Source organism: Streptomyces sp. NPDC021115 (assembly GCF_044333065.1).
Lineage (GTDB): Bacteria > Actinomycetota > Actinomycetes > Streptomycetales > Streptomycetaceae > Streptomyces.
Genome location: NZ_JBIRQF010000004.1, coordinates 672360 through 727536, shown reverse-complemented (window position 1 = coordinate 727536; position 55177 = coordinate 672360). Strand labels below are relative to the sequence as shown.

General features: G+C 69.8%; 56 protein-coding genes and 7 tRNA genes (2 of these 63 only partly in view). 31 read left to right on the top strand and 32 right to left on the bottom strand.

Going from position 1 to position 55177, the window contains the following annotated elements:
* The 5 genes from ACH4TL_RS17445 to ACH4TL_RS17425 all read left to right on the top strand — a co-directional run.
* Positions 1 to 11, top strand: the 3' portion of a protein-coding gene (locus ACH4TL_RS17445; protein ID WP_398314824.1) for a 5-dehydro-4-deoxyglucarate dehydratase. Its footprint begins 889 nt before the window's first position; the window shows 11 of its 900 coding nt (coding positions 890-900); its start codon lies off the left edge, out of view; its stop codon occupies positions 9 to 11.
* Positions 8 to 1252, top strand: coding sequence for a glucarate dehydratase family protein (locus tag ACH4TL_RS17440; protein ID WP_398314822.1), 1245 nt, complete (start codon positions 8 to 10; stop codon positions 1250 to 1252). The genes ACH4TL_RS17445 and ACH4TL_RS17440 overlap by 4 nt, the downstream gene beginning before the upstream one ends.
* Positions 1246 to 2388 carry a hypothetical protein gene (locus ACH4TL_RS17435; RefSeq protein WP_398314820.1) on the top strand — a complete coding sequence of 381 codons (1143 nt, stop codon included), beginning with the start codon at positions 1246 to 1248 and terminating at the stop codon, positions 2386 to 2388. The genes ACH4TL_RS17440 and ACH4TL_RS17435 overlap by 7 nt, the downstream gene beginning before the upstream one ends.
* Before the next feature lie 136 nt (positions 2389 to 2524).
* Positions 2525 to 2599: transfer RNA gene (locus ACH4TL_RS17430), tRNA-Asp, on the top strand.
* Between the two features lie 4 nt (positions 2600 to 2603).
* A tRNA-Phe gene (locus ACH4TL_RS17425) sits at positions 2604 to 2677 on the top strand.
* A 97-nt stretch (positions 2678 to 2774) separates the two neighbouring features.
* On the opposite strand, the gene ACH4TL_RS17420 is transcribed toward ACH4TL_RS17425, so the two are convergent.
* The 12 genes from ACH4TL_RS17420 to ACH4TL_RS17365 form a co-directional block, all read right to left on the bottom strand.
* A complete protein-coding gene (locus ACH4TL_RS17420; protein ID WP_398314818.1) occupies positions 2775 to 3989 on the bottom strand; it encodes a tyrosine-type recombinase/integrase in 1215 nt (404 codons plus the stop codon).
* The gene (locus tag ACH4TL_RS17415) at positions 3989 to 4168 is read right to left on the bottom strand and encodes a helix-turn-helix domain-containing protein (RefSeq protein ID WP_093463518.1); all 180 of its coding nucleotides are present in this window, start codon (positions 4166 to 4168) and stop codon (positions 3989 to 3991) included. The genes ACH4TL_RS17420 and ACH4TL_RS17415 overlap by 1 nt, the downstream gene beginning before the upstream one ends.
* A complete protein-coding gene (locus tag ACH4TL_RS17410) occupies positions 4161 to 5453 on the bottom strand; it encodes a replication initiator (protein WP_398314949.1) in 1293 nt (430 codons plus the stop codon). Before ACH4TL_RS17410 ends, ACH4TL_RS17415 begins: the two co-directional genes overlap by 8 nt.
* A 154-nt stretch (positions 5454 to 5607) precedes the next feature.
* Positions 5608 to 5892, bottom strand: coding sequence for a hypothetical protein (locus ACH4TL_RS17405; protein WP_398314816.1), 285 nt, complete (start codon positions 5890 to 5892; stop codon positions 5608 to 5610).
* A 24-nt stretch (positions 5893 to 5916) separates the two neighbouring features.
* Positions 5917 to 6111, bottom strand: coding sequence for a hypothetical protein (locus tag ACH4TL_RS17400; RefSeq protein ID WP_398314814.1), 195 nt, complete (start codon positions 6109 to 6111; stop codon positions 5917 to 5919).
* Between the two features lie 13 nt (positions 6112 to 6124).
* A complete protein-coding gene (locus ACH4TL_RS17395; RefSeq protein WP_398314812.1) occupies positions 6125 to 6316 on the bottom strand; it encodes a mobile element transfer protein in 192 nt (63 codons plus the stop codon).
* Positions 6316 to 6501: a hypothetical protein gene (locus ACH4TL_RS17390; RefSeq protein ID WP_398314810.1), complete on the bottom strand. Its 186-nt coding sequence runs from the start codon at positions 6499 to 6501 to the stop codon at positions 6316 to 6318. The genes ACH4TL_RS17395 and ACH4TL_RS17390 overlap by 1 nt, the downstream gene beginning before the upstream one ends.
* Before the next feature lie 17 nt (positions 6502 to 6518).
* Positions 6519 to 7118 carry a DUF2637 domain-containing protein gene (locus tag ACH4TL_RS17385; protein WP_398314809.1) on the bottom strand — a complete coding sequence of 200 codons (600 nt, stop codon included), beginning with the start codon at positions 7116 to 7118 and terminating at the stop codon, positions 6519 to 6521.
* Positions 7119 to 7141: 23 nt separating this feature from the next.
* Positions 7142 to 7351: a hypothetical protein gene (locus ACH4TL_RS17380; protein ID WP_398314807.1), complete on the bottom strand. Its 210-nt coding sequence runs from the start codon at positions 7349 to 7351 to the stop codon at positions 7142 to 7144.
* Positions 7352 to 7430: 79 nt separating this feature from the next.
* The gene (locus tag ACH4TL_RS17375) at positions 7431 to 8807 is read right to left on the bottom strand and encodes an FtsK/SpoIIIE domain-containing protein (RefSeq protein WP_398314805.1); all 1377 of its coding nucleotides are present in this window, start codon (positions 8805 to 8807) and stop codon (positions 7431 to 7433) included.
* Between the two features lie 5 nt (positions 8808 to 8812).
* Positions 8813 to 9163, bottom strand: a complete 351-nt coding sequence (locus ACH4TL_RS17370) for a hypothetical protein (RefSeq protein WP_398314803.1) — start codon at positions 9161 to 9163, stop codon at positions 8813 to 8815.
* Positions 9164 to 9359: 196 nt separating this feature from the next.
* On the bottom strand, positions 9360 to 10145 hold the full coding sequence (locus ACH4TL_RS17365) for a GntR family transcriptional regulator (RefSeq protein ID WP_398314801.1): 786 nt from the start codon (positions 10143 to 10145) through the stop codon (positions 9360 to 9362).
* A gap of 111 nt (positions 10146 to 10256) precedes the next feature.
* On the opposite strand from ACH4TL_RS17365, the gene ACH4TL_RS17360 reads away from it, so the two are divergent.
* From ACH4TL_RS17360 to ACH4TL_RS17350, 3 genes are read left to right on the top strand one after another with little or no spacing between them, the layout of a single operon-like run.
* Positions 10257 to 10664 (top strand): NUDIX hydrolase, encoded by a 408-nt coding sequence (locus tag ACH4TL_RS17360; RefSeq protein ID WP_398314947.1) that lies wholly within the window; start codon positions 10257 to 10259, stop codon positions 10662 to 10664.
* 45 nt (positions 10665 to 10709) lie between these two features.
* The gene (locus tag ACH4TL_RS17355; RefSeq protein WP_398314799.1) at positions 10710 to 11126 is read left to right on the top strand and encodes an ATP-binding protein; all 417 of its coding nucleotides are present in this window, start codon (positions 10710 to 10712) and stop codon (positions 11124 to 11126) included.
* On the top strand, positions 11123 to 11413 hold the full coding sequence (locus ACH4TL_RS17350) for a hypothetical protein (RefSeq protein WP_398314797.1): 291 nt from the start codon (positions 11123 to 11125) through the stop codon (positions 11411 to 11413). The genes ACH4TL_RS17355 and ACH4TL_RS17350 overlap by 4 nt, the downstream gene beginning before the upstream one ends.
* 342 nt (positions 11414 to 11755) lie before the next feature.
* Here the strand turns inward: ACH4TL_RS17350 and ACH4TL_RS17345 are convergent, their stop codons facing one another.
* The 3 genes from ACH4TL_RS17345 to ACH4TL_RS17335 form a co-directional block, all read right to left on the bottom strand.
* The gene (locus ACH4TL_RS17345; protein ID WP_398314795.1) at positions 11756 to 15496 is read right to left on the bottom strand and encodes an NACHT domain-containing protein; all 3741 of its coding nucleotides are present in this window, start codon (positions 15494 to 15496) and stop codon (positions 11756 to 11758) included.
* Positions 15497 to 16278: 782 nt separating this feature from the next.
* Positions 16279 to 17010 (bottom strand): ferritin-like domain-containing protein, encoded by a 732-nt coding sequence (locus ACH4TL_RS17340; RefSeq protein ID WP_398314794.1) that lies wholly within the window; start codon positions 17008 to 17010, stop codon positions 16279 to 16281.
* 146 nt (positions 17011 to 17156) lie between these two features.
* A complete protein-coding gene (locus ACH4TL_RS17335) occupies positions 17157 to 17693 on the bottom strand; it encodes a hypothetical protein (protein ID WP_398314792.1) in 537 nt (178 codons plus the stop codon).
* Between the two features lie 237 nt (positions 17694 to 17930).
* On the opposite strand from ACH4TL_RS17335, the gene ACH4TL_RS17330 reads away from it, so the two are divergent.
* The 6 genes from ACH4TL_RS17330 (at position 17931) to ACH4TL_RS17305 (ending at position 22854) form a co-directional block, all read left to right on the top strand.
* Positions 17931 to 18401, top strand: coding sequence for a GNAT family N-acetyltransferase (locus ACH4TL_RS17330; protein ID WP_398314790.1), 471 nt, complete (start codon positions 17931 to 17933; stop codon positions 18399 to 18401).
* Between the two features lie 104 nt (positions 18402 to 18505).
* A complete protein-coding gene (locus ACH4TL_RS17325) occupies positions 18506 to 19852 on the top strand; it encodes an MFS transporter (protein ID WP_398314788.1) in 1347 nt (448 codons plus the stop codon).
* Between the two features lie 39 nt (positions 19853 to 19891).
* The gene (locus tag ACH4TL_RS17320) at positions 19892 to 20254 is read left to right on the top strand and encodes a hypothetical protein (RefSeq protein ID WP_398314786.1); all 363 of its coding nucleotides are present in this window, start codon (positions 19892 to 19894) and stop codon (positions 20252 to 20254) included.
* Positions 20255 to 20295: 41 nt separating this feature from the next.
* Entirely contained in the window at positions 20296 to 21078 is a 783-nt protein-coding gene (locus ACH4TL_RS17315) for a DUF817 family protein (protein ID WP_398314784.1), read from the top strand.
* 7 nt (positions 21079 to 21085) lie between these two features.
* On the top strand, positions 21086 to 21703 hold the full coding sequence (locus ACH4TL_RS17310; RefSeq protein WP_398314782.1) for a LysE family translocator: 618 nt from the start codon (positions 21086 to 21088) through the stop codon (positions 21701 to 21703).
* A gap of 170 nt (positions 21704 to 21873) precedes the next feature.
* Positions 21874 to 22854 carry a sulfotransferase family protein gene (locus tag ACH4TL_RS17305; protein ID WP_398314781.1) on the top strand — a complete coding sequence of 327 codons (981 nt, stop codon included), beginning with the start codon at positions 21874 to 21876 and terminating at the stop codon, positions 22852 to 22854.
* A 53-nt stretch (positions 22855 to 22907) separates the two neighbouring features.
* Here the strand turns inward: ACH4TL_RS17305 and ACH4TL_RS17300 are convergent, their stop codons facing one another.
* Genes ACH4TL_RS17300 through ACH4TL_RS17275 form a run of 6 tightly spaced genes read right to left on the bottom strand, consistent with a single transcriptional unit; the run spans position 22908 to position 30297 of the window.
* Positions 22908 to 23768, bottom strand: a complete 861-nt coding sequence (locus ACH4TL_RS17300) for a TauD/TfdA dioxygenase family protein (RefSeq protein WP_398314779.1) — start codon at positions 23766 to 23768, stop codon at positions 22908 to 22910.
* A 14-nt stretch (positions 23769 to 23782) separates the two neighbouring features.
* On the bottom strand, positions 23783 to 25081 hold the full coding sequence (locus tag ACH4TL_RS17295) for an FAD-dependent oxidoreductase (protein ID WP_398314777.1): 1299 nt from the start codon (positions 25079 to 25081) through the stop codon (positions 23783 to 23785).
* Positions 25078 to 26787, bottom strand: coding sequence for a prenyltransferase/squalene oxidase repeat-containing protein (locus ACH4TL_RS17290; protein WP_398314775.1), 1710 nt, complete (start codon positions 26785 to 26787; stop codon positions 25078 to 25080). Before ACH4TL_RS17290 ends, ACH4TL_RS17295 begins: the two co-directional genes overlap by 4 nt.
* Positions 26781 to 28169 (bottom strand): UbiA family prenyltransferase, encoded by a 1389-nt coding sequence (locus ACH4TL_RS17285; protein WP_398314773.1) that lies wholly within the window; start codon positions 28167 to 28169, stop codon positions 26781 to 26783. The genes ACH4TL_RS17290 and ACH4TL_RS17285 overlap by 7 nt, the downstream gene beginning before the upstream one ends.
* Positions 28166 to 29191, bottom strand: a complete 1026-nt coding sequence (locus ACH4TL_RS17280; RefSeq protein ID WP_398314771.1) for a polyprenyl synthetase family protein — start codon at positions 29189 to 29191, stop codon at positions 28166 to 28168. The genes ACH4TL_RS17285 and ACH4TL_RS17280 overlap by 4 nt, the downstream gene beginning before the upstream one ends.
* A complete protein-coding gene (locus ACH4TL_RS17275; RefSeq protein WP_398314945.1) occupies positions 29188 to 30297 on the bottom strand; it encodes an aminotransferase class I/II-fold pyridoxal phosphate-dependent enzyme in 1110 nt (369 codons plus the stop codon). Before ACH4TL_RS17275 ends, ACH4TL_RS17280 begins: the two co-directional genes overlap by 4 nt.
* A 273-nt stretch (positions 30298 to 30570) precedes the next feature.
* Between ACH4TL_RS17275 and ACH4TL_RS17270 the strand changes: the two genes are divergently transcribed.
* A complete protein-coding gene (locus ACH4TL_RS17270; RefSeq protein WP_398314769.1) occupies positions 30571 to 31581 on the top strand; it encodes a LysR family transcriptional regulator in 1011 nt (336 codons plus the stop codon).
* A gap of 141 nt (positions 31582 to 31722) precedes the next feature.
* On the opposite strand, the gene ACH4TL_RS17265 is transcribed toward ACH4TL_RS17270, so the two are convergent.
* A complete protein-coding gene (locus ACH4TL_RS17265; RefSeq protein WP_398314767.1) occupies positions 31723 to 32130 on the bottom strand; it encodes an ATP-binding protein in 408 nt (135 codons plus the stop codon).
* Positions 32131 to 32570: 440 nt separating this feature from the next.
* On the opposite strand from ACH4TL_RS17265, the gene ACH4TL_RS17260 reads away from it, so the two are divergent.
* Both ACH4TL_RS17260 and ACH4TL_RS17255 read left to right on the top strand, forming a co-directional pair.
* Positions 32571 to 32930, top strand: a complete 360-nt coding sequence (locus ACH4TL_RS17260; protein WP_398314765.1) for a MerR family transcriptional regulator — start codon at positions 32571 to 32573, stop codon at positions 32928 to 32930.
* A 40-nt stretch (positions 32931 to 32970) separates the two neighbouring features.
* Positions 32971 to 33042 (top strand) — tRNA-OTHER (locus ACH4TL_RS17255).
* 395 nt (positions 33043 to 33437) lie between these two features.
* Here the strand turns inward: ACH4TL_RS17255 and ACH4TL_RS17250 are convergent.
* On the bottom strand, positions 33438 to 34139 hold the full coding sequence (locus tag ACH4TL_RS17250; protein ID WP_398314763.1) for a hypothetical protein: 702 nt from the start codon (positions 34137 to 34139) through the stop codon (positions 33438 to 33440).
* Between the two features lie 110 nt (positions 34140 to 34249).
* Between ACH4TL_RS17250 and hrpA the strand changes: the two genes are divergently transcribed.
* The 3 genes from hrpA to ACH4TL_RS17235 all read left to right on the top strand — a co-directional run bounded on the left by hrpA (position 34250) and on the right by ACH4TL_RS17235 (position 38726).
* Positions 34250 to 38176 (top strand): ATP-dependent RNA helicase HrpA, encoded by a 3927-nt coding sequence (hrpA, locus tag ACH4TL_RS17245; protein WP_398314761.1) that lies wholly within the window; start codon positions 34250 to 34252, stop codon positions 38174 to 38176.
* Positions 38177 to 38318: 142 nt separating this feature from the next.
* Positions 38319 to 38393: transfer RNA gene (locus tag ACH4TL_RS17240), tRNA-Asp, on the top strand.
* A gap of 123 nt (positions 38394 to 38516) precedes the next feature.
* Entirely contained in the window at positions 38517 to 38726 is a 210-nt protein-coding gene (locus ACH4TL_RS17235) for a DUF6274 family protein (protein WP_398314759.1), read from the top strand.
* Between the two features lie 391 nt (positions 38727 to 39117).
* Here ACH4TL_RS17235 and bldC read toward each other — a convergent pair whose 3' ends face one another.
* Together bldC and ACH4TL_RS17225 are read right to left on the bottom strand one after the other, a co-directional pair.
* Positions 39118 to 39324: a developmental transcriptional regulator BldC gene (gene bldC / locus ACH4TL_RS17230; RefSeq protein WP_003949541.1), complete on the bottom strand. Its 207-nt coding sequence runs from the start codon at positions 39322 to 39324 to the stop codon at positions 39118 to 39120.
* 506 nt (positions 39325 to 39830) lie between these two features.
* Complete coding sequence (locus tag ACH4TL_RS17225; protein WP_398314757.1) at positions 39831 to 40667, bottom strand: hypothetical protein; 837 nt, start codon at positions 40665 to 40667, stop codon at positions 39831 to 39833.
* Positions 40668 to 40843: 176 nt separating this feature from the next.
* Here ACH4TL_RS17225 and ACH4TL_RS17220 point away from each other — a divergent pair, with 176 nt between their 5' ends.
* A complete protein-coding gene (locus tag ACH4TL_RS17220; protein WP_398314755.1) occupies positions 40844 to 42001 on the top strand; it encodes a Leu/Phe/Val dehydrogenase in 1158 nt (385 codons plus the stop codon).
* A gap of 346 nt (positions 42002 to 42347) precedes the next feature.
* Positions 42348 to 42608: a DUF3073 domain-containing protein gene (locus tag ACH4TL_RS17215; RefSeq protein ID WP_009716213.1), complete on the top strand. Its 261-nt coding sequence runs from the start codon at positions 42348 to 42350 to the stop codon at positions 42606 to 42608.
* 101 nt (positions 42609 to 42709) lie between these two features.
* On the opposite strand, the gene purM is transcribed toward ACH4TL_RS17215, so the two are convergent.
* From purM to ACH4TL_RS17200, 3 genes are all read right to left on the bottom strand, one after another.
* Positions 42710 to 43780 carry a phosphoribosylformylglycinamidine cyclo-ligase gene (gene purM, locus ACH4TL_RS17210; RefSeq protein ID WP_398314753.1) on the bottom strand — a complete coding sequence of 357 codons (1071 nt, stop codon included), beginning with the start codon at positions 43778 to 43780 and terminating at the stop codon, positions 42710 to 42712.
* Positions 43781 to 43839: 59 nt separating this feature from the next.
* On the bottom strand, positions 43840 to 45399 hold the full coding sequence (purF, locus tag ACH4TL_RS17205) for an amidophosphoribosyltransferase (RefSeq protein WP_398314751.1): 1560 nt from the start codon (positions 45397 to 45399) through the stop codon (positions 43840 to 43842).
* Positions 45400 to 45534: 135 nt separating this feature from the next.
* Positions 45535 to 46146 (bottom strand): sterol carrier family protein, encoded by a 612-nt coding sequence (locus ACH4TL_RS17200; RefSeq protein ID WP_398314749.1) that lies wholly within the window; start codon positions 46144 to 46146, stop codon positions 45535 to 45537.
* A gap of 92 nt (positions 46147 to 46238) precedes the next feature.
* Between ACH4TL_RS17200 and ACH4TL_RS17195 the strand changes: the two genes are divergently transcribed.
* Positions 46239 to 46640 (top strand): nuclear transport factor 2 family protein, encoded by a 402-nt coding sequence (locus tag ACH4TL_RS17195; protein WP_398314747.1) that lies wholly within the window; start codon positions 46239 to 46241, stop codon positions 46638 to 46640.
* Positions 46641 to 46695: 55 nt separating this feature from the next.
* Here the strand turns inward: ACH4TL_RS17195 and purL are convergent, their stop codons facing one another.
* The 3 genes from purL to purS are packed head-to-tail and all read right to left on the bottom strand — an operon-like array spanning position 46696 to position 49882.
* Positions 46696 to 48945: a phosphoribosylformylglycinamidine synthase subunit PurL gene (gene purL / locus ACH4TL_RS17190; RefSeq protein WP_398314745.1), complete on the bottom strand. Its 2250-nt coding sequence runs from the start codon at positions 48943 to 48945 to the stop codon at positions 46696 to 46698.
* The gene (gene purQ / locus ACH4TL_RS17185) at positions 48942 to 49622 is read right to left on the bottom strand and encodes a phosphoribosylformylglycinamidine synthase subunit PurQ (RefSeq protein WP_055545550.1); all 681 of its coding nucleotides are present in this window, start codon (positions 49620 to 49622) and stop codon (positions 48942 to 48944) included. The genes purL and purQ overlap by 4 nt, the downstream gene beginning before the upstream one ends.
* Positions 49619 to 49882, bottom strand: a complete 264-nt coding sequence (purS, locus tag ACH4TL_RS17180; RefSeq protein WP_398314743.1) for a phosphoribosylformylglycinamidine synthase subunit PurS — start codon at positions 49880 to 49882, stop codon at positions 49619 to 49621. The genes purQ and purS overlap by 4 nt, the downstream gene beginning before the upstream one ends.
* 293 nt (positions 49883 to 50175) lie before the next feature.
* Here purS and ACH4TL_RS17175 point away from each other — a divergent pair, with 293 nt between their 5' ends.
* From ACH4TL_RS17175 to ACH4TL_RS17140, 8 genes are all read left to right on the top strand, one after another.
* The gene (locus ACH4TL_RS17175; RefSeq protein WP_398314741.1) at positions 50176 to 50493 is read left to right on the top strand and encodes an Lsr2 family protein; all 318 of its coding nucleotides are present in this window, start codon (positions 50176 to 50178) and stop codon (positions 50491 to 50493) included.
* Positions 50494 to 50608: 115 nt separating this feature from the next.
* Positions 50609 to 50680: transfer RNA gene (locus ACH4TL_RS17170), tRNA-Gly, on the top strand.
* Positions 50681 to 50758: 78 nt separating this feature from the next.
* Positions 50759 to 50834 (top strand) — tRNA-Gly (locus ACH4TL_RS17165).
* 138 nt (positions 50835 to 50972) lie between these two features.
* Positions 50973 to 51974 carry an ABC transporter ATP-binding protein gene (locus ACH4TL_RS17160; protein WP_398314739.1) on the top strand — a complete coding sequence of 334 codons (1002 nt, stop codon included), beginning with the start codon at positions 50973 to 50975 and terminating at the stop codon, positions 51972 to 51974.
* Positions 51971 to 52774, top strand: a complete 804-nt coding sequence (locus ACH4TL_RS17155) for an ABC transporter permease (RefSeq protein ID WP_398314738.1) — start codon at positions 51971 to 51973, stop codon at positions 52772 to 52774. The genes ACH4TL_RS17160 and ACH4TL_RS17155 overlap by 4 nt, the downstream gene beginning before the upstream one ends.
* A gap of 37 nt (positions 52775 to 52811) precedes the next feature.
* Entirely contained in the window at positions 52812 to 54071 is a 1260-nt protein-coding gene (locus tag ACH4TL_RS17150) for a sensor histidine kinase (protein WP_398314736.1), read from the top strand.
* A complete protein-coding gene (locus ACH4TL_RS17145) occupies positions 54068 to 54688 on the top strand; it encodes a response regulator (protein WP_398314734.1) in 621 nt (206 codons plus the stop codon). Before ACH4TL_RS17150 ends, ACH4TL_RS17145 begins: the two co-directional genes overlap by 4 nt.
* 94 nt (positions 54689 to 54782) lie before the next feature.
* Positions 54783 to 54855 (top strand) — tRNA-Gly (locus ACH4TL_RS17140).
* Between the two features lie 53 nt (positions 54856 to 54908).
* On the opposite strand, the gene ACH4TL_RS17135 is transcribed toward ACH4TL_RS17140, so the two are convergent.
* Positions 54909 to 55177 carry the 3' end of a phosphoribosylaminoimidazolesuccinocarboxamide synthase gene (locus tag ACH4TL_RS17135; RefSeq protein WP_398314732.1) on the bottom strand. 649 nt of this gene lie beyond the right edge of the window, so 269 of the gene's 918 nt are visible here — the last part of the coding sequence; the start codon falls outside the window, past its right edge; the stop codon is at positions 54909 to 54911.

Genomic DNA, 55177 nt, shown 5'->3' with positions numbered 1-55177 from the left:
GACTGGTGTGACCACACGTATGCGCATCAAGGACCTGGTGATCACCCCGATCGCCTTCCGCGACCCCCCGCTGCTCAACGCGGACGGCGTCCACGAGCCATGGGCGCTGCGCAGCATCGTCCAGCTGGTGACGGAGGACGGGGTGACGGGCCTCGGCGAGACGTTCGGCGACACCCTCCACCTGGAACGGCTCGCGGCGCTGCGTCCCCATCTGACGGGCGTGAGCGTGTACGCGCTGGGCGAGCTGTACGGGAAGGCGGCGGCCCTCTTCGACCACGCGGGCGGCAAGATCTCCTCCTTCGACCTCGGCCGGGTGCACGCGGCCGTCGAGGTCGCCTGCCTGGACGTGCAGGGCAAGCTGGCGGGCCGCCCGGTGAGCGACCTGCTCGGCGGTGCGGTCCGGGACTCCGTCCCGTACAGCGCGTATCTCTTCTACAAGTGGGCCGGGCACCCGGGCGCGGACGACGACGAGTGGGGCGCGGCGCTCGACCCCGAGGGCGTCGTGGCGCAGGCCCGCCGCATGATCGACCTCTACGGCTTCGGCTCGATCAAACTCAAGGGCGGCGTCTTCCCGCCCGACCAGGAGATCGCCGCGATCCATGCCCTCCGCGAGGCGTTCCCCGGCCATCCGCTGCGGCTCGACCCGAACACCGCCTGGACGCCCGGGACCTCGCTGGAGGTCGCCCGCGCCCTGGACGGCGTCCTCGAATACCTGGAGGACCCGACCGGGACCATCCCCGGCATGGCGGAGGTCGCCGCCGCGTCGCCGCTCCCGCTGGCCACCAACATGTGCGTGGTCGCCTTCGACCACATCCCGCCGGCCGTCGCGCAGGGCGCCGTGCAGGTCGTCCTCGGCGACCACCACTACTGGGGCGGACTCACCCGCACCCGCCACCTGGGCACGATCTGCGAGACCTTCGGCATGGGCATGTCCATGCACTCCAACTCGCATCTGGGCATCAGCCTCGCCGCCATGACCCACCTCGCCGCCGCGACCCCCAACCTGACGTACGCGTGCGACACCCACTACCCGTGGAGCGCCCAGGACGACGTGGTGCGGCCCGGCGCGCTGACCTTCGTCGACGGCGCGGTCCCGGTCCCCACCGGCCCGGGCCTCGGCGTCGAAGTGGACGAGGACGTCCTCGCCCGGCTGCACGAGAACTACCTGACCTGCGGGCTGCGGAAGCGGGACGACACGGGGTACATGCAGCGGGTGAACCCCGACTTCAAGGCGGGCCTGCCGCGATGGTGACGGCGATCGCGTACCTCTACCCGTGGGATGTCGTCGGCGATCCGTCCGCCGCCGAGCGGATCGCGGCCCTCGGGGTGGACGCGGTGGCCCTGGCCGCCGCGTACCACTCCGTACGGGCCGCCACCCCGTTCCACCCCGCGCACCGGGTGGTCGACGCGCACCACGCCGCGCTGTACCTCCCGGTGCGGGACGCGGCGTGGTCCGGGTCCCGCCTGGTCCCGGGCGCCCCGGCGTGGATGCCTGGGCCGGACGGGTTCCTGGAGGCCCGCGACGCGCTGCGCGCCGTGGGCCTCCCGGTCCACGCCTGGACGGTCCTCACCCACAACACCCGCCTCGGCCACGCCCACCCCGACCTCGCCGTACGCAACGCCTTCGGCGACCCGTACCCGTACGCCCTGTGCCCCTCGTCCGCCGAGGTCAGGGCGTACTGCGCCACGCTGGTGCGGGAGGTCGCGGCGGTGGGCGAGCCGGACGGCCTGGTCCTGGAGGCCTGCGGGCCCCTGGGGCTGGGGCACGGCGGCCACCACGAGAAGACGGCGGGCGCGGACTGGGACGAGGCCGCGGACCACCTCCTGTCCTGGTGCTTCTGCGCGTCCTGCCTGCCCCGCTACGAGGCGGCGGCCTTGGATCCCCACCGCCTCCGCCGCCACGTCATGGAGGCCGTGGACCAGACCGCCCCCTTCCCTCCCGCCCTGATGCAGTCCCTGCGCAAGATCCGCACCACCCTCACCGCGGACCTGCGCCGAGAGGTGCTGGCGGCCGCCCCGGGCCCGCTCCCCCTCACCCTGCACGCGAGCGCGGACCCCTGGGCCACGGGCCCCTTCGCGACGATCGCCGACGCCCCCGCCCCACCCGTGGACACCCTCGTCGCCTCCGCCTGGAACAGCGCCGACCAGGGCACCGCCAACCTCGCCGCCCTCCGCCCCCTGGCCGCCGACGGCACCCGCCTCGCCGCCTACCTCCCGGTCCTCCCGCCCCGCCCGGCCGACCCATCGGCCCTGGCCGCCGAATGGGCCACCTGCCTGGCAGCGGGCGCCGACGAGCTGCACCTCTACCACGCGGGCCTCGCCTCCCCGGCCCGCCTGACCGCCCTCCGCACGGCCCTCGACGCGGTCAGGACACGGCCTGAGGTCTGATACGCTGATCCAGCGACATCGACGCGGGGGAAAGCAAAACCCCCGCCAAGAAGATCGCAGGTCGTACGACCCCCCAACGGAAACCCGTTAGGCCCGTACGCCGCCCTGTGCGAGACTCGTTCTCGCACACACGCAAGGTCCTGTGGAGCAGTTTGGAGTGCTCGCCACCCTGTCAAGGTGGAGGCCGCGGGTTCAAATCCCGTCAGGACCGCTGCGGCTGGGTAGCTCAGTTGGTACGAGCGTCCGCCTGAAAAGCGGAAGGTCGCCGGTTCGACCCCGGCCCCAGCCACCGCAGCCCTTACCAGGGCAAAGCCCCCTCCAGGGTCACCCGGAGGGGGCTTCTTCGTTGCCTGTGACACCAACGGTTGACACCAACGGCGCCGGATCTACACCAACCGGCCCTCCAGGCGGCCGAGCGCCTTCCGCTGCTCATCGAGCGAGGCATGGGCGTAGACCTGCATGGTCACGCCGTGATCGCTATGCCCGGCGATCTGCTGGACGATGTGCACGGGGACGCCAAGATCCAGCAGCAGCGTGATGCAGGTGTGGCGCAGATCGTGAAAGCGCAGATCCAGGCCGAGCCGCTTCCGTACCGGGTCCCAGCTCCGGCGCAGGTTGTCCGGCTCGTACGGCGTCCCGATCCGGGATGGGAAGACCAACCCGTTTTCCTGCCAGGCCATGCCAGCCGCTGCCCGCTCCTGCGCCTGACGCTCCTGGTGGGCGCGGAGCGCGGAGATCGCGAGGGGCGGGAGAGGGATGGTGCGCTCGGAAGACCGCGTCTTGGGGAGGACGAGCCTCAGCTCTCCCCCGACTCGCTGAAGGTTGGTCAGCACGGTGAGGGTGCCCCGGTCCAAGTCCACCGCCGACCAGCGCAGGCCCAGCAGCTCACCGCGCCGCATGCCGAGGAGCAGCGCCAGGACGTAGAGGGCGTGCAAGCGGTGATCCCGAAGCTCCTTGAGCACCAACTTGGCCTGAGCCGGTGAGAGCCCCTTGCCCGTCCTGTAGGAGGGGGCCGGAGTCCTCACGAGCTTCGCGACGTTGCGCATGATCAGCTCCTCACGTACGGCGTGCTCCAGGGCGTTCCGCAGCACGGCGTGAATCGACTGGACCATGCGGGCCGACAGCTTGCGCGCACAGCAGCGGCGAGCGGCGCAGCACTGCGGCTTTTCGCGTTCCTTGTCCCAGCCGTTCTTGCAGCACTGGCACTCTTCACGCACCCGGTTGAGCCACACCCGGACCTCTTGGGCGCGCAGGTCTCGGAGCTTCTTGCCTCCCAGACCGGGGACCAAGTGGACGCGCACAACGCTTTCGTAGCCCTGGTATGTCTTGGGCCGCCGGTTGAGCACCACCTCTTCGGCCAGCCAGTAGGCCAGGTAGTCGCCGACCGTCGAATCGGTGTCGGGCAGCGGCACACCCTTCTGATCTTGAGACTGGAGGTCAATCACCCTGCGGTGCACCTCCTCCCACGTCGCGCCGTACACGGACTTGCGCTTCCGGACGCCGGACGCCGTGATCACGTAGGCCCGGCCCTCGTAACGGCCGTCCTTGCGCTTGGTGATCGTTCCCGCACCGTTGGGGTTGCGCTTGCGCTGCTGTGGCATCAGGCGGCCTCGGCAATCTGGTGGTCGATGAAGTCGCGGAGTGCGGCGGCCGGGACGCGGCGTGCGCGGCCGATGGTGATGGAGGGCAGGCGCCGGGACCGGATCAAGTCGTAGACCGTGGAGCGACCGATCTTGAGCCGGGCCATCACCTCCGGCACGGTGAGCAGTTCGTCAGCCATGGGTTGGTTCTCCTTCCGTTCCGGGAGCGGGGGCGAGGGTGGCGGTCAGCCATTCCTCAGCGGGGGTGAGGCCGGTTCCGGCGTAGGCCCAGTGGGCGAGGACGAGCGTGGTCTCGTTCTGCTCCAGCTCGGCGGCGGCTTGGGCACGGCGCCAGGCGGCGCGGGCGTCACGGAGTGCGCCGAGGGTGGTGGAGTAGCGGCGGGACTTGGTGGAGAAGTGGCCCCGGAAGCCGAGCATGTGAGCCCAGGCACGGAGCCGGAGGTGTTCCAGGTCCTTCCGCGCACCGAGCGTCCAGGCGGTACGGATGAGCCGCCGGGCGTGCTCTGTGATGTCGAGGTAGGCGACCTCAGCGATGAGCCGTATTGGCCGGTCCAGTGCTCCGGTCGCTGTCTCGGCGCCCTTGGTGGCGTACTTGGCGATGTACGCGGCAACGGCCCGGTCGGTCAGCTCCTGGCCGCCGTTGAAGTCGGTGCCCCGGATGGGCCGTACGTCGAGCTCGTCGCCGAAGGCGAAGGTGTGGGCCCGGCCGTCGATGACCGGTCCGGCAACCTGTGCCTTGGGTGTAGCCGCCTGGATGGCGTCGGTCAGCAGCTCGGCCGTGGCCCAGGCCGGGGGCGGGGTGTCACCGCCGCCGGGGCCGTCGATGCGGATCACGGCGTGGAAGTGGACGGCTCCGCGCTTCTGGTACTCGGCGACCTTGGCGAACGACAGCCGGGCGTGGTCGCGGAGGGCTCGCTGACTGAGTCCGGCCCGCTTGGCGACCTCTCGCCGCAGGTAGATGGAGAAGCGTCGCCAGAGCATGCCCGCGTGGGCGTTCCAGAGCACCGCGGATTCGTAGTCGTACCTGTGCGGGGCGAGTGGCGTGCCAAGGGCGTCGTCCTCCTGGTCGTGGCGGACGCCGCACCGGCACCGGCGGATCGTGCCAGCCGGGCCGGTGAGCCGGTTGTGGACGGGGCCGAAGCTGGGTGCGGTGAAGGTGGCGAAGACGCGGGGGTGTGTGGCGACGTCTTCCGGGGTGCCTTTGCCGCCGCGTAGTCCGGCGGTGATCAGGTGGAAGGTGTCGCGGCGGTAGGTCTCGGCGCAGGCCGCACAGCGGGTGGTGCGGCGGTTGTTGCAGCGGACCAGGAGTTGCCCGGCGGGCAGTTCGGTGGAGTCCAGGTGGTGGAGGACGCGGCCGATCTCGCCGGTTTCGCGGTTGACGTGGTGTTCGGTGCGGTGGCCGTCGAGGCGGATCGGGGTGGTGCAGCCGCCGAGGCCGGAGAGTTGGCGGAGCAGTGCGGGCATGGTGCCGAGGGCTGCCAGGTTGCCGAGTTGGGGCAGCGGTGGCGGGGTGGTGCGGGTGATGATGGGTGTCACCTCTTTCGAGGGGTGGGGCTGCCGGGGCGGCGGATGCTTGGCGGTATCGAGGCCGCCCCGGCAGTCGTGTGCGTTGGTCGGATCAGCGGTGGCGCTGGCTGGTGAGCAGCGAGCGCATGACGACGGCGGCAACGGCGACGGAGATGGCCGTGACGACGACGGCCGCCAGGAGCGCGGTCACGACGACGCCGACCGCGAGCACGACACCGACAGTCCGGGCACTGGGCCCGAGCAACGACGTCTGCCGAGCAGGAGCGTGCTGGCAGGAGCAGGCCGGGGCGTGGCTGTGCTGGATCGCCGGGACGGCCGGAGTGGGCGTGTAGACGGTCGGTGGGGTGGGGGCTTCGGGGTACTTCGGTCGGAACACGGTTGCCTCCTCTTGACTACTCGTCTAGTCGTGTTCGGGGTTGACTGTGTCGACGCCGGAGCGTGTACCGGACTCCACGAAGGGTGCGAAGCCGGTGTGGGCGAGCCAGAAGCCGAACAGCGCGATGACGACGACGACCCACATGCGGACGCCCAGGAACTTGATCGCGAACCAGGCGATGACGCCGAGCACGAAGACCAAGGGCAGGCTGACAGTCACGGGCGATCTCCTTTCAGCGGACGGGGCAACGGTGGGTACGGGCAGCCAGCTCGGCGGCGGCGCGGGTGTCGTAGTCGGCCGAGAAGTCACAGCGCGGAGCGGTGCACACGGCGGTGTGCTTCTCACGGCCCCGTTGGTCGTTGGCGGTGCCGACGCGGACCGGGCCGATGCGGATGACTCTGCGAAAGCGGCGGGGCGCGGGCATCAGCCGTTCTCCCCTCGGCCGGTGAAGTCGTCGCGGTGGTCGGCCAGCCATTGCCTGATCTCCGCGCATTCTTCGGGGTCGGCGGCGAGGATGACCGGTTCGGCGATGCTCACTGCTTCGATGAACCGGCCCTGACTGTTGAGTTCGGCAGCGCGCTGGAGAGCGTGCAGGGTGGACGGGCGCACAGGTGTCGTCTCCTTGATCACTTGAGGTGGGTGGCGATGGCGTCGGCCAGCGGCGCGGGGACGCCGAGGCGGGCGCGCAGGGTGTCGTTGTCGATGGGTGAGCCGGTCCGGGTGCGGTGCTCGTCGGCGAGCTTGCGCGCGTGGGTGACAAGCGCGGCCGGGACGTGGGGCGCAGGTGGCTTCGGCTCAGGCTTCGGTTCGTCGGGTAGTCCCGCGGTTTCCGGTGCGGCCGTGGCCGACGCGGCTTCGGCGGCTGGTGCGGTGTGGGCAAGGAGCGTTCCGCCGAGGAAGGCGACGGCTGGCCATCCGGCGACGAGGATGCGCAGCCAGGCCGGTACGTCGGCCAGGTCGAGCAGCCCGGCGGTGGCGACGTTGGCCCCGAGCGACGCGGCCAGAGCGACGACGAACCAGCACCAGGCCGCCGCCTTGGACGAGCCCGACCGCAGCCGCTTCCAGGCCGCCACAAGCAGCAGGTCCACCGAGACTGGGTAGGCCCACGCCTTCCACCCGGCCTGCCCGGCCGCCGAGGCCAGGTCATGCAGGTGGGCGAAGGACAGCGCAGCGGCGATGACCGCTTGCACCAGCACCGCGTCAACCCGCGCCAGGTGAGCGCGCATGGGTAGGGACTCCTTCCAATGGGTCAGCCGTCTGCCGTGAGTTCGTCGGCACGTGCGCGAGCGGCAGCGGCGACCTGCGCGGCCTCGATGTCATCGGGCTGAGCGGCGGCGATGCCCTCCAGCAGGTCGGCTTTACGCCGCATCAGCTCGACGTAGCTCCCGTCTCCGAACGTGCGGAAGTCGGACAGGTCGGCGAGGAGCGCGGAGATCTCGGAGATCGAGGGACGGGACACAGGTACTCCAATCGGTTTCGGACATGGCGGGGGTAGGGAGATGGCGCGGTGCGGTCGCGCCGACCGTGAGGGGCGTGGGTTACTCGGCGGCCGGGAGCGGCTTAACCAGGGACGTCGAAGCGCTCACCGGAACGGCCGGCACGTCGGGTCGGAACGGTTCGAGCGCGGGCAACACCGGCACCAGATGGGCCTGTTCTCGGCAGACAGCCGCAGCGTCACCCAGCGACAGGAACGGCGGGCGGATGCGGGACCAGCCGCCGGAGGTGTCCCCTGCGACCGCGAGACCGGGCCGCTCAGGAGCGATGGCGCAGGCTGCGCCGACCGCTTCGGGGGCGATGTCGCCCAACGCCATCTTCGCGGAGGCTTCATCGTTCACGCGGTGGCAGACCCTGCCGGTCAGCTGAGCCCGAAGCATCGTCGCGCCCTTGCCCAACTCGGCGCCGAACCGCTGCCCGCACACCTCCAGGTAGATGCCTGCCGCACGGCCGAGTTGGGTGAGCCGGATGAGCTGGGTAACCATCTCGTCCCGCCGTTCCTCGTCCTTCCGGGTAGCGACGAGGAACAGCTCGGCCACCTCATCCACCAGCAGCACCACCGGCACCGGCCGCTCATCCTCTGGCAGGCCCCAGATGTCAGAGGTGATCTCTTCATCCGGCGTGCTCGGAGCGATGCCCTGCCGAGCCTTGATCAGGTCGTACCGTTCCTCCATGAGCCCGGTGAGCACGGGCAGCAGGTCAGCCGCCTGACCGGAATCGGTGGCCAGCGCCGACAGCCGAGGAGCGAACGGCGCCAGCTCCACACCCCGCTTACAGTCGATCCCGACCAGCGCGACCGGCTGCCGGGCCAGCCCGGATATCAGGTGCCGCAGGAACATGGACTTGCCTGACAGCGTGGCGCCCAGGGTGAGCTGGTGCGGAACGGTCCGGTAGTCCCGTACGAACGGTGTCGCGTCCTCCCGCAGCGCCACCGGCACCTTGAGGAAGCCGCCCGCCATCTTGCGGGGCATCCGTACCCTCCGCAGCACGTCGAAGCCGATCAGCCGCAGCTCAACCACCCCCGGCTTAACCACGTCCACATACACGCCGTGAACGCCCCAGGCATGCCGCAGCCGTTCAGCCGAGGCCGCCACGTCGGCGGGTTCCTGCCCCGGTGCCAGCCGAAGCCGCACCCGCAGCCCGGTCGAGGTCGGCCGTATCAGCCCCCGGCGAGGAGGCACCGGCCGCACCTCCCGATGAGTGAGCGCCTGTGTCGCCCAGGCCCGCAGCCGCGACGGCGGAACGGTCAGCCCACACGCATCCATCACGGACCCGTACGACCCCAGCAGCCGGGCCGTGGAGATGGGCAGCCCGACCGTGGACCAGTACGCGGCCGGGTGCCGGGCCCGGAGGTAGGCGGCCCCGCCGACCATTCCGGCGACCGGACCACCCACCTCCATCAACGTCATGACGTCGTTCATCAGGCTCAGGCCCCCGCGCCAACCGGCATGGCAGCCGGAGCGATGGCGTCAGCACGGAAGGCGATGCCATGCCGCTGCTGCCCGTTAAAGACGTTCTCCCACGGCCGGGCGATCAGCCCAAGCAGCGTGACCGGCGAGCCGAGCGACAGCCCTTCCGTCACCCCGCTTTCCGGAACGGTGACCTGAAGCAGGGAGGATTCCCCGCCATCGATGAAGACGACACCGAGCCGCATCAGCGTCTCGCCGGTCTGCGCGTCCTTGGCGATCTCGCCACTCTGCCGGTCCCTGACCTTGGGCTCCGGTGCCTCAGTCAGCAGGACCGTGGCACCGGAGGTCTCGACACGGATGGAACGCAATTACTTCTCCTTCTCTCACAACATTGCCCACCTAGTTGTCTAGATGAGTACCAGCGGTCGAACCCGAACGGGCCGGGAACGATCACCACCATGCCACACCACTCAGCCACTCGTCTATACGAGTATGCGTCTGCGTGCGTACGAGTCGAGAGAAGCGGCCCGCCACGGCCGCACAGCGCGCCATCCGGCACGCCCGTCAGGTAGCGGGCAGCTGGTAAGCCAGGACGTAGGCGTCAGCGGCCATCACGGTGTCGCAGACCTCGACCGCGCGCCCCTCGGAGTCGAAGGCGGTACGGATCAGCGAGATCACCGGGACGCCAGAGGCGAGCTGGAGCGTGCGCACCTCGGCGGGCGAGGGCATCCGGGCGCGGATCTCTTCATCGAAGTGGTCCAGGCGGTGCCCCAGCTCTTCCAGCCGGGCGTAGATGCCGCCGGGGCCGGGGTTGGGGTGGGCGATGGGGGTGTTGCGGGCGAGGTCCAGCGGCAGGTACGAGGTGGCGAACTCCACTGGCCGCCCGTCCAGCAGATACCGGCGCCGCCGGGCCAGCACCTTGCGCGGCGAGCCCAGCCGGGCGGAGATGTCCGGCGAAGGCCGCTCTTCCTTCACCTCCAGGCCGTCGACCTCCGGACGGCTCCCCGCAGCCTCCGCCTCCACGGTGAAGGCCGCTTTCCCCTGCTCACGATGCCGCCGCGCGAACCGGTCCGAGGCTAGCCGCCGCACAGGTGGCCGTGGCCGGACGAAGACTCCCTTGCCATGCTCGGAGACCACCAGGCCCTCCTGCTGGAGCAGCGACAACGAGTTGCGCACGGTCATCCGGGACACCCCGAAGTGCTCCACCAGCTCAGTCTCCGAGGGCAGCTTGTCGCCCTCCCGGAAACGGCCCTTGTCGATCGCTTCCCGCAGCGCGTCGGCGATCTGCCGGAACACCGCCCGGTCGCTCGTGGGGTCCAATACACCCAGAACAGAGGCCAGAGAAGGCATATGCACATACTCCTTTAGGTATCTAGACGAGCGGCTAAGCGGTGTTGCTACGGTGGAAAGCCTAGCCAGCCGAGAGGGGCGTGGAACGTGAGCACTGAGCGCCCGCACTCCGTGAGCGTCGCCGGAGTCATCGTTGACGACGCTGGCCGTGCGTTGCTGATCAAGCGACGGGACAACGGTAAGTGGGAACCGCCCGGCGGCGTGCTCGAACGCGAGGAAACCATCCCCGACGCCCTGCAACGGGAAGTCCTCGAAGAGACCGGCATCAAGATCGCGCTGCCCGCGACCCTCACCGGCATCTACAAGAACATGACCGGCCTGATCGTCTCCATGGTCTTCCGCTGCGAGGCCATCGACGGAACCCCGACCACCGGAGCAGAAACCCGCGCCCTGCGCTGGGTCACCCGCGACGAGATCACCGAGCTTGCCGACGAGGCATACGCCGTCCGCGTCCTGGACGCCATCGACAACGCATCCCCGCCAGCCGTCCGCGCCCACGACGGCGTACGACTCATCTAGCACGAACCCACGATTCATCGCCCCTACCAGCACGAAGGAACTTGTATGCACGAGTATATGAGCAGTCCGCGAGTTTGGGGCCTGACATGCCCAGGTTTCCGAGAAGAGGTGAGTCGTGCCCGCCGCTGGACCCGCGACATCCTCAGCGGCCACCCCTGCGTGGACGACGCCGAGCTGATCGTCAGCGAACTCGGAAGCAACGCCGTCAACCACACCGCCAGCGGCACGGACTTCGGCACCTTCAACCTCACGCTGACACTGTCCCCTCAGACCGTCGCGATCTCCGTCAGCGATTCCGGCGGAAGCCCCGAACCCCACCCGACCGAGGCCGACCCGTACGACACCCACGGCCGCGGATTAAGCATCGTCATGGCCCTCGCCTGCCGCGTCGACATCACCGGCAACCAGCACGGCCGCACCATCACCGCCCAGCTCGCAGCCCACCAGAAGGTCGACCGATGACACCCCACCCCAACCACAACGACGGCTCGGACCTGGACCAACTCCACCGCGACGAGATAACCGTGGCGATGAACTGGGTGATCCGCACGTGTCAGGAGATCATCCGCGATCACTGCCACAAGACGTTCTGGGTCCCCACCGGAACCAGCACCGGCACCGCCCCGACCACGGACCACCTCATCCAGTCAGCCCGCACCGACGTGCTCAACAAGCTCCGTCACCAGCTCGACGGCGCGGAGACCATCATCAGCATCGCCGAGCACGAACGCGCCAAGCGCAAGCGCTGAGTTACAACCTTCTTTACGGGTTCAAGGCGGCTCGCTCCGCTCACCGCGCGCGGCCCGGCCCCGGCCGGGCCTGCGCTCCTGTCTCCGCCCCGCTCCAGCCCGGCCGCCGTCCGTGCCGCGCACAGAGCAAGCAGCCGCCTGATGTCAGAGATGGGGTACGTCGTGGCTGGGGCCGGTCGGCTCCACGGCTTTAGGCAGCCACTTTGGGGCGAGCCTCTAAGATCATGGCCCCAACGTCGTGCTTTAACGGGCAGGTCCACAGACTGCCCGACGCGCCGGAAGCTTACGGGGCCATGATCTCTCGCCCCAAAGCAGCTCCAGCCCAAAGCCGCTCCGCCGACCTTACAGATCTTCAAACCAGCCGCCCTCTTGCGCCACCTTAGATAGAGGAACAGTTTTTTCAGCCAGCCCCCTCTTTACGCTCAGCTCCGCCATGCGAACCAAAAAAATCGGATACGCGACAGGATTACTAGCAATTTTGCGGGCAACCTCGACCGGCATACTTCCTGACGTACGGAAGTACCCTAGATGCGGGAGGAAAGCATTGCCCACTCGATAGGCTCGCTTGATTCGCTCATTCTCTGCCGCCCAATCGACAAATTCGGATTGAAGCCTTTGAATCGATGTAGCAAAGATAGCCTGACTTACCGTTGCATCATCTCCGATGTACGAAGACAGGTACCTACTAACAATCGCCTCGCGTGCAGAATCGGGCGCCCAAATGGTAAGGATCGCAGCTAGCCGTGGGCTCATTGATTCGGGAAACAGATCCACCCGAACATCCCGAGACTTGCCCAACCAACCTCTAATCTGGTCGACGCCATCAAACAGCCTCATCGCGTCACGTGCATCGAGGCCGTCTACGATGTCGTCCAGCTCGCCATAGATCTTGGAAAGCGTGGCAGGCCCGCAGAGACAAAGCGACACAAGTGTCCAAACTTGCCGCTGCCCTGTGTCCGCTGACTCGAGTTGCTCCCTCCACCACGAAGCACTCCCGGCCTGAAGGCGAGCGTATCTCACTCGCTCCATTACGCTGACCGATCCGTCGAACAAATCACTGCAGCCGACGTCGGTACGCTTACCTCTCGGAGCTGCAAGTGCGACAGCACAGGCTGCTGCCCAGACCTGCCATCGCTCTCCGATGGAAGAAACGATCGAATCAATGTACCTGGCGAATACGCCGCCTGCCTCTAGAGCACCTTCCTCTTGAGGGCTATTCAAGAGGTCTTGGAAGGACCGAACTATGCCATCAACTTCGGCATCCCCAACAAGGGCTGGTCCGCCCTTCGGCCACCTTATGCCGAAGCGCCTCGAAAGGCTTTCACCATAGGTGCGCCGACCGTCATTATAGTTCCTAAAGAGAACAAATGGATTCAAAGACGCACACAGGAGGTCCAACGTGGTCTCACTGGGACGCGAAACCCGGAAACCGTTAATATAGCCGTCACAGACCCTTTCTTTGTAATCCTCCAAAAGATCAGAATCCTGAACGAAGAATCCAGACCGCCCAGCCGAAATCAGAGCCGTTGCCACTTCGTCGTCTACTGAAACGCTGAACCCGTTGACAATATCTAGCAACTCTTGATCGGCAAAGGATTTTAGCACCCCCAGATAATGACCCGACCAAATCCATGATGTCTTTTCTTTCGCAGACGAAAGGTGAATAAACCCGGCTATCCAAAGACTGCGGATCTCTTCGCGCGTGCCGTTCTTCTTTGCAAGTTCGGTGATTGAGACCTGAATATCGCGAGGTGGTGCTCCCCGAAGCACACCCATACAACGCTCAAGAAGCTCAACACGCCCACAGCCATCCGGGAGGGTGATTGGCTCTCCACCGCTGCTGCTGTAGTGATCGTCCCCAAGAAGAGAACGGTAGCCGTCTCTATCCAGGATAAGCTCGACTACCTTTTTCAGGCTCCTGTGGTTCTGGCTAAATACCCAGTCCGCCACGAGAGTAGCCGCAAGAGAGCGGGGATGAGACGTCAGCCCTAGGTCACTGTCGGCGCAAAGGACCTCAAGGCGATCAACGAGTGCCGGCAACTCACCCTTACTGAAGCAACCGGCATAGAACCGGGTGACATTTAGCCAGTGAGTATTACGGGCCACAGCATCGAAACGCTCGTCTTTGGTGCCGCTTCGGGGATTACCCACAGGGCTATATGGCGCAGTTTCATAGAGAAATCGACCGGCGAAGTACTCTCGCAGGGGCTGAACTTCGAATTCAAACAGGCCTTCTACTGCACCAACAAGAAAAACAACCCGCTGAGCAAGACCTGTGAATAGATCCGCTGCCCAAGCAGGATCCCTCCCTTCGGATATTAGATATTCCCTGATTACTTCACGGAGTCGGTTAGCGTCGATCTTCCCTAGCGCTCTGCCCGTTTCTGCCTCGCTGTGAAGCATCCAAGCCAGATAGCGATGCAGGTCGATCAAAACTTCTTGGCGCTTTTTGACAATTTCACTCTTCTCGGCCTCACGCGCCAAGAACTGCTCGACGTAAAAGTCGTACAGCGCTGTCCTCTTGTCAGGGAGAGCCTCCCCGCGAGTGTGAATTACAGTAAGCAGGATGGCCAGTTGCATCGGATTGCGCGCCAAGTCGCGCATGTGTGGCTGGTCCAGCTTTTCAGCCAATGTCCGCCGGAGATTAGACTTCTCTTTTTCTTTGAGGCGACGTGACTTAGCCCACCGCTCTGAGTACTGCTCGATTAGAGGACGGCCCAGCCTCGTAAGGGTCCATCGCTGAAACACCTTCGAAGGGAAATCCGACACCTCTGCTAGCGCTGACGGCCTCGTAGTAACCAACATTTGAAGCGCGGCCGCAGACTCCTTCAGTCGGCGGGCCGCTGAGCCGATTTCCCTGACCATCTCATTACGCAGACGCACCTCAGCTACTTCATCCAAGCCATCGAGCACGATAAGAAGTGAACTCGAACGTGCAACACCAGACAGGTCGTCCACCGTGAACGTGCGACCGCCGGATACTTCGCTAATAAGCGCGCTTATAAAGGATTCGAGGGACTTTGATGCCTGCGTTGGCCTAGTCGCACCCGCCTCTTGACTGAATGGGTTGTTACCGGCCAGCCAACTGGCGTACTCTCGCAGGTCTACCTTAATCGGGAAGCGTACCGATTTGGGACGATGCTCATCAGGGAGGGTGTCGAACTCCGCCTTCCCTAGCGCGCGCATTCTATGAACTTGACATACATACTGCGCCAAGGTCGACTTACCCTGACCGGGTCCCCCCTCCAGAACTACCAGATCGGAAAGTCGCGCTACTTCATCATGCAAAAGTAGAGTAGCGGCACCGACGGGCTCATTTCGATCATTGCCCGCTTCCCCCTGGTTAGCAATTTGGTTAACTACTTCACGGATCTCAAGCGCGCGCTTTTCTTCCTTGCGTCTCCCTTCTGTATGCGTCAGCGAGATCACGGCGGGGACATCCACAAACAGATTCAGAATCTCGTTACTGAGTTCAACTTGTTTGAAACGGACTTCGTTATCCAATTCAAATTGCTCGGCGGCAAAACTACGCAACACATCAAGTCGACTACCCAGCAAATCCGGCCCGATTGATTCTGCCAGCGCTTGGAGTAGATCACTTCCTCGCAGAATATCCGGATATGACCATTTCACGTCGGCGTGACCATCGCACCTTCGATCGAGGTCGTCTCTCCACCAGACACGAACAGGAACAGAAACGTCAGAGTTTAGGAGGTGATTCAGCTTGTCAATCGAACCTGCTCCGGGGAAGGCAGTCCCGGGAACATTGGAGACTAGAATGTACTCCATTGCCCCCTTTCTCCTGCTGAGGATGTCTTGAATCTTAGGTACTTCATCCTCCATCGTGTCGACGAACCACTTGTGAACATCCTCAATGACGAATGGATTCCTGACGAACTTAACTTGAAAGATCCGGTATTCGCCCTGCTTATTGGCGAAGAGCTGGACCGCATCCCTACCACCATCTCTCTGGCCAACGGGAAAGCACTGTGTTCCAGGGTATTCAAGCGAGATGAGCGCCTGGGAGAGGTGCTGAAACCGTTCGGGGTCCAGTTGCTCGTAGAGGTAAGTCAACTCAGCCACCCTCAACTGCTGTAGGCACAAGAAGCCCTGACGGTACGTGAGGATGCACTCTATCGGTGGCAGGCTGCTCAGCGTGGGAGTCTGACCGAACCAAGGGCGCCAGATCGAAGACGCCCTATGCCTGCAAGGCCACGCCCCGACCGTTCACCCAGGTCGGCCGCCCGAGCACAGCCCTGAATGCCCCAACGTCCAAGTTGGGACGCCGCCCGCAGTGACATCGTGCTCTGATCGACGCCGAGCCAAGCACCATGGTTGTCGCCCATGGTCGGTTCCGCGAGGTGCACGCTGCCAGTCTGCTCTGCGCCCGCCATCGCAGCTAACTGTCATCGGTTGAGGTGCAAGCCAACTCTCGGCGAAGGCGCCAGCCTCACTCACTAACGGAGCATGAAGGCTGACAGCCGACGCTGACATCAACGGCCACGGACGGTGGCGGCGATCAGCAGCCATGTATGACATCGGAGCATGAGACAGGCCCCGACCGAGCCGAGGGTGGGCCGAACTCCTAAAGCGGTGGTCAGCGAGTGCCCGCAGTCGAACGTGACAGGTCCCAATCACCAAGTGGTCACCTGACGCCAGCCGTGACGCCAACAGGCGCGTACGCCGACGTCAGCAGCGGACGCCAGCGGACCGCCAACCCAGACGAAACGGGCATCAGACGTCACCGCACCCCGCCTGAAAAGCGGAAGGTCGCCGGTTCGACCCCGGCCCCAGCCACCGCCGAAAGCCCCCTCCTGGTTCGCCCGGAGGGGGCTTCTTCGTTGCCGGTGAGGCTGTCTCCGTGCTCAGTCCGCGCTCGTCCATGCGTCTGGGTGGGGCGTCAGCACCGCGGAGATCACCGTGTGGGACGAGGTCATGACATCGGCCACGAATCGCCGTCGCCCGATGCCGAGTCGGCGCAGCGCCGGTCCGTGGTCCGCGGCGACGACGAGGGAGACCGCGAGCAGAAGGAGCCGCCACAGTGCCATCACCGGGCGGCGCATCGTGCGGGGCAGCTCCGACAGGGAGGCGTGCAGCCGTTCGCAGTGGAAGGGGACGTGGCGCTGCTCGTCGGACAGTATCCGGCTCGCCACATCCGCGGTGAGCGCGTCGTCGGTGCCGTCGCGCAGGGCCCGGTAATAGCGCAGCGCCACCACTTCCGCGATCATCAGGACCAGTAGTTCCGTACGGAGGCCCAAGAGGCGCCGCAGCCGTACGAAGAGCGCGTCGGTCCAGTGTCCGGGCAGGGTCGGCATGCCGCCCGCGGCCAGCAGGCGGGCAAGGAGTCGGGCGTGGTTCTGTTCCTCGGCGATGAAGAGCCGGACCGCCTGTGCGTAGTCGGCGTCGCCGGCCTGGTCCGCTTTGTCGACGAGGTTGGCGCCGTCGCCGTCCTCGCCGACCTGGAAGCGCTGGATGCCGGCCCACACCGCCGGATGCAGCGTCGCGCCTTGCCCCCAGTCCGGATCGCCCTGGGCGTCCCGGTACGCGCGCTCGTCCTCGAACCGCCTTGTCCACTTGGCGAAGCCGCCCGTACGCACCCGGTCTCCCCTCTCCTGACACGGCCACCGTGCCCCGGAGAGGGACGACGCAAGCGGACACCGAAGCGTTCCGCGCTGCTGACATCAGCCCGGAGAGGCCCCGATGGGGTTGTCCATCGGGGCCCTCGTATGCGCGGACGGGACGGTCAGACGTTGGCGCAGATCGCGAAGACGCTGATGCCCACGTTGTCGGCGTCGGTCTGCCGGCCCAGGCCGATCCAGCCCTTGTGGTCATCGGTGGGGAAGCTGCCGACGAGGATCGCGGTGTTGCCCCGTGCCTCGGCGCCGCCGCCGATGACCTTCTTGCCCTTGGGGCAGTTCACGGTGCGCCGCTCGAAGTTCGGGACGTTCTTGTTGGGCAGCGTGACCACCTGGTACCCGGGCACTCCCTTGCCCTGCTGGGAGTGTCCAGGCTTGCCGTGATGGCCGTACCCGTGCTTGCCGGGCTTGCCGTGATGGCCGTGTCCATGCTTGCCGGGCTTGCCGTGCCCAGACTTGCCGTGCTTGCCGTGATGGCCTTGCTTGCCGTGTTCATGCTTGCCGTGATGGGAGTAGCCATGGGAAGCGGACGTCTTGGCGCCGTGGTCACCGGTCGCCTGGTAGCCGCCGTCTGCCGCCCACGCGACGCCCGGCGTCAGGGCCATGGCCAATACACCGGCGGCGATGACGAGCCTTCCGCGCATGTGTCTTCCTTTCGTCGCGGGTCCCTGGAACGGGACCGACACGTGGGAAGCGTGACCAGATAGAACGGGAAGTAAGGCGTGGAAGGATATAAATCCTACTAATGAGGAACGGTCAGGCAGCGTACGGGTGCACTGCCCCTCGAGGCCCCGGAACCGGAACCCCTCACGTGTGGCGTCGTACGGGGCATGGACTACGGCATTCGGGTTCGCGGGGCCTGCGTCGGGGAGGCCGGGGCGATGGCGGACATTCACACGAGGGCGCGGTCCGCCTACTACCTGGCGGGTGGCGCGGTTGAAGAGGCGTCGGACGATCCGGCCACCTTGGCGGAGCGGGAGGCCGCTTGGGCGCGGGTGGTCTCGTCGCCCGGGCTGACCGGGCTGTGTGCCGAGGCCGGGGGCGGGGGGATTGTGGGGATTCTGGCGATGGGGGCGCCCAAGGATGCGGATGTCGAGGCGTCGCGCTACCGGCAGTTGTTCCAGATCCATGTCCATCCGGACTTCTGGGGGCGCGGGGTGGGTGGCGCCCTGCACGACGCGTTCGCCGAGCGCCTGGTGGCGGGTGGGTTCACCGGTGGGGTTCTGGAGGCGTGGGAGGCCAACGGGAGGGCGCGGGGGTTCTACGCCGGGCGGGGCTGGCGGGAGGACGGGCAGCGGCGGGGCGGGCCTCGAGGGGTGGACTATGTACGGATGCGACTGCACCTCGGGTGACGCGCGGTCGCCGTATCGGTGAGTGGAACGCCTTCGTTCCCGTCGGGGAAGCCGCGGCGAACAATCTCCGCCCAAAGGCCGGGCCGCGACATTGGAGAGTCGGCATGGCAGACGAAAAGGGCGCCCCGCGCGAGGTACGCAAGGCGGCAATCGCAAGCTTGTTCGGCAGCGCGTTGGAGTGGTACGACTTCTTCCTCTACGGCACGGCCGCCGCGCTCGTGTTCAACACCCTGTTCTTCCCCACCTTCGACCCGCTCGTGGGCACGATCGCCGCCTTCGGCACCAACGCGGTCGGCTTCCTCGCCAGGCCGCTCGGCGGCGTCATCTTCGGGCACTTCGGTGACCGGCTCGGCCGTAAGTCGATGCTGGTGATCACCCTGGTGATCATGGGCGTCGCGACGTTCCTCATCGGGCTTCTGCCCACCTACGGTGCCGTCGGGGTCTGGGCTCCGGTGCTGCTGGTCGGCTTGCGGGTCGTGCAGGGCATCGCGGTCGGCGGGGAGTGGGGCGGGGGCGTGCTGATCGTCAGCGAACACGCGCCGCGCTACCGGCGCGGCTTCTACTCGGCCTGGAGCCAGACCGGTGTGGGGCTCGGGTTCGTCCTCTCCGCGTCCGTCTTCGCGCTGGCCCAGGGGGTGACGACCAAGGAGTCGTTCCTCGCCTGGGGATGGCGGGTTCCGTTCCTGGTCGGCATCCTGCTCACCGCCGTCGGGCTGCTGATCCGGCTGCGGATCATGGAGACACCGGCGTTCCGGGAGGCGGAGGCGGAGGCGAAGCCGGAGAAGTCCGCGCCGCCGATCCTCGATGTGCTCCGTACCCACCCCAGGTCGGTGCTGATCGCCTTCGGCGCGCGGGTCGCGGAGACCGGTGCGAGCTATCTCTTCCTCACCTTCAGCCTGTCCTACGCGGCCAAGATCGGCGTGGGCAGCGGGGTGGTGCTGGCCGCGGTCGTGGTGGGGATGCTGGCCGAGTCGTTCGCGATGCCGGTGTTCGGGGCGCTATCGGACCGCGTCGGGCGCCGACCGGTGTACATCGGGGGCGCGGTCGCGGTGATCGTGTGGGCCTATCCGTTCTTCGCGATGTTCGACTCGCGCCAGCCGGTGCTGATCTTCGTGGCCATCTTCGTGGCGGTCGTGATCGGCCACGGGGCGATGATCGGCACCCAGCCCGCGTTCTTCACGGAGCTCTTCGCTAGCCGGGTGGCGTACAGCGGACTCGCCCTCGGGCACGAGCTGGCGTCGATGATCGTCGGTGGGTTCTCCCCCATCGTCGCCACCGCGCTGCTCGCCTGGGCGGGGGCGTCCTGGCCGATCGCGCTGTTCCTCATCGGCATGGGCGCGGTCACCGTGATCGCGGTGGCGGCCGCTCCCGAGACCAGCCCGAACGTGCTCAAGGGGCGCGAGGCGCGTGCGAAGGGGCAGGAGGCCGAGGCGGAGACCCAGGCCGTGTGACCGGCGGTCCGGCGGCACTCACGACGACTGTCCGTCAGTATGTCCCGCGGGGAGCGGCTCCGTCAGGAACGGCTGGACGCCTACGTCGCCTACGCGGGAGCGCTGGTCAACTACCGGCGCTGCCTGGTGCACCTGTGGTTCTGCACGCACGAACAGCCGCCCCCTGAAGGCGCCGACGAGGTGCAGAAACGGGCCTACGATCTGCGGTCCGTCGCCCAAGAGTCGCTGTTCCGGGTGCAGATGCTCACCGACGACGAGGCGCTGGGCCGGGCAGGGGAGGCGCTGCTCGCCGAGATCACGAACCTGCACAAGACGGACAGCAGGGCGGAACTCGACGAGCGCAGAAGGCGCACCCGGGACGGGGTCAGCGGCCTGGTCAGCGCCGCCAAGCGGCGCCTCTGAGGAGGCGCAACCCGGTGGCCGGCCGGGGCGTCCTTGGGGGCGTGGTCAGTGCTTTCACCCTCGTCCAGCAACTGCTGCGCTTCGCCCGGCTCCAGACGCGCAGTTGCGCGTTCGCCGTGGCGCTGCTCGCCGGGGTCGCGGCGTCCGGGGTGGTGCCGCACCTGCCCGTGGCCCGGTATGACCTGCTGCTTCTGTACGGGCTGCTGCTCACGCTGGTGTTCCGGTGGTGCGGGTGGGAGACCGGGCGGGATATGGCGATCATCGCCGTGTGCCATGTGGTCGGGCTGGCCTTCGAGCTGGTGAAGGTCTCGCTCGGGTCGTGGAGCTATCCGGAGCCCGCGCTGTTCAAGTTCGCCGGGGTGCCGCTGTACGGCGGGTTTCTGTATGCGGCGCTGGGCAGTTACATCTGCCGTGCGTGGCGGCTGCACGATCTGGAGCTGGTGCGGTACCGGCCGTGGCCCACCGCGGTGGTGGCCGCTGCCGTCTATGTGAACTTCTTCAGCCACCACTGGCTGCCCGATGTCCGCTGGGTCCTCGCCGTGCTGCTCGTGGCGGTGACCGCCGGTACGTCGGTGCGGTTCACCGTGGGGAACGTGCGCTACCGCATGCCGCTCGCGCTGTCGTTCGCGCTGATCGGCTTCTTCCTGTGGCTGGCCGAGAACATCGCCACGTACGTGGGGGCCTGGCGCTATCCGAACCAGATGCACGGCTGGCAGCCGGTCGCGGTGGACAAGTTCGGGTCCTGGGCCCTGCTGGTGAGCGTCACGGTGGTGCTGGTGGCGGCTGTGCAGCGGACCTCGTTCCGCGGAAGCAAGGTGCGATGATGCGCATATGTTCGTACAGTTTTTCGCCGCCGCCGGTGTGCTCGCCGTCCTGACCGTGGTCCCCGGGCCGGACATGGCCGTGGTGACGAAGCGGGCCGTCTCGCGCGGCTGGCGGGACGGCTTGCGGACGGCGGGCGGGATCACCGCCGGGCTGCTGGTGTGGGGCGTGCTCACCCTGGTCGGGCTGGCGGCCGTGCTGGCCGCGTCCGCCGTGGCGTACACCGTGGTCAAGCTGGCCGGAGCCGCGTATCTGGTCGTGCTCGGGGTCCAGTCGCTGCTGCGCAGCCGCCGCGGCACCCCGGAGGTGGACGAAGCGGCCGCCGCTCCGGCGGGTAACCCTTGGCGGACGGGGCTGGTCAGCAACGTCTTCAATCCCAAGATCGCCGTCTTTTACACGGGTCTGCTGCCGACGCTCGCGCCCGCCGGGATGTCCCCTCACCTGGGGATGGCGCTCCTGGTGCTGCTGCACGCGACGATCACCGCCGTCTATCTCGGCGGTTACGTCATGCTGCTGGCCAAGGCGCGCGGCTTCTTCGAACGGCCCGCCGTGCGGCGCGCCCTGGACCGGGTGACCGGTGTCGTGCTGATCGGGTTCGGCGTGAAGGTCGCCACGACGCGGTCCTGACCCCTACCAGCGGCGAGAAGGCTTCGCCCGGCTCGATCCGCCAGTGTGGGGATCGCCCTCGTAAAGGGGTGGGGGCAGGGGTACGGGCGGGACGGGTGGGTACGGGGCGCGCAGGAGTCCGGGGCTGGAAAGAGTCGGTCCCGGCGGTCCCTCAACGCTCCGGGAGAGACATGGCAGCACGGCCGTTGACCTTCGTCGTCGGAACCGGGCGGTGCGGCTCCACCGCCCTGTCGGAGGTGCTGCGTCTGCACCCCCACGTCCTCAGCCTGAGTGAGCTGATGGCCTCGCTGGAGCCGAGTGCGCTGCCCGAGGGGCCGGTGTCCGGGGAGGAGTTCTGGGAGGTGCTGGCGAGCCCGCCCGCGTTCGCCAATCGGCTCATCCGGGAGGGCTTCGGGCTGCCGGAGCACACGTATCCCGGCTCGGGCGGGCGGTTCTCGGCGGAGGGGGACGGGATTCCGGCGGTGGCGCTGACGACGCTGCCGCATCTGAGCGACGAGCCGGACGCACTGTTCGACGCGCTGCGGCCCGTGGTGTGCGGGCGGGGCCGGGGGCCGGTCGGGGAGCATTACCGGGCGCTGTTCGAGGTGCTGGCCGAGCGGTTCGGCAGTGCGGCGGTGGTGGAGCGGTCCGGGTACTCGCTGCGGATGGTGCCCCGGCTGCGGGAGGTGTTCCCGGAGGCGCGGTTCGTGCATCTGTACCGGGACGGGGCCGACTGCGCGCTGTCGATGAGCCGCCATCCCGGCTTCCGGATGATCCAGCTGATGCGGGAGGGCGGCGACGTTCCGGGCGAGCTGGCGGCGTTGATGGGGGACGAAACCGCCGAGATCAAGCCCCTGTTGACGCGTCCCCTACCGCTGGCCGCCTTCGGGCGGCTGTGGTCGGACACGGTGATCGAGGGGCTGGGGCACCTCGGCGCGCTGCCCGACGGGCTGGTGCTGCCGCTGTCGTACGAGGCGCTGCTCGACGCCCCCGACGCCGAACTCACCCGCCTCGCCGCCCACCTGGGCGTCGAGCCGCTGTCCGGGTGGCTGGCCGGGGCGCGGGTGCTGCTGGACGGCGGGCGGCGGGGCAGCGCCGAGCGGTTGCCGGAGGAGGAGCGGGCCGCGCTGCGGGAGAGCGTCGCGGCGGGGGCTCGGGCGCTGGGGGTCTGAGGGGCGCGCCCTGCTGTACGGCCCCGGGCGGGGCCGTACAGCAGGGCGCGGCGTCAGTAGCCCGCCTTGGCGTTGACCCGGCGCGGGTAGTAGCGCTCGTCGCCGCGCCGCTCGTAGTTCTTCCAGCGCGGCGCGTCCCCGGTCGGGTGGTCGCCGAGGATGGTGACCCGCTGGCCCTTGCGGTAGGCGGAGTAGTCGTTGATGGCCAGGTGCTGGGTCGCCCTGTTGTCCCACATGGCGACCGCGCCCGGCTGCCAGCGGTAGCGGCAGTTGAAGGCGGGCTGCTCGGAGTGCTCGAAGAGGAACTGGAGGACCGTGTCGCTCTCGTGCCTGCTGAGCTGCGGGATGTGGGACGACCACATGCGGGTGACGTAGAGCGAGCGGCGCCCGGTCTCCGGGTGGACCCGCACCACCGGGTGTTCGGCCGTCAGCTCGCCGACCTCGGGCGCCTTGAGGACGTGTACGGCGGTCAGCCCGTCGAGCATTTCGCGGTAGGGCTCGGACAGCGTCTCGTACGCCAGGTACTGGTTGCTCCACATCGTGTCGCCGCCGGACTCCGGACAGGTGACCAGGTGCAGGATCGAGGCGACCGGCGGGTTGGGGCTGAAGGTGACGTCGATGTGCCACTCGTCGGCCTTGCCGCCCTTGTCGGACTCGATCAGCGCCAGCTCCGGATGGCCCTCGACCTTCGGCAGGAACGGATGGACCTCGACCTCGCCGAAGCGCTTGCCGAGGGCGATGTGGGCCTCCGGGGTGAGGTGGGGCTGGTCCGGGAAGAAGATCACCAGGTAGCGCAGCAGGAGTTCACGGATGCGTTCGAAGTCGGCGTCGCCGATGTCCGTCAGGTCCATCCCGAAGATCTCCGCGCCGAGGGCGCCGGACACCGGGCGTACGACTGCTTCCTGTTTCCGCATGAAACACGGTCCTTTCAGGTCTGGGGAACGCGGTGGGCGCGGGGGTCGGGCAGGACGCCGAGCTGGTGGAGGCGGTCCAGGAACGTCAGCGGCCGGGGGCCCAGGCCGGACATGTTGTACGTGACGGTGTGCAGCAGCCGGGGATTGCGCCCGGTGAAGCGGACCGCCCGCCGCCCGATGATCCGGCCGCGCCAGGTCAGGTCGGTGACCATGCGGGCCGCGTTGTCGCTGGTGGTGGCGGACTGGGCGAGGAGCGGCCGCCGTTCCGCCTGGTAGGCGCGGAGGGCGGCGTCCACGGTGGTGGCCGACAGGGCGCTGTCAGCGCCGTCCAGGTGCTCGGCCAGCCGGTCCGCCAGGGAGGCCGCGCAGGTGATCGCGGTGTTCATGCCCTGCGCGGCCATCGGGTGGACGGCGTACGCGGACTCGCCGACGAAGGCCATCCCGGGGACGGCCAGCCGGGGCGAGAGGAACCGGGACACCGGGAGCGTCTGTCTGCTGTCGAGGGCCGCCAGCAGCGGCCCGGACAGGGGTTCCAGCGCGGGCACCTCCGCCACCACGCCCTCGGCCCAGGCGGCCAGGGCCGACCGGTCGCGGGCGCCGCGCAGTTCGTCGGGCGCGGTCTGTACGTACAGCCGCACCCGGTCGCCGGGCAGCGCGTACACCAGCCGCAGCCCGCGTGGACTGAGGTACGCCGAGAAGTCGTCCGGGCGGGGCGCGCCCGCGAGGTCGAACGACGCCAGGCGGTGCGGGTAGTCCACGCGCCTGGCGTCGATGCCCGCGGCGCGGCGCAGCCGGGACGAGACGCCGTCCGCGGCGACGGTCAGCGGCGCGCGGACCTCGTACCGCCGTCCGCCCTCGGTGACCGCCACGCCGCCGACCCGGCCCGAGCCGTCGCGCAGGGCCTCCTCGGCCAGGGCGCCCCGGCGCACCTCCACGGCCGGGCCGAGGCTTTCGGCCAGCGCGTCGAGGATGGCCAGGTGGTCGTGGGCGAGCAGCCATCGGTCGCCCTCGGGGAGCCGCCCGTAGTCCAGCGCCATCAGCGGCGTCCCGGCCGGGTCCCGGACCGCCAGGCGGCCGAGCCGCACCCCGGCCCGCTGCTCCAGGAGCCGTTCGGTCCCCCAGCGGCGGAGCACGCGCAGCGCGCCGGGCTGGAGCACCTCGCCCTTGGCGACCGGGCGGGGCCTGGGCTGCTTGTCGAGGACGAGGACGCGCAGGCCCAGCGCGCCGAGGGCGCGGGCGGAGGCGAGCCCTCCGGCGCCCGCGCCGCATACGACGGCGTCGTACGTGTCGTACGGGGTGCTCTGCTCGCTCATACGGAGCCCCCCGGGGACGTGGTGGCCGTCCGCAGCCTGGCCAGGGCGCGGAGCGCGAGCCCTGAGGCGATCGTGTCGTCGGAGTAGCGGTAGCAGAAGCGGATGTACTCGTTCACCGGCGATCCGGCCCAGCCGCCGTCCGGCCGCTGGGCGTCGGTGAGATGGCGCGCGGCGGCGGTCACGGGCCGCGACCCGGGGTCGTGGCCCGCGGCGAGCAGCGCGTACAGCGCCCACGCCGTGTCCTCCACGGTGCCCGGCGTGGCACCGTCCTCGCCCGCGGACGCGCCGCCCCAGGAGCCGTCGTCGTGTTGGGTGCGCAGCAGCCAGGCGGCCGCGCGGACGGCCGCCGGATGTCGTGCACCCACCGTGCGGCACAGGGTTTCCAGCACCACCGACGTGCCCGCCGTGCGGCCGCGGTACCACAGGGCCTCGTACGAACCGTCCGCGCGCTGCTGCGAAACGAGCCAGCGCACGGCACGCACCACGCGCCGGTCGCAGGTGCCCGCGCCGTGGTCCAGCAGGACGCGGACCGCCTTGGCCGTCATGTGCGGGCAGGGCCCGAACCCGCCCGGCTTGCTGTTCCGCACGGCCAGGCTCCACGAGCCCGCGGAGTCCTGCATCCGGGTCAGCCAGTCGATGCCGCGCCGTACGTGGAGGTCGTCACCGCCGCCGGGGAGGCGCAGCAGCACCGAGCTGATCTCGGCGGTCTCCAGAGCCATGGGCCAGCTGTCCGCGCTGGAGAAGCCCCAGTAGCCGGGCGGGCAGGCGAGGGCGGCGAACGGGGTGTTCTGCTGGCGCTCGTGGAACATCACGCGGGTCGTCCTCAGCCGGGGGTCCTCCGCGTACCCCGCCTCCAGGAGCGCGCCGGCGGCGAAGCTCGACCAGGTGACGTCCAGCGGCATCAGCTCCCACCCGCCGTCCGCGTCGGCCGCCGACCGCAGCCAGGCGGCGGCGTTGCGCGCGATGTCGGGGGCGAGGCCGGAGCGGGTGGTTCCGACGCAGATGAGGCCGGTCAGCCACGGGTCGGTGCTGAACGATCCGCTCGCGCCCTCCCGTTCGTACGCCTCCCGGACGACGCCCAGCGCGGCGGGCCGGGCCAGCGCGTTGAGCCGCCGCCGCACCAGCCCCTGGGTGCGGCGGCGCACGGTGGCCTGGCCGAGCGCCATGCTCGCGAGGATCGGCATCCGCAGGCTGAGCAGCCGTCGCGCGGGCCCGCGCAGCAGCAGCAACTCCAGCGGAAGGCGCGGCAGCGCCGCCTCGTCCAGCCGCCCCGCGAGCGCGCCGAACTGCCGGACCAGCCCCGCCATCACCGGTTCCGGCAGCGCCTCCGGGCCGCCCAGCCGCGCCAGCCGCTGCCGCCCGGCGCGTACGGCGTGCGCGGCGTGGCGCGGGGCGACCAGGTCGAGCGCGTCGGTGACGACGGCGGTGGTCAGCACCTCGTCGGGCACCCCGGGCATGGCCCACCCGCCGCTGTCGCGCTGGGCCTTGACGAGCCGTTCGACGCCGCGGGTGAGGAGCGGGTCGTCGTGGTCGGCGAGGTGCAGGGCGATGAGGGCGAGGGCGGTGTTCGCCGGGGAGAACCGGTTCTCCGCCGGGTCTGGGGCGAACACCCCGTCCGTGCGCCGCCGGGCGAAGAGCGCCTCGGCCCCGGCGCTGACGGCGGCGTCGATCCGGCCGGTCGAGGGTGTCGAGGAGGGGGTCACCATGGGCTCGGACGGTCCTTCCGTAGTACGGCGCGAAGGGGTTGCGGCGGCGGATCGTCGGCGGCGGCGGAACGCTCCCGCGGCCTGGGACCCCCGGCGGCCCCGGCAGCTCCGGCAGAGGGCGCGGGCCCCGGGCGCGGGGGCGGGGGCGCGTGCCGGTCGGGGTGCGGCTCCGCGCGCGGGGGAGGTTCCGGGTGCCGGTCGGGGTGCCGCGCCGCGCGCTGGTCCGGGCCCCCGCCCGAGCGCCGGTCCTGGCGCGGGGGCGGCTGCGCGTGCGGGTCGGCGTGCGGCTCCGCGCGCTGGTCCGGACCCGGGGCCACACGCCGCAACGGGCCCGGCTCCGGGGGTCGTCCCACGCGCGGGACCGTGGTCGGGGCCCGGTCCGGAAGGGGGTGCGCGGTCGGCTCCGCGCCCTCCGGGGGGAATTCGTGGCGGGCGCGCATCCGGCGCTGGGTCAGGACGCTGAGGGCGAGCAGCGGGGTGAGCAGGGTCAGGGCCGGGGTCGGGCCCCAGCCGCCGGACAGCACCGCGCCCGCCAGGATCAGGCGTTCGGCGACCAGGATCTCGTGGGCCCGTAACGCGCGTACGGGGGTCAGCGGGGCCGCGCCGCGCAGCAGCGGGGCGAAGGCGCCGACGCCGCAGGCCGCCGCGGCGAGCAGGAGCGCGGCGAAGGCGGTCCGGCCGCCGGGGGCGGTGAGCGGGACGCAGACCGCGGCGGTGACGATCGCGGCCGCGTACAGCAGGGCGGCCGTGCGCGCCGCGTAGCGGACGCCGCGGAGGACGGGGAGCGTGCGGTAGCCGCCGCCGCGGTCGCCTTCGACGTCGCGGAGGGTGCCGACCAGGTTGGACGCCGTGTCGTGGGCCCAGAAGGCGAGGGCGGCCAGCAGGACGGCGGGCCATCTCGGCTCCGTTCCGGCGGTCAGCGCGCCGAAGACGACGGTGAGGGCCGTCAGCGCGCCGCGCACCGCGTTGCCGGAAAGCCCGCGGCCCTTGAACACCTTGCTGTACGCGACGATGCCCGCCATGCCCGCCGCGACGAGCAGCAGCGCGGTCCACGCGGCCAGCGCGGTGACGACGGCGGCGGCGAGGGCGCACAGGACGCCGGAGGCCACCGCCGCGCGGGGGCTCAGCCGCCCCGAGGGGATGGGGCGCTGGGGCTTGGCCGTGGCGTCGAGGTCGCGGTCGAAGTAGTCGCCGAGGTAGTGCCCGGCGATCCAGCTCAGGGTGGGCGCGGCCCAGGCGGCCCACAGGTGTGCCGCCGAGGGGGAGCCGTCGGCCAGTGCGGCACCGGCCAGGCCGACCAGGCCGGGGTAGGACAGGGTGTACGGCCGCCAGGTCTGGAGGTGCGCCCCGCAGCCGGTGGCGAGCGCCCCGGACACGGTCACCGCTCCCGGTCGGCGGAGAAGTCCGCGATGGCGGCGAGCACCGCGGAGCCCTCGGTCGGCGGGAGTTCCGCGAGGCGGTCCTTGGCGTGGGCGACCTCCGCGCGGGTGCGTGTCCGCGCGGCCCGCAGCGCGCCGGTGGCGTCCAGGACGCGGCGTACGGCGGCGTAGGCGTCGGCCGCGGGCAGCGTGCCGCCCAGCGCGGTCCGCAGGGTCTCGCGCTGCGCGGCGTCGGCGCGCTCGTACGCCAGGAGGACGGGGAAGGTGGGGCGTCCGTTGGCGGTGTCGCTCAAGCCGGACTTGCCGGTGGCCGCCGCCTCGCTGGTGTACGGCAGCAGGTCGTCGTGCATCTGGAAGGCGAGCCCGAGGTGTTCGGCGTAGCCGGTGAGGGCGTCCTGCGCGGCGGCGTCGCCACCGCCGAGGAGGGCCCCGGCGTGGCAGGCGCCGCGGAAGAGGGCGCCGGTCTTGAGCGAGATCATCGTGAGGTAGGGGTCGAGCCCGCACCGCACGTCCCCGCACAGCTCGGTTTCCATCGACTGGCCCCGGCACAGGTCGACCCCGGCGCGGGCCAGGACCCGTACGGCCTCCAGCAGCCGGTCGGCGGGCAGGCCGTGGTCGGCGCATTCGGCGACGGCGGCGAACATGCCCATGATCAGGGCGTCGCCGGTGACGACGGCGTCCGCGACGCCGTACCGCGCCACGACCGTGGGCCGGCCGCGGCGCAGCGCGTCGCCGTCGATGACGTCGTCGTGGACCAGCGACCCGGCGTGCAGGTACTCCACGCCGAGGGCGGCGGGCAGGCTCTCCTCGTAGCCGCCGCCGACGGCCCTGGCGGACTCCACGAGCAGCAGCGGGCGCAGCAGTTTGCCCGCGGGCAGCACGGCGTAGCGGGATATGCGGTGGACGCGTTCGCCGCCGGACGGCCAGCGGGATTCGAGGTCGCGCAGCAGCCGGGCGAGGGTGGGGTGGGCGGCGGAGAGCGGATGGGCCGGGGCGGTCACGGTGGTGTGCGGGGCGGCGCTCACGGCGCCTCCTCACCGGAGCGGGCCGCCCCTCCGCCGCCGTGGTCCGCGGGGCCGGTGGGCCCTTCCGCCTCGTGGGACGTCTCGTGCGACGTCTCGCGCGCCTTCGCTGCCAGCAGCGCGAACGCGTCGTTGGCCGCGGGCTCGGCGATGGTCACGCGCACGCCCTCGCCCGGCTTTCCGCACACCAGCACGCCGTGGTCCGCGCAGAACTGGGTGAAGCGCTCGACCCCGGACTCCATCGGCAGCCACAGGAAGTTGGCCTGGCTGGGCGTCACCTGCCAGCCCTGTTCGGTGAGGACGCCGTACAGCCGCTCCCGCTCACGGGCGGTCTCCTCGCACTGGCGGCGGATCGCGGCGGTCTCGGCGAGCGCCGCGACGGCCGCGGCCTGGGCGGCCGCGCTCACCCGGTAGAAGGTCAGGGCGCCGCGCAGCGGCGCGAGGGTGCGCTCGTGCCCCACGAGGTAGCCGACGCGCAGGCTGAGCAGGCCGTACGACTTGGAGAAGGTGCGCACCACGCACACCCGCTCGTCCTCCTCGTACAGCGCGATGCCGTGGCCGACGGCGGCGGCGTCCGGGTCGGCGAAGTCGATGTACGCCTCGTCGAGCACCACGGTGACATGGGAGGGCAGCAGGCCGAGGAAGCGCCGCAGCGCGGCCTCGCCGACGGCGGTGCCGGTGGGGTTGTTGGGGTTGCAGACGATGACCAGGCGCGTGTCGTCGGTGACGGAGGCCGCCATCGTCTCCAGGTCGTGGGTCTCGTCCCGCAGCGGCACCCGCACGGTGGTGGAGGCGGCGTTGGCCGCCATCATCGGGTACGCCTCCCAGGACGGCCAGGCGTGCACGGTGTGGGTGTCGGGGCCGGTGAAGCCGGAGAACAGCAGCTGGAGCAGCGCGCCGGAGCCGGGTCCGACGACGACGTCCTCCGGCGGCACCCCCAGGTGTTCGGCGATGGTCCGCGACAGCCCGAACCCCAGCGCGTCGAGGGTGCGGTGCGCTTCGGTGGCGGTCTCCGACACGGCCCGCACGACGGAGGGCAGGGGCGGGTGGAAGGTCTCGTTCAGCGACATCTGATGCTGTACGGCGCCCTGTGCGAGCACCGGTTGCATTCTGTTCCAGCCGTCTTTGTCAGACATGTTCCATTCCAATCCGCGGAAAATTCTAGGGAAATCCCGCAAGGTTTGGATCGGCAGCGCACCGAATGGTGGGGGTGTGGTCGGTGGTGGAGGCGGCGGCGAATACGAAAATCAGCTCGGCAGGCCCAGCGAACCCGGTTGACCAGCGGCCGTCACGGGGCCGCTCCCCTGAGTGTGGGGGGCGCCGGGACGGTACGTCCAATAAGGATCTTCCCGGCATCCATAAACACCTTTTACAGTGTTCATGTGCTCGACATCCATCAGTTAGCGGTCATAGCAGGCGTGGCGCGCGCGGGTTCCTACACCGCCGCCGCCGAATTACTGGGTTACACCCAGCCCGCCGTCAGCTACCGCATGCGCTCACTGGAACGCACCATCGGCGTCCAGCTCGCGGTCCGGTCGGGGCGCGGGGTGCGGCTCACCCCGGCGGGCCACCGGCTGGCCCAGCACGCCGAGGCGGTGCTGTCCGCGCTGGGGGCCGTCGAGGACGAGTTCCGTACGTACGCCGCCCACGCGCGCGGCATGGTGCGGGTGGCCGCGATCCACAGCGCCTGCGCCTCGCTGCTGCCCGGCGCGGTGGCCCGGCTGCGGTCCGCCCGGCCCGATGTGCAGATCGTGCTGGAGCGGGCCACCTCCCCGGACGCGTACCGCGCGCTCCAGGACGGGACGACCGACCTGGCCGTGGTCAGCGTCCGCGACGACGCCCGCCCGGACGAACCCTCCGCAGAGACCGGGGCAGACACCGGGGCCGACCCCGAGGCCGAGGTGGTGGACCTGCCGCTGATCAGCGATCCGCGCTGTGTGCTGCTCCCGGCCGACCACCCGCTGGCCGGTCTGCGGACGATCCCGCTCAGCGCGCTGGCCGAGGAGTCCTGGGTGCTGGACGAGGACCGCGACGAGTTCACCGCCGCCTGCGCCCGCGCGGGCTTCGAGCCGCGTACCGTCGCCCTCACCAACGACCCGGCAACCGCCCACGATCTGGTCGCCCACGGCGTGGGCGCGGCCGTCGCCGAGGGCCTGGCCCTGGCGCCGCGGCCCGACCCGCGGGTGGTGGCCCGCCCGCTCCGCGGCTGGCCACCGCGCCATGTGCACGCCCTGCTGCGGGCGGAGGCGCCGCGGCCCCCGGCGGTGGAGGCGCTGCTCACGGCCCTGCGGGAGGCGGTGGAGGATCATCGCGCGGCGGACGGCGCGGGATGGGGTAGAGTAGATCTTGCAACGCCGCCCCGAGGGGCGGAAGTTGATGCGTCGGTCGTCTAAGGCAAGATACTCGTCTCCAAACGAGGGATGTAGGTGCAAGGCCTGCTCGGCGCTCCATGAAAGATCCCTCTCCTGATGCCAGGGGAGGGATTTTTTGCGTGCGCACGCAAGTGCCGCGCCCGGCCAGCGGGCTCAGAGCGCTCAGCGGGCGAGGCTCGCGTAGATCGTCTTGCCGCTGCCGCGGGTGATCGTCACCTCCCGGGCCAGTCGGCGGATCATGTGCCACCCGAAGCCGCCGGTGCCGGTCATCAGGTCGGGCGGGCGGGCCCGGGGCGCCGCCGGATTGGGGTCGCTGACGGCGACGGTCACCGTGTCGGGCCCGGCGGAGAGTTCGAGGGTGTACCGGCCGCCCCCGTGACGCAGCGCGTTGGTGGCGAGCTCGGACACCACCAGCAGGATCGCGTCGACCACGTCCGAGTGCGGGGCCGGGGTGAGGCCCTTGGCGAAGGCCCGGGTGGCGGCACGCGCGCGATGAATGCCGCCAGGACTGTCGCCCCGCACCACGGTGGAGGCCGTGGGCCGAGCGTTGGCGATCTTCGTGCCGTTCATGGACGTACACCCCTGGTCGGATCGGATATGCCGCTTGCAGGGGCTCTTGTGCCCGCTGTTCCGCTTCGCACGCTTGACTGTCTCGCGGGCGCCAGGTCTTCGATCTTCCGAGTCGGAGAAAATCTGTCGTGATGACTGTAGACATCGGCGGCTCACCGGAGTTAGATTCCCAGTCGTAGTCACGGCGCCGGAAACGGCGCGGCAGCACGACGATCAAGGAGGCGGACACCATCAGGATCGCCCGGGCGAAGAGTTGAGTCCGCTCGGGTACCGCACGCCCCGGAAGGGAAGGTGGTCCCCGGTCAGATATCCGCGATCCCCGCACACCTGTCGTCTCAGACGGGTACGCGGAAAATGGTGTTGAACCCCTCGGGGCCCTGGAGCCGATGCGGCGCCAGGGCCCCTCGACGCGCGACCGACGACATGAAGACGAGGTGTCAATGGCCGAAGACAGGCAGCACAGCCGGCTCGACGATGACGACTACCCCGCGTACACCATGGGCCGTGCCGCCGACCTTCTCGGCACCACCCCGGCCTTTCTGCGGGCCATCGGCGAAGCCGGTCTGGTCGCTCCGCTGCGCTCGAAGGGCGGCCACCGCCGCTACTCCCGGCATCAGCTGCGCATCGCCGCCCGCGCGCGCGAGCTGGTCGACCAGGGCACTCCGGTCGACGCCGCGTGCCGCATCGTCGCCTTGGAGGACCAGCTCGACGAGACCCGGCGCCTCAACGACGAGCTGCGCCGCGATGTCACGGAGCCCCGGCGCGACGGGGATTGTGCGGCGGGCCCCCGGATGGGCTAATGTAGATCTTGCAACGCCGCCCCGAGGGGCGGAAGTTGATGCGTCGGTCGTCTAAGGCAAGATACTCGTCTCCAAACGAGGGATGTAGGTGCAAGGCCTGCTCGGCGCTCCATGAAAGATCCCCTCCTGGTTCCAGGAGGGGATCTTTGCGTCTGTGCGCGCAAGGGACTCACGAAGCCGGGGTCGCCCTCCCCGGCCAGCCGCCCGGATGGCGGTGGCGCCAGGTCCAGAAGACCACGACGGAGACGAGGGGTTGCCGAGCAGGACCATCAGCCCCCACGCGGGTCAGCCCCCAAGTGAGGGCTGACCGCCCAACGTCCGAACGGGACGTTGAACATGGAGAAGACCATCCCCGAGTTGAACCCTCCCCCAGCTGAAGCAGGGGGATTCCTGGCTCAGGAAGCCCCGCAGGTCAGCGACCTGAAAGGTCTCACTCCCCCAGCACCAGCCGGGACGGAACCTGCCCGGTTGCCCGAAAGCATTGAGCTGCACTGGCTTGGTTCTCGCTCAGCGCGATGTGCGCGCTTGGTTCTCGCAACGCACGACACGCAGCTCACTCGATCGCGTGGGCGATTTTTCCCCTAGAGGGGAAATACCATTCCTTGCCCTGCTCCGCGGGATTCGATCCCTTCCCCGCCTGAAGGTGTGGGCACCCTCGAAGGAGACCAGGCAGAAGACCGCGAGCCCCCGGGGGTCGCCCGGCTGGAGCGGCTTCAGGTCCGTCACGGCGACGGGCACGCCCACCGCCCGGCCCACCTTCGTACCGGCCGAGGCCAGCACCTGGGCGACGCTGGCGCCCGCGGCGGAGGACAGGCCCAGCCCGACGCGGCGGACGCGCATCCGCAGGATGCCGAAGGCCTGCTGCTCCTCGACGGCCCAGCGGGCGCGGCCGTCACCGGGCTCGGGATGCAGCCGCAGCGAGGCGTTCAGGGCCTTCTCCATCCCGGCGACGAAGCGCGGCGGCGGGGCGGTTCCATGGTGGGTGCGCACGACGGCGACGGGGATCTGGCGCGGGGTGGGGTTCGCGAAGGCGAAGGTGTACGAGCCCGCGAAGAGCCCCGCGCCCGCCGAGATGATCAGCACGATGACCGTGGCCGGGAGGAACGGGCTGTGCGTGAACCGGGCCCACGGGGAGGCGTCGTCCGCCCCGCCGTCGTCCGCCCCGCCGTCATCCGGCCCGTCGCGATCCGCCCTGTCGTCATCCGCCATGCGCTCACGCTAGAACGGACAAACCCGGCATCCGCCACGACGTGGCCCGGACAACACCCGGCGGAAATGGTTCGCCAGTCGTTTTGCGGAGGTGAGATCCTGGGATCCGTATGTCCACGACTCCTGCCCCCGCCCTGTCCGCCCTTCTGGAGCGGCTGCCCGAGCTGATGCTGCGCGACCAGCAGCGGCTGGGGCGCCGGCTCGACGGCGCCCGCCGGATCCGCAAGCCCGAGGCCCGCGCGGCCGTGCTCGGCGAGATCGCCGACGACATCGAACGGGCGGAAGCGCGGGTCGAGAGCCGCCGCGCCGCCATGCCGGATGTCACCTATCCGGAAGAGCTGCCGGTCAGCCAGAAGAAGGACGACATCCTCGCGGCCGTCCGCGATCACCAAGTGGTGATCGTCGCGGGCGAGACCGGCTCCGGGAAGACGACGCAGATCCCCAAGATCTGCATGGAGCTGGGCCGGGGCGTCAAGGGACTGATCGGCCACACCCAGCCCCGCCGGATCGCCGCCCGCACGGTCGCCGAGCGCATCGCGGACGAGATCGGGACGCCGCTCGGCGAGTCGGTCGGCTGGAAGGTCCGCTTCACCGACCAGGTGAGCCCGGACACCCACGTCAAGCTGATGACGGACGGCATCCTGCTGGCCGAGATCCAGACCGACCGCGAGCTGCGCCAGTACGACACGATCATCATCGACGAGGCCCATGAGCGCAGCCTCAACATCGACTTCCTGCTCGGCTACCTCGCCCAGCTGCTTCCCCGCCGCCCCGACCTCAAGGTCGTGATCACCTCAGCGACCATCGACCCGGAGCGCTTCTCCCGCCACTTCGGGGACGCGCCGATCGTCGAGGTCAGCGGGCGTACGTATCCGGTCGAGGTGCGCTACCGGCCGCTGCTGGAGGAGGGCGGCGAGGACAGCGACCGGGACCAGATCACCGCGATCTGCGACGCGGTGGACGAGCTCCAGGCCGAGGGGCCCGGCGACATCCTGGTCTTCCTCTCCGGGGAGCGGGAGATCCGGGACACGGCCGACGCGCTGACCAAGAAGCAGCTGAAGTCCACCGAGGTGCTGCCGCTGTACGCGCGGCTGTCGCACGCCGAGCAGCACCGGGTCTTCCAGAGACACAGCGGCCGCCGGATCGTGCTCGCCACGAACGTCGCGGAGACCTCGCTGACCGTCCCCGGCATCCGGTACGTGATCGACCCGGGCACGGCCAGGATCTCCCGCTACAGCCATCGCACCAAGGTCCAGCGGCTGCCCATCGAGCCGGTCTCGCAGGCCAGCGCCAACCAGCGCAAGGGCCGCTGCGGCCGGACCAGCGACGGCATCTGCGTCCGGCTGTACTCCGAGGACGACTTCCTCACCCGCCCGGAGTTCACGGACGCCGAGATCCTCCGTACCAACCTGGCCTCCGTCATCCTCCAGATGACCGCGGCGGGGCTCGGCGACATCGAGAAGTTCCCGTTCATCGACCCGCCGGACCGGCGCAACATCAAGGACGGCGTCCAGCTCCTGGAGGAGCTGCACGCGCTGGACGGCAAGCAGAAGGACCCGCGCAAGCGGCTCACCCAGACCGGCCGGAAGCTGGCCCAGCTGCCGGTGGACCCGCGGCTGGCCCGGATGGTGCTGGAGGCGGACCGGAACGGATGCGTCCGCGAGGTCATGGTGATCGCGGCGGCTCTGTCCATCCAGGACCCGCGCGAACGCCCCTCCGACAAGCAGCAGCAGGCGGATCAGCAGCACGCCCGGTTCAAGGACGAGTCGAGCGACTTCCTGGCCTTCCTCAACCTGTGGAAGTACATCCGGGAGCGGCAGAAGGAGCTGTCCTCCTCCGCGTTCCGCCGCATGTGCCGCAATGAGTACCTGAACTACCTGCGCATACGCGAGTGGCAGGACATCTACAGCCAGCTGCGCACGGTCGCCAAGACCATGGACATCCAGCTGTCCGAGCAGGACGCGGCGCCGGACCACGTGCATCAGTCGCTGCTGTCCGGGCTGCTGTCCCATGTGGGGCTGAAGGACACCGAGAAGAACGAGTACGTGGGCGCGCGCAGCGCCAAGTTCGCCGTCTTCCCCGGTTCCGCCCTGTTCAAGAAGCCGCCGCGCTGGGTGATGTCGGCGGAGCTGGTCGAGACGTCCCGGCTGTGGGCGCGGGTCAACGCGAAGATCGAGCCCGAGTGGATCGAGCCGCTGGCCCAGCACCTGGTCAAACGCACCTACAGCGAACCGCACTGGGAGCAGAAGCAGGCGGCGGTCATGGCGTACGAGCGGGTCACGCTCTACGGCGTCCCGATCGTCGCCCAGCGGAAGGTCAACTACGGCCGGATCGACCCGGAGACCAGTCGCGACCTGTTCATCCGGAACGCCCTGGTCGAGGGCGACTGGCGCACCCACCACCAGTTCTTCCACGACAACCGGAAGCTGCTGGGCGAGGTGGAGGAGCTGGAGCACCGCGCCCGGCGCCGCGACATCCTGGTGGACGACGAGACGCTGTTCGACTTCTACGACCAGCGGATCCCGGAGCACGTGGTGTCGGGGGCGCACTTCGACTCCTGGTGGAAGCACAAGCGCCGTGACGAGGCCGAACTTCTCAACTTCGAGAAGTCGATGCTCATCAACGAGCGGGCGCAGGGCGTCTCCAAGGACGCCTATCCGGACTCCTGGCGCCAGGGGAAGCTCAAGTTCAGGGTGACGTACCAGTTCGAGCCGGGGGCGGACGCGGACGGCGTGACCGTCCACGTCCCGCTCCAGGTGCTCAACCAGGTCACCCCGGACGGCTTCGACTGGCAGATCCCGGGGCTGCGCGAGGACCTGGTCACCGAGCTGATCCGGTCGCTGCCCAAGCCGGTGCGCCGCCACTACGTGCCCGCGCCGAACTACGCCAAGCGCTTCCTGGACGCCACCATGCCGCTCCAGGAGCCGCTGACGGCGGCGCTGGGCCGGGAGCTGCACCGGATGGTGGGGGTCCGGATCGAGCCGGAGGACTGGGAACCGGCCAAGGTCCCCGACCATCTGAAGATCACCTTCCGGGTGGTCGACGAGCGGCGACGCAAGCTGGCCGAGGACAAGGACCTGGAGGCGCTCAAACAGCGGCTGAAGCCGAAGACCCGGGCCGCGATCTCCAAGGCGTTCGAGTCCTCGAAGGAGGCCGTCGGCATCGAGCAGCGCGGCGGGCTCACCTCGTGGACGGTCGGCACGCTGCCGCGTACCTTCGAGACCCGCCGCGGCGGCCAGCCGGTCAAGGCGTATCCCGCGCTGGTGGACGAGGGCGCGTCGGTGGCGCTGCGGCTCTTCGACACCGAACCCGAGCAGCGGCAGGCGATGTGGCGGGGCACCCGGCGGCTGATCCTGCTCCAGCTGCCGTCCAACCCGGCGAAGTTCGCGCAGGGGAAGCTGTCCAACCAGGCCAAGCTGGCGCTCTCCAGCAGCCCCCACGGCAACATCACGGCGCTCTTCGAGGACTGTGTGTCCGCGGCCGCCGACCGGCTCATCGCGGCCCACGGCGGCCCGGTGTGGGACGAGGAATCGTTCCGCAAGCTCTTCGACGCGGTGCGGGCCGACATCGCGGACGTCACGCTGGACACCGTCCGGAAGGTCCAGGAGGTGCTGGCGGCCTGGCAGGCGTGCGAGCGGCGGCTGAAGGGCATCAAGAGCCCGGTGCTGCTGCCGTCCCTCACGGATGTCAGGGAACAGCTCTCTGAGCTGATGACGCCGGGCTTCGTGACCGCGCACGGCGTACGCCGCCTCCCGGACCTCATGCGCTACCTGGTGGCCGTCGACCGCCGCCTCCAGCAGCTCCCCACCCACGCCGAGCGGGACCGCACCCGGATGGCGAAGGTCAAGGAGATGCGGGACGAGTACGCCTGGCTGCTGGAGCAGTTCCCGGCGGGCCGCCCGGTGCCACCGGAGGCGCTGGAGATCCGCTGGATGATCGAGGAGCTGCGGGTCAGCTACTTCGCGCACGCGCTCGGCACGGCCTATCCGGTCTCCGACAAGCGCATCGTGAAGGCCATCGACGCGGTCGCTCCGTAGCTCTGACCGGCCCTGACCCGGCCCGGGGCGGCGCCGGACGGGCCGGGCGGGCGCGAGTTCGACCGCACCCCCTGACCTGCTGTAGAGTCTGTGACGCACCGCAGCGAGGAACACAGCGAACAGGCTGTGGAGCTTCACTGATGGTCCTGTGGAGCAGTTTGGAGTGCTCGCCACCCTGTCAAGGTGGAGGCCGCGGGTTCAAATCCCGTCAGGACCGCACAACACACCGAAGGCCCGGATCCGCACAAGGATCCGGGCCTTCGGTCGTCTTGACGGCGCCCCGCGACCGGCGGTACCCAGACTAGAAGGTGGCGTGGGGGTGGCCGGGAGGTGCGGGCACATGACGACGACCGCGAAACATGAGATCCGGGCCCTGCTGCGGGCCCACCTGGCGGCCGCCTCCGGCTACCGCCACTCGACCCGGCACTGCCCGGTCTGCCATCGGCTGCTGCGGCTCGCGATGGAGCCCGTACCGTCCGCGGAGCCGGCGTCCACCGAGCCGGCACCCGCCGAGGGGGGATCATGCTCCGACGACTCGTCAACTCGGTAAGCCCTTACCGCGGTTCAGCGGAACTCGACAAGCTCTGAACTGTGTGACGGGAGTCACCGAATGAGTTTCGGAGAGTGGGGGAACTTACGCCCTCCTCACAACAGGTCAATTTAATATGTGCAATTGCACCCTCTGTCCGGGCCCTCCCGAGAGCGCCGCGGAGGCCCGTCCGGAGCCCTCCTCGCCCCCTGATGGAGCGGCCGTCCGACGCCCGGCGGCGGGGCCGGTGAGGGCATAAAAAAGATCGCGCTGGACCCGGCGGAGTCCAGCGCGATCTACGACGCACCCATGTCGAGCGGTGATGGCCTGTTGGGGCAGGCACCCGTCGTGGTGGAGCCATACAGGCGAAAGCCGGGCTGGGGGGCCCGGAAATGCCCGGTTATGCGGTTGTTCAGGCCTCGCTGCGCTGCTGCGGGATGCCCGCGAGAAGCGCACGGACCTCCGCTTCGCGGTAGCGCCGGTGCCCTCCGAGCGTGCGGATGGACGTGAGCTTGCCTGCCTTGGCCCAGCGCGTGACCGTCTTCGGGTCCACACGGAACATGGTGGCAACCTCAGCCGGGGTCAGCAGCGGCTCGGCATCAGGGGTGCGAGCGGTCATGAGCGGCCTCCTCGGGAGAACCGAACCATCACGGTTCTTTCCTCTAAATTCTGCACCTTGACCCGCGTTGCCCGAAATGGCGGACGCGGGCCGAGTCGGTTATAGGACGAACGGCTTGTCCTCGGCACTACAACTACACCATCTGTCCAGCCGCGTCGGCCAAACCGATGGAATTGCCCTCTCAGGTGCCCAACCTCGACGGAAGCCGATGGACCATGTCATAGCGGACAGTCACGCGACCGTGACGATCAGTCACAACAGGATCAGGGGTACCAGATCCGCCAAGGAGTGCAATACCGATAAATCCGCCCATACTTGGACGGAAGGAGAACTTCCCGGACTCCTTGTCCTATTTTGACACGAGGATGGGGGATTGCCGCAAGGCCCTCAGTCAGTGCTTTAGATCACGATTGACGTAATGGCCCGGATCGGGACCTACGTCCCCCTGCTCCGGCTCTGACGTACCCGGCCGCCCGATGGATCCGTTTTCCCTGGACCCGATCATCTCAGCTGGCGTTCTGCCGCCCCCGGATCTCGCTCCACCGGTCGGTCAGCCGCTCGTACGCGCTGCCCGCGCGCTCCCCGTCCCCGTCCCTCAGTGCCGCAAGCCCTTCCGCCACATCCGCCGCCGAGCGGTCGTCCTCCAACTGCCCGGCGGGCAGCACGTGCACCAGACCGCCGTAGTCCAGTTCGACCAGCGACCGCGGATGGAATTCCTCGAGCCACCGGCCCACGTCCACCAGGCCGTCGATGAGCGGGCCCTCGCCGAGAGCCTCCTTCAGCACCTTAAGCCCGCGCGCGACCCGCCGCCTGGCCTGGACCATCGGAGTTCGGTAACGCAGGATGAGCCCCTCGTCACCCTTGGTGCACTCGCGCTCCTCGTCCGCGAAGAGCACGAACCAGCGGACCGGGACGTGCCAGGTCGCCGAGCGGATCCACGGCCGGGCGTCGGGGTTGCGCTCCAGCCACTGCTCGTAGTCCGAGGCGGCCTGGCGGCGCACCACGGGGGGCAGCGCGGCGTCCAGAAGGGGGGCGGGAAGGCGCTCGGGCAGCTCTTCCAGGGCCAACCAGCCGCGCAGCCGCGTCCGCCACGGACAGACGCATGTGACGCCGTCCACGACCGCCACGAAGGCGTCCGCGCTCTCGTGCACCGGGACCGGCACCGGCGGCACCGGGAGCAGGTCGGCGAGCGACCGGCGCAGCTCGTCCTGCGCGCCGGGGAGGTCGTCGCGCTTGGCGTACGTCGCCCAGTGCGTGCGCTCGGGCTCAGGAAAAGCGGCCAATGGCTCATAGACACGGAGATACGCCGTATACGGGACAATCACCGAAGACGCCAAGGTCACACGCGCTCCCTCAAGGCCGATACCACCGCCAGGAGTTGCCTACTCCCTGCTCACGGCATCGTCCCATGACCACCATGCGGACTCGGCGGGGACATGGCCGCTCCCGCGCCCTCCCAGGGCTTACGCTCGTGCCCACCGGCCCTCCCCACCAGCTCGGAGGGCACCCCACCCGACCTATGGGAGTCACCACCGTGACCGACGTACGTCACACCGTCAGCGTCGACGGTCCGACGGAGAGTCGCGTGCAGAACCCTCTCTCACCGCTGTCGATACTGTTCCGCACCGATCAGGGCGGCCATGAGCAGGTCCTGCTGTGCCAGGACCGGGAGAGCGGCCTGAAGGCCGTCATCGCGATCCACTCGACCGCCCTGGGCCCCGCGCTCGGCGGCACCCGGTTCCACGCCTACGCCGGCGAGGAGCACCCCGAGGAAGCGGCGGTCCTCGACGCGCTCAACCTCGCCCGCGGCATGTCCTACAAGAACGCGCTGGCCGGGCTCGACCACGGCGGCGGCAAGGCCGTGATCCTCGGCGATCCCGAAGAGATCAAGACCGAAGCGCTACTGCTCGCCTACGGCCGTTTCGTGGCCTCTCTGGGCGGCCGCTACGTCACCGCCTGCGATGTGGGCACCTACGTCGCCGACATGGACGTGGTCGCCCGCGAGTGCCCCTGGACCACCGGCCGCTCCCCGGAGAACGGCGGCGCGGGCGACTCCTCGGTGCTGACCGCCTTCGGCGTCTTCCAGGGCATGCGGGCCAGCGCGCAGGCCGCCTGGGGCGCGCCCACGCTGCGCGGCCGCCGCGTCGGCATCGCGGGCGTCGGCAAGGTCGGCCACCACCTGGTGGAGCATCTGCTGGAGGACGGCGCCGAGGTCGTCGTCACCGATGTGCGCGCCGCGTCGGTCGACCGGGTACTGGCCCGACATCCCCGGATCGAGGCGGTCCGGGACACCGGCGCGCTGATCCGCGCGGACCTCGACGTGTACGCGCCGTGCGCGCTCGGCGGCGCGCTGGACGACGACACGGTGCCCGCCCTGACCGCGAAGGTGGTGTGCGGCGCGGCCAACAACCAGCTCGCCCATCCGGGCGTCGAGAAGGACCTCGCCGACCGCGGGATCCTCTACGCGCCGGACTACGTGGTGAACGCGGGCGGGGTGATCCAGGTCGCGGACGAACTGCACGGGTTCGACTTCGAGCGGGCCAAGGCCAAGGCGTCAAAGATCTTTGACACGACTTTGGCCATTTTTGATCGGGCGCGAACCGATGGCATTCCGCCCGCGGCCGCCGCCGACCGGCTCGCCGAACACCGGATGGCGGAGGGTCACGGAGCCGTATGAGTGTCATCTGAGGGCCGTCTGAGCACGGTCCGAGCGACGCCCGGAGGACACCCGGGCGTCGCTCGGGTGTGACGGGAAAGACCCCTCAGCGAGAGATCCCTCACGGCCCGTCGGCGGGTCGCCCCACGAGACAGGTTAAAATCGCAGCTGACCAGCGGGGACGGGGCGCCCCGCGGGTTCTGCCTCGTGGCACGTCGTGTGGGCGACGTACCGTATGGCCACAGAAGCAGGTACCGTTGAAGCCCTACGGACCGGTCTCTCCCTGGGGAGTCCGCTCCGATTCATGAACGTGAACGCGTGTCAAGACTCTGGGGCCGTCGAGCCCCGTCGTTGAGGGGGTCGAGCCATGGGGCGCGGCCGGGCCAAGGCCAAGCAGACGAAGGTCGCCCGCCAGCTGAAGTACAACAGCGGCGGGACTGACCTCTCACGCCTGGCCGAGGAGCTGGGCGCATCGCCGACGTCGAATCAGCCGCCGAATGGCGAGCCGTTCGAGGATGACGATGAGCTGGACGATGACCCGTACGCACAGTACGCGGATCTGTACAACGACGATGACGACGAGGACGACGACCGGTCGGATCCGTCCGCGCAGCGTCGCCGCGCCTGAACCTAACGTTCCAGGCGCTCGGCAATCGCCGCACCTCCGCCGGTCCGGGGCACCCGCCTCGGACCGGCTTCTGTGCTGTCCGCGCACCCGGCGCGGTCAGCTCAGCTCGCGTAGTCACCGGTCAGCGTCACCGCTTCCGTGTCACCGGCCCCGGCGTCGGTGATCTCACCGCTCACCCAGGCGTCCACCCCGCGGTCCGCGAGGGTCGCGAGCGCGGCGTCCACCGAGCCGCCCGGTACGACGGCCATCATGCCGACGCCCATGTTGAGGGTCTTCTCCAGCTCCAGCCGCTCCACCGAGCCGAGCCGCCCGACCAGATCGAAGATCGCGCCGGGGGTCCAGGTCGAGCGGTCCACCACCGCGCGCAGGCCCTCCGGGATGACCCGGGCCAGGTTGTTGGCGAGCCCGCCGCCGGTGATGTGCGAGAAGGCGTGCACCTCGGTCGTGCGGGTGAGGGCCAGGCAGTCCAGCGAGTAGATCCGGGTCGGCTCCAGCAGCTCCTCCCCCAGCGTCCGGCCCAGCTCCGGCACCTCGCGGTCCAGCGCCCAGCCGGCCCGGTCGAAGAGCACATGGCGGACGAGTGAGTACCCGTTCGAGTGAAGTCCGGACGAGGCCATGGCGATCACCGCGTCCCCCGTACGGATGCGATCCGCGCCCAGCACCGCGTCGGCCTCGACCACGCCCGTACCGGCCCCGGCGACGTCGAAGTCGTCGGCGCCCAGCAGCCCCGGGTGCTCGGCGGTCTCGCCGCCGACCAGCGCGCAGCCCGCGAGGGCGCAGCCCTCGGCGATGCCCTTGACGAGCGCGGCGACCCGCTCCGGGTGGACCTTGCCGACACAGATGTAGTCGGTCATGAACAGCGGCTCGGCGCCGCACACCACCAGGTCGTCCACGACCATGCCGACCAGGTCGTGGCCGACCGTGTCGTACACGCCCATCCGCCGGGCGATGTCCACCTTGGTGCCCACGCCGTCGGTCGCGGACGCCAGCAGGGGGCGGCGGTAGCGGGCGAGCGCGGAGGCGTCGAAGAGGCCCGCGAAGCCGCCGAGGCCGCCCACGACCTCCGGCCTGCTGGCCTTCTTGACCCACTCCTTCATCAGCTCGACCGCGCGGTCGCCCGCCTCGATGTCGACGCCCGCGGCGGCGTAGCTGGCACCAGTGGACTCAGACATGACCTTGAGTTCTTTCGTTTCGGGTAGCGCATACGAGGGCTGGGTGCCCGGGAACCGGCCTACGGGCGGCGGAGCGCGTCGGCGCCGCCGACCCCGGCGGTCAGCGTCCGCACGCCGTCGGCGTCGGCACTGCTCTGGCCCTGCGTCTCCGACTCCAGCAGATGCTTGCCCAGCAGCCCCGGGTCCGGCAGGTCCATCGGGTACTCGCCGTCGAAGCAGGCGCGGCACAGATTCGGCTTGGCGATCGTGGTCGCCTCGATCATGCCGTCGGTGGAGATGTACGCGAGGGAGTCGGCGCCCAGCGACTTGCCGATCTCCTCGGTCGACAGCCCGTTGGCGATCAGCTCGGCGCGGGTCGCGAAGTCGATGCCGAAGAAGCAGGGCCACTTGATGGGCGGGCTGCTGATCCGGATGTGCACTTCGAGCGCACCGGCCTCGCGGAGCATCCGCACCAGGGCGCGCTGGGTGTTGCCGCGGACGATCGAGTCGTCCACGACCACCAGCCGCTTGCCGCGGATGACCTCCTTGAGGGGGTTCAGCTTGAGCCGGATGCCGAGCTGCCGGATGGTCTGCGACGGCTGGATGAAGGTCCGGCCGACGTAGCTGTTCTTGACCAGCCCGGAGCCGTACGGAATCCCGCTCGCCTCGGCGTAGCCGACCGCGGCCGGGGTGCCGGACTCCGGCGTCGCTATGACGAGGTCGGCGTCGGCCGGGGCCTCCTTCGCGAGCTTGCGGCCCATCTCCACGCGGGAGAGGTACACGTTGCGGCCCGCGATGTCGGTGTCGGGGCGCGCCAGGTACACGTACTCGAAGACGCAGCCCTTGGGCCGGGCCGGGGCGAAGGTCGTGGAGCGCAGGCCGTTCTCGTCGATCGCGACCATCTCACCGGGCTCGATCTCCCGGATGAAGGACGCGCCGACGATGTCGAGGGCCGCCGTCTCCGACGCCACCACCCAGCCGCGCTCCAGGCGGCCGAGCACCAGCGGGCGGATGCCCTGGGGGTCCCGGGCGGCGTAGAGCGTGTGCTCGTCCATGAAGCAGAGGCTGAAAGCGCCCTTGACCTTCGGCAGCACGATCGGAGCGGCCTGCTCGACCGTCAGCGCCTTGCCGTCCTCGTCGACCTGCCCCGCGAGGAGGGCGGTGACCAGATCGGTGTCGTTGGTCGCCGCGACCTGGGTGGCCCGGCCCTTGTCCCTGGGCAGGGCCTCGACCAGCTCCGCCAGCTCGGCGGTGTTGACCAGGTTCCCGTTGTGGCCCAATGCGATCGAGCCATGGGCGGTCGCCCGGAAGGTCGGCTGCGCGTTCTCCCACACCGAGGCTCCGGTGGTGGAGTAGCGGGCATGACCGACCGCGATGTGGCCCAGCAGGGAGCCGAGGGATGTCTCGTCGAAGACTTGTGAGACCAGGCCCATGTCCTTGAAGACGAGGATCTGGGAGCCGTTGCTCACTGCGATACCCGCGGACTCCTGACCGCGGTGTTGCAGGGCGTACAGCCCGAAATAGGTGAGTTTGGCGACCTCTTCACCCGGCGCCCAGACTCCGAAGACGCCGCAAGCGTCCTGGGGGCCCTTCTCACCGGGGAGCAGGTCGTGGCTGAGTCGTCCGTCACCACGTGGCACGGCATCGAGTCTAGGCCAGTTCCGCTGTGCGTCCGAACGAGGGACCCGATGGGGGGCGTATGTCACATTTACCGAGACCCGTTCCCGGACCCTTCCGGCCGCCGCCCGAACCGCTCTGACCTGCGATGTCTCCGTCTAATCGAGCACCGGGAGGTGTGCGGCGAGGTCGGCGCGCTCGCCGCTCGCCGTCACCTCACCGGCGTCCAGCGCCTCGGCCCAGCCGGTGCGGCCGGCGGCCAGCCGGATCCAGGTCAGCGGGTCCGTCTCGACGACGTTCGGCGGCGTCCCCCGGGTGTGCCGGGGCCCCTCCACGCACTGCACGACGGCGAAGGGCGGGATACGCAGCTCGACCGATCCGCCGGGCGCCTTCGCCGCGAGGGCGTCGGCCAGCAGCCGGACGGCGGTGGCCAGCGCCTGGCGGTCGTACGGCACGTCCAGGCCGGTGGCCGCCGCCAGGTCGCCGGTGTGGACGACCAGCTCGGCGCAGCGGGCCGCCAGGGCGCGGGCATCCTCGTCGGCCGCTCCCGCTCCCGACTCCGGTTCCGGTTCCGGCTCCGCCTCCGCCTCAGCCTCCGCCGACAGGTGCGCGATCAGCTCGCGGACCGACCGGCCGCCGGCCCGGATGGACGCGTCCAGCCGTTCCTCGTCCAGCTCCCGTACGGCGTCCCGGACGTGCCGCAGCTGCGCGGTCACGGCGGCGCGGGTCTTGGCGGGGTCGTAACGGCGGGCGCGGGGGCGAGGCGGCATGGCGCCGACCCTATCGACAGCCCGGCGGGGCCGACGGAGGATGTAAGAAAGGGGACAGAGAGGTATCTACTGGCGCGAAAGGTGTGAATGTCATGGGTGAACACCCCGATGCCGCCGTGGTGCGCCGAGCCGCCACCGCGTTCCAGCAAGGCGACCTGGACGCTCTCGCCACGATGCTGACGGCGGACGTCGTCCAGCATGTGCCCGGTGACCACATGCTCTCCGGGCACCACAAGGGCCGGGACGCGTGCCTGCAGCTGTACCGCACCGAATACGAGGAGACCGGCGGCACCCTGCGGGTCGACATCGAGACGGTGCTGCCCGACGGGCGCGGGCATGTGATCTCCGGCCAGCACTGCCGTGCCGAGCGCGGCAACCGCACGCTGGACATGAAGACCGGGCTGTTCTTCACCATCGTCGGCGGGAAGATCAGCGACATCGACTACTGCGTCGAGGACATCGACGCCGCCAACGCCTTCTGGGCGAAGAGCTGACGAAGCCCCGAGCGTGGCCCCGCCCACGTCGGGACGGGGCCACGCGGGCGGGTGATCAGGCCAGCAGGCCCGGGATGGTCGCCTCGTAGGACTCCCGCAGCTCCGCCAGCGGGATCGAGAACTGACCCTGGACGTCGATCGTCTCGCCGTCCACGACACCGATCCGGGCCGCGGGAAGTCCGCGCGCCCCGCACATGTCGTTGAAGCGGATCTCCTCGCTGCGCGGAACCGACACGACGGCCCGGCCGGCGGACTCGGAGAACAGCAGCACGAAGGGGTCCGTGCCGTCGGGGACGACGATCCGGGCGCCCTTGCCGCCGCGCAGACACGACTCGGCCAGGGCCTGGATCAGGCCACCGTCGGACAGATCGTGGGCCGCGTCCACCATGCCGTCACGGGAGGCCGAGATCAGGATCTCGGCGAGCAGCCGCTCGCGCTCCAGGTCCACCGCGGGCGGCAGCCCGCCCAGGTGGTCGTGGATCACCTGCGACCAGGCCGAGCCGCCCAGCTCCTCGGCGGTGTCGCCGAGCAGGTAGAGCAGCTGGCCCTCCTCGGCGAACGCCATCGGCGTGCGCCGCGCCACGTCGTCGATCACGCCGAGGACGGCGACGACGGGCGTCGGGTGGATGGCGGTCTCGCCGGTCTGGTTGTACAGGGAGACATTGCCGCCGGTGACCGGGGTGCCCAGGGTCTGGCAGCCGTCCGCCAGACCGCGGGTGGCCTCCGCGAACTGCCACATGACCGCGGGGTCCTCCGGCGAGCCGAAGTTGAGGCAGTTGGAGATCGCGAGCGGCTTGGCGCCGGACGCGGCGACGTTGCGGTACGACTCGGCGAGGGCGAGCTGCGCGCCCGCGTACGGGTCGAGCTTGGCGTAGCGGCCGTTGCCGTCGGTGGCGACGGCGACGCCGAGCCCGGTCTCCTCGTCGACCCGGACCATGCCGGAGTCCTCGGGCTGGGCGAGGACCGTGTTGCCCTGCACGAAGCGGTCGTACTGGTCGGTGACCCAGGACTTGGACGCCTGGTTCGGGGAGGAGATCACGCGCAGCACCTGCGCGCGCAGCTCGTCCCCGGTGGCCGGGCGGGGCAGCTTGCCCGCGTCGTCGGCCTGGAGGGTGTCCTGCCAGTCGGGACGGGCGTAGGGGCGCTCGTACACCGGGCCCTCGTGGGCGACGGTGCGCGGCGGCACGTCCACGATCTGCTCGCCGTGCCAGAAGATCTCCAGCCGCTCGCCGTCGGTGACCTCACCGATCACGGTGGCGATGACGTCCCACTTCTCGCAGATCTCCAGGAAGCGGTCGGCCTTCTCCGGCGTCACGATCGCGCACATGCGCTCCTGCGACTCGCTCATCAGGATCTCCTCGGGGGAGAGCGAGGAGTCGCGCAGCGGCACGGTGTCGAGTTCGACGCGCATGCCACCGGAGCCGGCGCTGGCCAGCTCGCTGGTGGCGCAGGAGAGCCCCGCGCCGCCGAGGTCCTGAATGCCCTCGACCAGGTCTTCCTTGAAGATCTCCAGGGTGCACTCGATGAGCAGCTTCTCCTGGAACGGGTCGCCGACCTGGACGGCGGGGCGCTTGGCGGGCTTGCTGTCGTCGAAGGTCTCGGAGGCGAGCACGGAGACGCCGCCGATGCCGTCGCCGCCGGTGCGGGCGCCGTAGAGGATGACCTTGTTGCCCGTGCCTGACGCCTTGGCCAGGTGGATGTCCTCATGCTTCATGACGCCCACGCACAGGGCGTTGACCAGCGGGTTCCCCTGGTAGCAGGGGTCGAAGACGACCTCGCCGCCGATGTTGGGCAGGCCCAGGCAGTTGCCGTAGCCGCCGATGCCGGCGACGACGCCGGGCAGCACCCGCTTGGTGTCGGGGTGGTCGGCGGCGCCGAAGCGCAGCGGGTCCATGACGGCGACCGGGCGGGCGCCCATCGCGAGGATGTCGCGGACGATGCCGCCGACGCCGGTGGCCGCGCCCTGGTAGGGCTCGACGTACGAGGGGTGGTTGTGCGACTCGACCTTGAAGGTGACCGCGTAGCCCTGGCCGACGTCGACCACGCCCGCGTTCTCGCCTATGCCGACGAGCAGCGCGTCGGTCTCCGGGGCCTTCTCGCCGAACTGCCGCAGATGGACCTTGCTCGACTTGTACGAGCAGTGCTCGGACCACATGACGGAGTACATGGCCAGCTCGGCGCCGGTGGGACGGCGCTCCAGGATGGCGCGGATGCGCTCGTACTCGTCCTGCTTCAGCCCCAGCTCGGCCCAGGGCTGCTCGGTGTCCGGGGTCTGGGCGGCGTGCTTGGTGGTGTCCAGGGTCATGCGCTGACCAGCCTCTTGAGGATCGAGGTGAAGAAGCCGAGCCCATCGGTGCGACCGGTGCCGATCAGCGGCTCGACGGCGTGCTCGGGGTGCGGCATGAGGCCGACGACATTGCCCTCCGCATTGGAGATCCCGGCGATGTCGCGCAGCGAGCCGTTGGGGTTCAGCTCCTGATAGCGGAAGACGACGCGGCCTTCGGCCTCGAGTTCATCGAGGACGCGCTCGTCGGCGACATAGCGGCCGTCGATGTTCTTCAGCGGGATGTTGATCTCCTGGCCCTGCTCATACGAGCGGGTCCAGGCCGTCTCCGCGTTTTCCACTCGCAACTTCTGGTCGCGGCAGATGAAGTGCAGATGGTTGTTCCGCAGCATCGCACCGGGCAGCAGATGGGTCTCGGTGAGAACCTGGAACCCATTGCAGATGCCAAGCACCGGCATACCCGCCTTCGCCTGGGCGATGACGGTCTCCATTACCGGGGAGAACCGTGAGATCGCTCCGGCGCGCAGATAGTCGCCGTAGGAGAAGCCGCCGGGGAGGATCACCGCGTCGACCTGCTTGAGGTCCTTGTCGCGGTGCCACAGCGGTACGGCTTCGAGACCGGCGGTGCGGACCGCGCGCTGGGTGTCGCGGTCGTCGAGCGTTCCGGGGAAGGTGACGACTCCGACGCGTGCGGTCACGACTCCGCCTTTGCGTCGGCCTCGATCTTCACATCGAAGTCCTCGATCACGGTGTTGGCGAGGAAGGTTTCGGCGATCTCGTGGATACGGGCGAGGGCGGCGTCGTCGACCGGACCCTCCACTTCGAGTTCGAAGCGCTTGCCCTGACGGACGTCGGCGATGCCCTCGAAACCGAGACGGGGCAGTGCGCGCTGCACCGCCTGGCCCTGGGGGTCGAGGATCTCCGGCTTGAGCATGACGTCGACTACGACGCGTGCCACTGGCACTCCCGATGGTGTGGTGCTGGTGCGTAAGGCGGTGACGCAAGCCTACCCCGAGCCAAAATCTACGCGAGTAGATATCACAGTCAGGACAACCGCCGAGACAACTACCAGGGAAAGATCCAGCAAAAACGCATCGTCGGGATTGTGGTGTGACACGCTGACGGAATTACCGGGGCTTCACAATGCAATGCCGGTCGCTGTACAAATGAAAAAGCATTGTTCGCTAACAACTGGACAGCTGACATCTTTGCACGTCAACGCAACGATGCAGCCCGAAAGGACCGATATCCGTGGCACAGCGAGTAGTAGTCACGCTCTCCGACGACCTCGACGGAGGGGAAGCCGAGGAGACGGTCACGTTCGGTCTGGACGGCAAGTCGTACGAGATCGACCTCACCGCCGCCAATGCATCGAAACTTCGCGACACCCTCGCCCCCTTCGTGGAGGCGGGCCGCAAGCGGGCCCGCTCAGGCAAGACCTACCGCCGCACCTCCGTGGCGCCCGACCCGGCCGCGGTCCGCGCCTGGGCGCGGTCGCACGGCATGGAGGTGCCGCCGCGCGGGCGCATCCCCAAGAAGGTCTACGAGGCCTTCAACGAGTCCCGCTGAACCGCTCGTTCAGGCGACGTTCAGCCGAGTTGCACAACACCCCGGGTGGTCCGCTAGAGTCTGGAGCACGCCGAGGGGCGAGGCCGGAAGGCCAAAACCCCGAGGAACACACCATGCGGGTGTAGCTCAGTAGTAGAGCGCCCCCTTTCCAAGGGGGAGGCGCAGTGTGCGATCCCTGTCACCCGCTCTCATCACTTCTCGTTCACCTTCGGGAGATCGGGTAGAGTGATGCACGCGCCGATCGGTGAAAGCCGGTCGGAGGCATGCGGACGTGGCTCAGTTGGTAGAGCATCACCTTGCCAAGGTGAGGGTCGCGAGTTCGAATCTCGTCGTCCGCTCCATACGGACCTGAGGCGCCAGTCGAATCGACTGGCGCCTCAGGTCTTTCTGTTGTCCGGCTCGGTGCCGATGACATTTGTCATCGGGGCTGATGACAGCGCGCACTACAAGGCTCCCCCGGGCGGCGAAAGCCTGGAGTCATGGATGCGAAAGAGAGCGCGATCGCGGTCGACGAGCTGCGGCGGAGGTACGGCCCCAGCGGGGCGCGGGGGTTCGACGCGGTACGGGGCATCTCGTTCTCGGTGGCGCGCGGGGAGCTGTTCGCGCTGCTGGGCACGAACGGCGCGGGCAAGACCTCCACCGTCGAACTGCTGGAAGGACTCGCCGCCCCGACCGGCGGCACGGTGCGGATCCTCGGCCACGACCCGTACCGGGAGCGGGCCAAGGTGCGGCCGCGGATCGGGATGATGCTCCAGGAAGGCGGCCTCCCGCCCGAGCTGACGGTCGCCGAGACCGCGCGGATGTGGGCGGGCTGCACCAGCGGCGCCCGGCCCGTGCGGGAGGGCCTGGAGCTGGTGGATCTGGCCGGGCGGGCGGACGTACGGGTCAAGATGCTGTCCGGCGGCGAGAAGCGCCGGCTGGATCTGGCGCTGGCCCTGCTCGGCCGCCCCGAGGTGCTGTTCCTCGACGAACCGACCACCGGTCTGGACGCGGAGAGCAGGCGCAACACCTGGGAGCTGGTGCGCAGCCTGCGCGACCAGGGCACCACGGTGCTGCTGACCACCCACTACCTGGAGGAGGCCGAGGCGCTGGCCGACCGGCTCGCGATCATGCACGCGGGACGGATCGCCAGTTCGGGACGGGTCGCGGACATCGTGGCCGCCCGGCCCTCGCACCTCTCCTTCACCCTCCCCCACGGCACCTCGACCGACGATCTGCCCCCGCCCGCCGCGCTGGGCGCGATCGAGCGGGACTCGGTGGGCCAGGCCGTACGGCTGCGCACCCGCGACCTCCAGCTCACCGCCACCGAGGTGCTGCTGTGGGCGCGGGAGCGGCGGATCCCGCTGAGCGGGCTCGACGCCCGGTCGGCCTCGCTGGAGGAGGCATTCCTGCACATCGCGAGCACCATCGGCACGGAAACCACCGGCCCGGCGGCCATCGGCACGGCGACCGCCGGCATGGCACAGGGGGAGGCACAGTGAGCGCCACGACCGCCACGGCAGGGACCACCAGGGCGCGGACCGCCGCACGCGGGCGGGTGTTCGCGCTGGCCCGCGCCGAACTGACGCTGCTGGCCCGCAACAAGGCCGCGCTGACGTACGCGCTGGTGCTGCCCGGCATGCTCACGTACAGCATGAAAACGGCCGTCGAGGGCGTCGACCTGAAGGGCACCGGGCTGGACCTGGGCACGCTGCTGCTGCCCGGCTCCCTCGGCATGGCCCTGGTGCTGGCCGTCTACATGAACCTCGTCGGCGTCTATGTGATCCGCCGCGAGGAACTGGTCCTCAAGCGGCTGCGGGCCGGGGAGCTGACCGATGCGGAGATCCTGTCCGGGTCCGCGCTCCCGGCTGTTCTGCTCGCGCTCGCGCAATGCGTGCTGATGGTGGGCGGGTTGAGCGTGGTGCTCGACGTGGCCGCGCCGAAGGCGCCGTATCTGGCCGTCGTCGGGCTCGCGGTCGGCATCGTGCAGATGGTGATGCTGGCCGCCGCGACAGCCGCGTTCACCAAGAGCGCGGAGTCCGCGCAGCTGACACCGGTGCCGATGATGCTGATCTCGATGGCCGCCTGCGGTCTCTTCGTGCCGCTGGATGTGATGCCGGACCAGGTGGCGTCGGTGTGCCGGCTGTTGCCGCTGACCCCGGTGGTCGATCTCGTACGGGCCGGGTGGACCGGCGACATGAGCGCGGCCGACGCCCTGGGCGCCCTCGCCACGGCGCTGGCCTGGACGGTGCTGGCAGGGTGGGCCGTGCGGAAGCGGTTCCCCTGGGAACCGCGGCGCTGACCGGGCGGGGCTGGGCGAGCGAGAGGGTACGGGGACCGTGATACGGCGATGGCGCGGGGCGGCGCGGCTGACGCGGGTGGAGCTGTTCACCCGGTGGACGCTGTACGTGCTGCCGTGGTTCGTGGCGCTCGGGGTGGTCGGCCAGCTGGTCGAGGGGCTGCGGGACGCGGCACCCGCGCTGGTGTGGGCGCTGCTCGGGCTGTCCGCCGCTCAGAACGTGTTCGCCGTCCCGCTGTTGCGGCGGGGGCTCGACCACTATCTGCGCGGCCGCCCGGTGGGCCGTCGGCTGCCCGCGCTCTCGGCCGCGCTGGCGGCGGCGGGGCTGGCCGTGGGGCTCGTGCTCCAGACGGCCGACGGACCGCACAAGCCGGAGACGGCCATCACGGCCGCCGTGCTCAGCACGGGGCCGCTCGCCATGGTGTCCGCGCTGCTGCTGCCGGTCCGTACCTTCTTCGCCCTGCACATGGGGATCGCGGCGGTGCTGGCCGTGGCGGAGACGGCGGTCCGCCCGGGGGCCGCTGCCCCGGTGGGGGTGTTCTTCACGGTCGTCGTCACCTCTGCGCTGTGCCTGTTCTCGGTCCGCTGCTCGGGGTGGATCCTCCAGGTGATGTACGAAGTGGACGCCAACCGGGAGGTGCAGGCGCGGCTGGCGGTCGCGGAGGAACGGCTGCGCTTCGGCCGGGATCTGCACGATGTGATGGGACGGAACCTGGCGGTGATCGCCCTCAAGAGCGAGCTGGCGGTGCAGCTGGCGCGGCGGGAGCGGCCCGAGGCCGTGACGCAGATGGTCGAGGTGCAGCGGATCGCGCACGAGACCCAGATGGAGGTCCGGGGCGTGGTGCGCGGCTACCGGGAAGCGGACCTCCAGGTGGAGCTGGCCGGGGCCCGCTCGGTGCTGCGCGCGGCCCGCGTCGACTGCACCGTCGACGGCCCGCCCGAGGACGGCGACGGGGCGCCGCTGCCCGAGGCGGTGCGCTCCGCGCTGGGGTGGGTGGTCCGGGAGGGGACGACGAACGTGCTGCGGCACGCGGACGCCGGGCGGTGCGCGGTCCGGGTGCGGGTGCGGGCGGGGACGGCGGTGCTGGAGATGGAGAACGACGGGGTGCCCACGGGGACTCGGACCGGAACGGGGGCCGGTACCGGGGCGGGGGCCGGGACCGGACTCGGCGAGGGCAGCGGGCTCAGGGGGCTGCGGGAGCGGCTCGCGGCGCTCGGCGGCACGCTGGAGTCCGGTCCCGGCGATGCCGCCGGGACGTACCGGCTGCGGGCCGAACTCCCGCTGGAGGGCGGGGCATGAACGACACCGGGGTGATCCGGGTGCTGCTCGCCGACGACGAGCACCTGATCCGCGGCGCGCTCGCCGCGCTGCTGTCCCTGGAGGACGACCTGCTGGTGGTAGCGGAGGCCGCCTCAGGCCCTGAGGCGCTGGCGATGGCGCGGGCGCACCGGCCCGATGTGGCGGTGCTGGACCTCCAGATGCCGGGCACGGACGGGGTCGGGGTCGCGGCGGCGCTGCGGTCCGAGCTGCCGGACTGCCGCACCATGATCGTGACCAGCCACGGCAAGCCGGGGCACCTCAAGCGGGCGCTGGAGGCGGGGGCACGGGGGTTCGTCCCCAAGACCGCCTCGGCGCAGCGGCTCGCCGAGATCATCCGGGCGGTGCACGGCGGCAGCCGGTACGTGGATCCCGACCTGGCCGCCGACGCGATCAGCGCGGGCGACTCCCCGCTCACCGCGCGCGAGACGGAACTGCTGGACCTGGCGGCGGACGGAGCCTCCATCGCGGAGATCGCCCGGCGGGCGGCGCTGTCCCCGGGGACGGTGCGGAACTATCTCTCCGCGGCGGCGGCGAAGCTGCACGCCGAGAACCGGCACGCGGCGGTGCGCAGGGCGCGCGAGCGGGGGTGGCTGTAGGGGCGGATCGTGGGGGTTTGTTCCCGGCGGTGGTGGCGACGGCCGGAGGTTTGGTTATAGTAGAGGCGCGCCGAACGGGAAACCGGCGGTGCAGGCGGACGTAGCTCAGTTGGTAGAGCGCAACCTTGCCAAGGTTGAGGTCGCGAGTTCGAGCCTCGTCGTCCGCTCAGGATCAAGGCCCCGGTCGATGCGACCGGGGCCTTCGTCGTGCCCCTGGGGGCTACCAGCTGATGCCGGTCAGCCGCTCGTACGCCTCCACGTACTTCGCCCGCGTCCGCTCCACGACCTCCGCGGGGAGCGGCGGCGGGGGCTGCTCGCCGTGGCGGTCCCAGCCGGAGGCCGGGGAGGTCAGCCAGTCGCGGACGTACTGCTTGTCGAAGGACGGCTGGGCGCGGCCCGGCTGCCAGGTGTCGGCGGGCCAGAAGCGGGAGGAGTCGGGGGTCAGCACCTCGTCGGCGAGGACCAGCTCGGCGCCCTCCACGTCCGCGG

Coding starts and splice junctions, on each gene's coding strand:
- ACH4TL_RS17435 (WP_398314820.1), top strand. CDS start 1,246: ATGGTGACGGCGATCGCGTACCTCTACCCGTGGGATGTCGTCGGCGAT.
- ACH4TL_RS17420 (WP_398314818.1), bottom strand. CDS start 3,989: ATGCCACAGCAGCGCAAGCGCAACCCCAACGGTGCGGGAACGATCACC.
- ACH4TL_RS17415 (WP_093463518.1), bottom strand. CDS start 4,168: ATGGCTGACGAACTGCTCACCGTGCCGGAGGTGATGGCCCGGCTCAAG.
- ACH4TL_RS17410 (WP_398314949.1), bottom strand. CDS start 5,453: ATGCCCGCACTGCTCCGCCAACTCTCCGGCCTCGGCGGCTGCACCACC.
- ACH4TL_RS17395 (WP_398314812.1), bottom strand. CDS start 6,316: ATGCCCGCGCCCCGCCGCTTTCGCAGAGTCATCCGCATCGGCCCGGTC.
- ACH4TL_RS17385 (WP_398314809.1), bottom strand. CDS start 7,118: ATGCGCGCTCACCTGGCGCGGGTTGACGCGGTGCTGGTGCAAGCGGTC.
- ACH4TL_RS17375 (WP_398314805.1), bottom strand. CDS start 8,807: ATGAACGACGTCATGACGTTGATGGAGGTGGGTGGTCCGGTCGCCGGA.
- ACH4TL_RS17365 (WP_398314801.1), bottom strand. CDS start 10,145: ATGCCTTCTCTGGCCTCTGTTCTGGGTGTATTGGACCCCACGAGCGAC.
- ACH4TL_RS17355 (WP_398314799.1), top strand. CDS start 10,710: ATGCACGAGTATATGAGCAGTCCGCGAGTTTGGGGCCTGACATGCCCA.
- ACH4TL_RS17350 (WP_398314797.1), top strand. CDS start 11,123: ATGACACCCCACCCCAACCACAACGACGGCTCGGACCTGGACCAACTC.
- ACH4TL_RS17335 (WP_398314792.1), bottom strand. CDS start 17,693: ATGCGCGGAAGGCTCGTCATCGCCGCCGGTGTATTGGCCATGGCCCTG.
- ACH4TL_RS17330 (WP_398314790.1), top strand. CDS start 17,931: ATGGCGGACATTCACACGAGGGCGCGGTCCGCCTACTACCTGGCGGGT.
- ACH4TL_RS17325 (WP_398314788.1), top strand. CDS start 18,506: ATGGCAGACGAAAAGGGCGCCCCGCGCGAGGTACGCAAGGCGGCAATC.
- ACH4TL_RS17320 (WP_398314786.1), top strand. CDS start 19,892: ATGTCCCGCGGGGAGCGGCTCCGTCAGGAACGGCTGGACGCCTACGTC.
- ACH4TL_RS17310 (WP_398314782.1), top strand. CDS start 21,086: ATGTTCGTACAGTTTTTCGCCGCCGCCGGTGTGCTCGCCGTCCTGACC.
- ACH4TL_RS17305 (WP_398314781.1), top strand. CDS start 21,874: ATGGCAGCACGGCCGTTGACCTTCGTCGTCGGAACCGGGCGGTGCGGC.
- ACH4TL_RS17300 (WP_398314779.1), bottom strand. CDS start 23,768: ATGCGGAAACAGGAAGCAGTCGTACGCCCGGTGTCCGGCGCCCTCGGC.
- ACH4TL_RS17295 (WP_398314777.1), bottom strand. CDS start 25,081: ATGAGCGAGCAGAGCACCCCGTACGACACGTACGACGCCGTCGTATGC.
- ACH4TL_RS17290 (WP_398314775.1), bottom strand. CDS start 26,787: ATGGTGACCCCCTCCTCGACACCCTCGACCGGCCGGATCGACGCCGCC.
- ACH4TL_RS17275 (WP_398314945.1), bottom strand. CDS start 30,297: ATGCAACCGGTGCTCGCACAGGGCGCCGTACAGCATCAGATGTCGCTG.
- ACH4TL_RS17265 (WP_398314767.1), bottom strand. CDS start 32,130: ATGAACGGCACGAAGATCGCCAACGCTCGGCCCACGGCCTCCACCGTG.
- ACH4TL_RS17260 (WP_398314765.1), top strand. CDS start 32,571: ATGGCCGAAGACAGGCAGCACAGCCGGCTCGACGATGACGACTACCCC.
- ACH4TL_RS17250 (WP_398314763.1), bottom strand. CDS start 34,139: ATGGCGGATGACGACAGGGCGGATCGCGACGGGCCGGATGACGGCGGG.
- hrpA (WP_398314761.1), top strand. CDS start 34,250: ATGTCCACGACTCCTGCCCCCGCCCTGTCCGCCCTTCTGGAGCGGCTG.
- ACH4TL_RS17235 (WP_398314759.1), top strand. CDS start 38,517: ATGACGACGACCGCGAAACATGAGATCCGGGCCCTGCTGCGGGCCCAC.
- bldC (WP_003949541.1), bottom strand. CDS start 39,324: ATGACCGCTCGCACCCCTGATGCCGAGCCGCTGCTGACCCCGGCTGAG.
- ACH4TL_RS17220 (WP_398314755.1), top strand. CDS start 40,844: ATGGGAGTCACCACCGTGACCGACGTACGTCACACCGTCAGCGTCGAC.
- ACH4TL_RS17215 (WP_009716213.1), top strand. CDS start 42,348: ATGGGGCGCGGCCGGGCCAAGGCCAAGCAGACGAAGGTCGCCCGCCAG.
- purM (WP_398314753.1), bottom strand. CDS start 43,780: ATGTCTGAGTCCACTGGTGCCAGCTACGCCGCCGCGGGCGTCGACATC.
- ACH4TL_RS17200 (WP_398314749.1), bottom strand. CDS start 46,146: ATGCCGCCTCGCCCCCGCGCCCGCCGTTACGACCCCGCCAAGACCCGC.
- ACH4TL_RS17195 (WP_398314747.1), top strand. CDS start 46,239: ATGGGTGAACACCCCGATGCCGCCGTGGTGCGCCGAGCCGCCACCGCG.
- purL (WP_398314745.1), bottom strand. CDS start 48,945: ATGACCCTGGACACCACCAAGCACGCCGCCCAGACCCCGGACACCGAG.
- ACH4TL_RS17160 (WP_398314739.1), top strand. CDS start 50,973: ATGGATGCGAAAGAGAGCGCGATCGCGGTCGACGAGCTGCGGCGGAGG.
- ACH4TL_RS17145 (WP_398314734.1), top strand. CDS start 54,068: ATGAACGACACCGGGGTGATCCGGGTGCTGCTCGCCGACGACGAGCAC.